The sequence below is a fragment of the Phenylobacterium sp. genome (assembly GCF_030693405.1).
Classification (GTDB): domain Bacteria; phylum Pseudomonadota; class Alphaproteobacteria; order Caulobacterales; family Caulobacteraceae; genus Phenylobacterium.
Genome location: NZ_JAUYAW010000060.1, coordinates 1 through 50,319, shown reverse-complemented (window position 1 = coordinate 50,319; position 50,319 = coordinate 1). Strand labels below are relative to the sequence as shown.

60 protein-coding genes and 1 tRNA gene are annotated in these 50,319 nt (G+C 68.3%); 30 read left to right on the top strand and 31 right to left on the bottom strand.

Annotated features, from left to right (window positions below):
- Positions 1–141 precede the first annotated feature (141 nt).
- Entirely contained in the window at positions 142–483 is a 342-nt protein-coding gene (locus Q8N19_RS13000; protein ID WP_305591303.1) for a sensor histidine kinase KdpD, read from the bottom strand.
- Positions 484–631: 148 nt separating this feature from the next.
- Between Q8N19_RS13000 and Q8N19_RS12995 the strand changes: the two genes are divergently transcribed.
- Entirely contained in the window at positions 632–1,021 is a 390-nt protein-coding gene (locus Q8N19_RS12995) for a hypothetical protein (protein WP_305591301.1), read from the top strand.
- Positions 1,022–1,072: 51 nt separating this feature from the next.
- On the opposite strand, the gene Q8N19_RS12990 is transcribed toward Q8N19_RS12995, so the two are convergent.
- Positions 1,073–1,525 (bottom strand): HIT domain-containing protein, encoded by a 453-nt coding sequence (locus tag Q8N19_RS12990; RefSeq protein WP_305591299.1) that lies wholly within the window; start codon positions 1,523–1,525, stop codon positions 1,073–1,075.
- A gap of 96 nt (positions 1,526–1,621) precedes the next feature.
- Here Q8N19_RS12990 and Q8N19_RS12985 point away from each other — a divergent pair, with 96 nt between their 5' ends.
- A complete protein-coding gene (locus Q8N19_RS12985; RefSeq protein WP_305591297.1) occupies positions 1,622–2,611 on the top strand; it encodes a malate dehydrogenase in 990 nt (329 codons plus the stop codon).
- Positions 2,612–2,786: 175 nt separating this feature from the next.
- Here Q8N19_RS12985 and Q8N19_RS12980 read toward each other — a convergent pair whose 3' ends face one another.
- Positions 2,787–3,533, bottom strand: a complete 747-nt coding sequence (locus Q8N19_RS12980) for a lysozyme inhibitor LprI family protein (RefSeq protein WP_305591296.1) — start codon at positions 3,531–3,533, stop codon at positions 2,787–2,789.
- A gap of 93 nt (positions 3,534–3,626) precedes the next feature.
- On the opposite strand from Q8N19_RS12980, the gene Q8N19_RS12975 reads away from it, so the two are divergent.
- The gene (locus Q8N19_RS12975; protein ID WP_305591295.1) at positions 3,627–4,199 is read left to right on the top strand and encodes a GNAT family N-acetyltransferase; all 573 of its coding nucleotides are present in this window, start codon (positions 3,627–3,629) and stop codon (positions 4,197–4,199) included.
- On the opposite strand, the gene Q8N19_RS12970 is transcribed toward Q8N19_RS12975, so the two are convergent.
- Positions 4,196–5,035 carry a LytTR family DNA-binding domain-containing protein gene (locus Q8N19_RS12970; RefSeq protein WP_305591294.1) on the bottom strand — a complete coding sequence of 280 codons (840 nt, stop codon included), beginning with the start codon at positions 5,033–5,035 and terminating at the stop codon, positions 4,196–4,198. The two genes, Q8N19_RS12975 and Q8N19_RS12970, sit on opposite strands and share 4 nt — an antisense overlap.
- Positions 5,036–5,172: 137 nt before the next feature.
- Here Q8N19_RS12970 and Q8N19_RS12965 point away from each other — a divergent pair, with 137 nt between their 5' ends.
- The 6 genes from Q8N19_RS12965 to lpdA all read left to right on the top strand — a co-directional run bounded on the left by Q8N19_RS12965 (position 5,173) and on the right by lpdA (position 13,650).
- The gene (locus Q8N19_RS12965; protein ID WP_305591292.1) at positions 5,173–5,685 is read left to right on the top strand and encodes a DUF2306 domain-containing protein; all 513 of its coding nucleotides are present in this window, start codon (positions 5,173–5,175) and stop codon (positions 5,683–5,685) included.
- A gap of 127 nt (positions 5,686–5,812) precedes the next feature.
- Positions 5,813–7,012: an ADP-forming succinate--CoA ligase subunit beta gene (sucC, locus tag Q8N19_RS12960; RefSeq protein ID WP_305591290.1), complete on the top strand. Its 1,200-nt coding sequence runs from the start codon at positions 5,813–5,815 to the stop codon at positions 7,010–7,012.
- Complete coding sequence (gene sucD, locus Q8N19_RS12955) at positions 7,012–7,890, top strand: succinate--CoA ligase subunit alpha (protein ID WP_305591288.1); 879 nt, start codon at positions 7,012–7,014, stop codon at positions 7,888–7,890. The genes sucC and sucD overlap by 1 nt, the downstream gene beginning before the upstream one ends.
- Before the next feature lie 75 nt (positions 7,891–7,965).
- Positions 7,966–10,917 carry a 2-oxoglutarate dehydrogenase E1 component gene (locus tag Q8N19_RS12950; RefSeq protein WP_305591287.1) on the top strand — a complete coding sequence of 984 codons (2,952 nt, stop codon included), beginning with the start codon at positions 7,966–7,968 and terminating at the stop codon, positions 10,915–10,917.
- Positions 10,918–10,962: 45 nt separating this feature from the next.
- Positions 10,963–12,180, top strand: coding sequence for a 2-oxoglutarate dehydrogenase complex dihydrolipoyllysine-residue succinyltransferase (odhB, locus tag Q8N19_RS12945; protein WP_305591285.1), 1,218 nt, complete (start codon positions 10,963–10,965; stop codon positions 12,178–12,180).
- Positions 12,181–12,249: 69 nt separating this feature from the next.
- On the top strand, positions 12,250–13,650 hold the full coding sequence (gene lpdA / locus Q8N19_RS12940; RefSeq protein WP_305591283.1) for a dihydrolipoyl dehydrogenase: 1,401 nt from the start codon (positions 12,250–12,252) through the stop codon (positions 13,648–13,650).
- A gap of 179 nt (positions 13,651–13,829) precedes the next feature.
- Here lpdA and Q8N19_RS12935 read toward each other — a convergent pair whose 3' ends face one another.
- Genes Q8N19_RS12935 through fsa form a run of 4 tightly spaced genes read right to left on the bottom strand, consistent with a single transcriptional unit; the run spans position 13,830 to position 16,630 of the window.
- The gene (locus Q8N19_RS12935) at positions 13,830–14,330 is read right to left on the bottom strand and encodes a GNAT family N-acetyltransferase (protein WP_305591282.1); all 501 of its coding nucleotides are present in this window, start codon (positions 14,328–14,330) and stop codon (positions 13,830–13,832) included.
- Positions 14,327–15,262: a tyrosine recombinase XerC gene (locus tag Q8N19_RS12930; RefSeq protein ID WP_371133851.1), complete on the bottom strand. Its 936-nt coding sequence runs from the start codon at positions 15,260–15,262 to the stop codon at positions 14,327–14,329. Before Q8N19_RS12930 ends, Q8N19_RS12935 begins: the two co-directional genes overlap by 4 nt.
- Positions 15,259–15,945 (bottom strand): DUF484 family protein, encoded by a 687-nt coding sequence (locus tag Q8N19_RS12925; RefSeq protein ID WP_305591280.1) that lies wholly within the window; start codon positions 15,943–15,945, stop codon positions 15,259–15,261. The genes Q8N19_RS12930 and Q8N19_RS12925 overlap by 4 nt, the downstream gene beginning before the upstream one ends.
- 31 nt (positions 15,946–15,976) lie before the next feature.
- Entirely contained in the window at positions 15,977–16,630 is a 654-nt protein-coding gene (gene fsa, locus Q8N19_RS12920; protein ID WP_305591279.1) for a fructose-6-phosphate aldolase, read from the bottom strand.
- A 93-nt stretch (positions 16,631–16,723) separates the two neighbouring features.
- Between fsa and Q8N19_RS12915 the strand changes: the two genes are divergently transcribed.
- Both Q8N19_RS12915 and Q8N19_RS12910 read left to right on the top strand, forming a co-directional pair.
- The gene (locus Q8N19_RS12915) at positions 16,724–18,886 is read left to right on the top strand and encodes a primosomal protein N' (RefSeq protein WP_305591277.1); all 2,163 of its coding nucleotides are present in this window, start codon (positions 16,724–16,726) and stop codon (positions 18,884–18,886) included.
- Between the two features lie 119 nt (positions 18,887–19,005).
- Complete coding sequence (locus Q8N19_RS12910) at positions 19,006–19,773, top strand: Crp/Fnr family transcriptional regulator (protein WP_305591275.1); 768 nt, start codon at positions 19,006–19,008, stop codon at positions 19,771–19,773.
- 13 nt (positions 19,774–19,786) lie between these two features.
- Here the strand turns inward: Q8N19_RS12910 and Q8N19_RS12905 are convergent, their stop codons facing one another.
- Both Q8N19_RS12905 and Q8N19_RS12900 read right to left on the bottom strand, forming a co-directional pair.
- Entirely contained in the window at positions 19,787–21,448 is a 1,662-nt protein-coding gene (locus Q8N19_RS12905; protein ID WP_305591273.1) for an MDR family MFS transporter, read from the bottom strand.
- A gap of 138 nt (positions 21,449–21,586) precedes the next feature.
- Positions 21,587–22,420 (bottom strand): TerC family protein, encoded by an 834-nt coding sequence (locus Q8N19_RS12900; RefSeq protein WP_305591271.1) that lies wholly within the window; start codon positions 22,418–22,420, stop codon positions 21,587–21,589.
- Positions 22,421–22,570: 150 nt separating this feature from the next.
- Here Q8N19_RS12900 and Q8N19_RS12895 point away from each other — a divergent pair, with 150 nt between their 5' ends.
- The 3 genes from Q8N19_RS12895 (at position 22,571) to Q8N19_RS12885 (ending at position 25,701) form a co-directional block, all read left to right on the top strand.
- Entirely contained in the window at positions 22,571–23,668 is a 1,098-nt protein-coding gene (locus tag Q8N19_RS12895) for an acyltransferase (protein WP_305591269.1), read from the top strand.
- 69 nt (positions 23,669–23,737) lie between these two features.
- The gene (locus Q8N19_RS12890; protein WP_305591267.1) at positions 23,738–24,427 is read left to right on the top strand and encodes a CHAP domain-containing protein; all 690 of its coding nucleotides are present in this window, start codon (positions 23,738–23,740) and stop codon (positions 24,425–24,427) included.
- Positions 24,428–24,504: 77 nt separating this feature from the next.
- On the top strand, positions 24,505–25,701 hold the full coding sequence (locus Q8N19_RS12885; protein ID WP_305591265.1) for a pentapeptide repeat-containing protein: 1,197 nt from the start codon (positions 24,505–24,507) through the stop codon (positions 25,699–25,701).
- Between the two features lie 8 nt (positions 25,702–25,709).
- Here the strand turns inward: Q8N19_RS12885 and Q8N19_RS12880 are convergent, their stop codons facing one another.
- Together Q8N19_RS12880 and Q8N19_RS12875 are read right to left on the bottom strand one after the other, a co-directional pair.
- On the bottom strand, positions 25,710–26,603 hold the full coding sequence (locus tag Q8N19_RS12880) for a crotonase/enoyl-CoA hydratase family protein (RefSeq protein ID WP_305591263.1): 894 nt from the start codon (positions 26,601–26,603) through the stop codon (positions 25,710–25,712).
- 68 nt (positions 26,604–26,671) lie between these two features.
- Positions 26,672–27,103: a DUF488 family protein gene (locus Q8N19_RS12875; protein ID WP_305591261.1), complete on the bottom strand. Its 432-nt coding sequence runs from the start codon at positions 27,101–27,103 to the stop codon at positions 26,672–26,674.
- 82 nt (positions 27,104–27,185) lie between these two features.
- Here Q8N19_RS12875 and Q8N19_RS12870 point away from each other — a divergent pair, with 82 nt between their 5' ends.
- Positions 27,186–28,067 (top strand): alpha/beta fold hydrolase, encoded by an 882-nt coding sequence (locus Q8N19_RS12870; RefSeq protein ID WP_305591259.1) that lies wholly within the window; start codon positions 27,186–27,188, stop codon positions 28,065–28,067.
- Here the strand turns inward: Q8N19_RS12870 and Q8N19_RS12865 are convergent.
- Both Q8N19_RS12865 and Q8N19_RS12860 read right to left on the bottom strand, forming a co-directional pair.
- A complete protein-coding gene (locus Q8N19_RS12865; RefSeq protein WP_305591257.1) occupies positions 28,064–28,999 on the bottom strand; it encodes a thioesterase family protein in 936 nt (311 codons plus the stop codon). The genes Q8N19_RS12870 and Q8N19_RS12865 overlap by 4 nt on opposite strands.
- 88 nt (positions 29,000–29,087) lie before the next feature.
- Entirely contained in the window at positions 29,088–29,252 is a 165-nt protein-coding gene (locus Q8N19_RS12860; protein WP_305591255.1) for a hypothetical protein, read from the bottom strand.
- Positions 29,253–29,378: 126 nt separating this feature from the next.
- Between Q8N19_RS12860 and Q8N19_RS12855 the strand changes: the two genes are divergently transcribed.
- The 3 genes from Q8N19_RS12855 (at position 29,379) to Q8N19_RS12845 (ending at position 31,844) form a co-directional block, all read left to right on the top strand.
- Entirely contained in the window at positions 29,379–30,188 is an 810-nt protein-coding gene (locus tag Q8N19_RS12855) for a cytochrome b/b6 domain-containing protein (protein ID WP_305591253.1), read from the top strand.
- Positions 30,185–30,961, top strand: coding sequence for a molybdopterin-binding protein (locus Q8N19_RS12850; protein ID WP_305591251.1), 777 nt, complete (start codon positions 30,185–30,187; stop codon positions 30,959–30,961). Before Q8N19_RS12855 ends, Q8N19_RS12850 begins: the two co-directional genes overlap by 4 nt.
- A 133-nt stretch (positions 30,962–31,094) precedes the next feature.
- Positions 31,095–31,844: a creatininase family protein gene (locus Q8N19_RS12845; protein ID WP_305591249.1), complete on the top strand. Its 750-nt coding sequence runs from the start codon at positions 31,095–31,097 to the stop codon at positions 31,842–31,844.
- 15 nt (positions 31,845–31,859) lie between these two features.
- On the opposite strand, the gene Q8N19_RS12840 is transcribed toward Q8N19_RS12845, so the two are convergent.
- Positions 31,860–33,047 carry a cell wall hydrolase gene (locus tag Q8N19_RS12840; protein WP_305591247.1) on the bottom strand — a complete coding sequence of 396 codons (1,188 nt, stop codon included), beginning with the start codon at positions 33,045–33,047 and terminating at the stop codon, positions 31,860–31,862.
- Positions 33,048–33,224: 177 nt separating this feature from the next.
- Positions 33,225–33,941, bottom strand: coding sequence for a class I SAM-dependent methyltransferase (locus tag Q8N19_RS12835; protein ID WP_305591246.1), 717 nt, complete (start codon positions 33,939–33,941; stop codon positions 33,225–33,227).
- Positions 33,942–34,120: 179 nt separating this feature from the next.
- Between Q8N19_RS12835 and Q8N19_RS12830 the strand changes: the two genes are divergently transcribed.
- Together Q8N19_RS12830 and Q8N19_RS12825 are read left to right on the top strand one after the other, a co-directional pair.
- Positions 34,121–34,885, top strand: a complete 765-nt coding sequence (locus Q8N19_RS12830) for an SDR family oxidoreductase (RefSeq protein WP_305591244.1) — start codon at positions 34,121–34,123, stop codon at positions 34,883–34,885.
- A gap of 100 nt (positions 34,886–34,985) precedes the next feature.
- The gene (locus tag Q8N19_RS12825; protein WP_305591242.1) at positions 34,986–35,411 is read left to right on the top strand and encodes a YciI family protein; all 426 of its coding nucleotides are present in this window, start codon (positions 34,986–34,988) and stop codon (positions 35,409–35,411) included.
- A gap of 17 nt (positions 35,412–35,428) precedes the next feature.
- On the opposite strand, the gene Q8N19_RS12820 is transcribed toward Q8N19_RS12825, so the two are convergent.
- Genes Q8N19_RS12820 through tsaD form a run of 4 tightly spaced genes read right to left on the bottom strand, consistent with a single transcriptional unit; the run spans position 35,429 to position 38,180 of the window.
- Positions 35,429–35,785, bottom strand: a complete 357-nt coding sequence (locus Q8N19_RS12820; protein WP_305591241.1) for a Rieske (2Fe-2S) protein — start codon at positions 35,783–35,785, stop codon at positions 35,429–35,431.
- Entirely contained in the window at positions 35,782–36,069 is a 288-nt protein-coding gene (locus Q8N19_RS12815) for a YciI family protein (RefSeq protein WP_305591239.1), read from the bottom strand. Before Q8N19_RS12815 ends, Q8N19_RS12820 begins: the two co-directional genes overlap by 4 nt.
- 9 nt (positions 36,070–36,078) lie before the next feature.
- Positions 36,079–37,080 carry an NAD(P)H-dependent glycerol-3-phosphate dehydrogenase gene (locus tag Q8N19_RS12810; RefSeq protein ID WP_305591237.1) on the bottom strand — a complete coding sequence of 334 codons (1,002 nt, stop codon included), beginning with the start codon at positions 37,078–37,080 and terminating at the stop codon, positions 36,079–36,081.
- Positions 37,077–38,180 carry a tRNA (adenosine(37)-N6)-threonylcarbamoyltransferase complex transferase subunit TsaD gene (tsaD, locus tag Q8N19_RS12805; RefSeq protein ID WP_305591235.1) on the bottom strand — a complete coding sequence of 368 codons (1,104 nt, stop codon included), beginning with the start codon at positions 38,178–38,180 and terminating at the stop codon, positions 37,077–37,079. Before tsaD ends, Q8N19_RS12810 begins: the two co-directional genes overlap by 4 nt.
- Before the next feature lie 72 nt (positions 38,181–38,252).
- Here tsaD and hemC point away from each other — a divergent pair, with 72 nt between their 5' ends.
- The 8 genes from hemC (at position 38,253) to Q8N19_RS12765 (ending at position 42,682) form a co-directional block, all read left to right on the top strand.
- Positions 38,253–39,215 carry a hydroxymethylbilane synthase gene (gene hemC / locus Q8N19_RS12800; protein ID WP_305591233.1) on the top strand — a complete coding sequence of 321 codons (963 nt, stop codon included), beginning with the start codon at positions 38,253–38,255 and terminating at the stop codon, positions 39,213–39,215.
- Positions 39,216–39,263: 48 nt separating this feature from the next.
- On the top strand, positions 39,264–39,992 hold the full coding sequence (locus Q8N19_RS12795) for a uroporphyrinogen-III synthase (RefSeq protein ID WP_305591231.1): 729 nt from the start codon (positions 39,264–39,266) through the stop codon (positions 39,990–39,992).
- Positions 39,989–40,159, top strand: coding sequence for a hypothetical protein (locus tag Q8N19_RS12790; protein ID WP_305591229.1), 171 nt, complete (start codon positions 39,989–39,991; stop codon positions 40,157–40,159). Before Q8N19_RS12795 ends, Q8N19_RS12790 begins: the two co-directional genes overlap by 4 nt.
- A 90-nt stretch (positions 40,160–40,249) precedes the next feature.
- Positions 40,250–40,325 (top strand) — tRNA-Thr (locus Q8N19_RS12785).
- 176 nt (positions 40,326–40,501) lie between these two features.
- The gene (locus Q8N19_RS12780; RefSeq protein ID WP_305591227.1) at positions 40,502–41,056 is read left to right on the top strand and encodes a Panacea domain-containing protein; all 555 of its coding nucleotides are present in this window, start codon (positions 40,502–40,504) and stop codon (positions 41,054–41,056) included.
- Positions 41,019–41,777, top strand: a complete 759-nt coding sequence (locus Q8N19_RS12775; protein WP_305591225.1) for a hypothetical protein — start codon at positions 41,019–41,021, stop codon at positions 41,775–41,777. Before Q8N19_RS12780 ends, Q8N19_RS12775 begins: the two co-directional genes overlap by 38 nt.
- Positions 41,761–42,216, top strand: a complete 456-nt coding sequence (locus tag Q8N19_RS12770) for a hypothetical protein (protein WP_305591223.1) — start codon at positions 41,761–41,763, stop codon at positions 42,214–42,216. The genes Q8N19_RS12775 and Q8N19_RS12770 overlap by 17 nt, the downstream gene beginning before the upstream one ends.
- Positions 42,200–42,682 carry an ImmA/IrrE family metallo-endopeptidase gene (locus tag Q8N19_RS12765; RefSeq protein ID WP_305591221.1) on the top strand — a complete coding sequence of 161 codons (483 nt, stop codon included), beginning with the start codon at positions 42,200–42,202 and terminating at the stop codon, positions 42,680–42,682. Before Q8N19_RS12770 ends, Q8N19_RS12765 begins: the two co-directional genes overlap by 17 nt.
- Before the next feature lie 267 nt (positions 42,683–42,949).
- Here Q8N19_RS12765 and Q8N19_RS12760 read toward each other — a convergent pair whose 3' ends face one another.
- From Q8N19_RS12760 to Q8N19_RS12710, 11 genes are all read right to left on the bottom strand, one after another.
- A complete protein-coding gene (locus Q8N19_RS12760; RefSeq protein WP_305591219.1) occupies positions 42,950–43,120 on the bottom strand; it encodes a hypothetical protein in 171 nt (56 codons plus the stop codon).
- A complete protein-coding gene (locus Q8N19_RS12755; protein ID WP_305591217.1) occupies positions 43,120–43,377 on the bottom strand; it encodes a hypothetical protein in 258 nt (85 codons plus the stop codon). The genes Q8N19_RS12760 and Q8N19_RS12755 overlap by 1 nt, the downstream gene beginning before the upstream one ends.
- 1 nt (position 43,378) lies before the next feature.
- Positions 43,379–43,843: a hypothetical protein gene (locus Q8N19_RS12750; protein ID WP_305591215.1), complete on the bottom strand. Its 465-nt coding sequence runs from the start codon at positions 43,841–43,843 to the stop codon at positions 43,379–43,381.
- 42 nt (positions 43,844–43,885) lie between these two features.
- A complete protein-coding gene (locus Q8N19_RS12745; protein ID WP_305591213.1) occupies positions 43,886–44,320 on the bottom strand; it encodes a hypothetical protein in 435 nt (144 codons plus the stop codon).
- 49 nt (positions 44,321–44,369) lie between these two features.
- Positions 44,370–44,753, bottom strand: a complete 384-nt coding sequence (locus tag Q8N19_RS12740; RefSeq protein WP_305591211.1) for a hypothetical protein — start codon at positions 44,751–44,753, stop codon at positions 44,370–44,372.
- Between the two features lie 549 nt (positions 44,754–45,302).
- The gene (locus Q8N19_RS12735; protein ID WP_305591305.1) at positions 45,303–45,743 is read right to left on the bottom strand and encodes a BRO family protein; all 441 of its coding nucleotides are present in this window, start codon (positions 45,741–45,743) and stop codon (positions 45,303–45,305) included.
- Between the two features lie 145 nt (positions 45,744–45,888).
- On the bottom strand, positions 45,889–46,452 hold the full coding sequence (locus Q8N19_RS12730; RefSeq protein ID WP_305591210.1) for a recombinase family protein: 564 nt from the start codon (positions 46,450–46,452) through the stop codon (positions 45,889–45,891).
- Between the two features lie 7 nt (positions 46,453–46,459).
- Positions 46,460–46,714 (bottom strand): hypothetical protein, encoded by a 255-nt coding sequence (locus Q8N19_RS12725; protein WP_305591208.1) that lies wholly within the window; start codon positions 46,712–46,714, stop codon positions 46,460–46,462.
- Between the two features lie 652 nt (positions 46,715–47,366).
- Positions 47,367–47,867, bottom strand: a complete 501-nt coding sequence (locus tag Q8N19_RS12720) for a hypothetical protein (RefSeq protein ID WP_305591206.1) — start codon at positions 47,865–47,867, stop codon at positions 47,367–47,369.
- Positions 47,868–47,931: 64 nt separating this feature from the next.
- Positions 47,932–48,108, bottom strand: coding sequence for a hypothetical protein (locus tag Q8N19_RS12715; RefSeq protein ID WP_305591204.1), 177 nt, complete (start codon positions 48,106–48,108; stop codon positions 47,932–47,934).
- A gap of 280 nt (positions 48,109–48,388) precedes the next feature.
- Positions 48,389–48,646: a type II toxin-antitoxin system RelB/DinJ family antitoxin gene (locus Q8N19_RS12710; protein ID WP_305591202.1), complete on the bottom strand. Its 258-nt coding sequence runs from the start codon at positions 48,644–48,646 to the stop codon at positions 48,389–48,391.
- A 396-nt stretch (positions 48,647–49,042) separates the two neighbouring features.
- On the opposite strand from Q8N19_RS12710, the gene Q8N19_RS12705 reads away from it, so the two are divergent.
- Both Q8N19_RS12705 and Q8N19_RS12700 read left to right on the top strand, forming a co-directional pair.
- A complete protein-coding gene (locus tag Q8N19_RS12705) occupies positions 49,043–49,696 on the top strand; it encodes a hypothetical protein (protein WP_305591200.1) in 654 nt (217 codons plus the stop codon).
- Positions 49,696–49,974, top strand: a complete 279-nt coding sequence (locus Q8N19_RS12700; protein ID WP_305591198.1) for a type II toxin-antitoxin system YafQ family toxin — start codon at positions 49,696–49,698, stop codon at positions 49,972–49,974. Before Q8N19_RS12705 ends, Q8N19_RS12700 begins: the two co-directional genes overlap by 1 nt.
- Positions 49,975–50,319 lie beyond the last annotated feature (345 nt).

Below are 50,319 nucleotides of genomic sequence, written 5' to 3'. Positions count from 1 at the left end.
GTCTGTTCTTCGTGGTGTTGTGACAGCAACTGCTCCTATTGTGCTGTGCGAAAGACCGTTCGGCCATCCCCAATCTGGGGGAGTTGGTCAGTTTTCGAATACGAAAGCAGCACAGCGCTTAGGTCATATTCACCAAAAAGGTCAGAGCGGCAAACTCACCACGAAACGGGCTCCGCCGCCGGGTCGGTCTTCGCAGTGCACACGCCCGCCGTGGCGCTCGACGATGGTCTTGACCAGCGACAGACCGAGGCCCACGCCACCCTCTCGCTCGCTGGCGCCGGGCAGGCGGTAGAAGGCTTCAAAGATGCGTTCGCGCAAGGCGACCGGCACACCCGGGCCACGGTCTTCCACCCACAGCACCGCGGTCCGCGCGGCGTTCCGGCCTGCCCCTTGTTCGACCGCGAGGCGCAAGCGCACATCGGCTTCGGCCGACTCGGACCCCGGCGCGCCCGCGCCCGCGCCCGCGCCCGCGCCGCCGGTCACGACGCCTTCGCCGACCCCGCCAGCCCCGGCCCCACAGGCCCCGCAGCCCCGCCCCGCGCCGCCACCGGCCCCGGCGGCTCAGGCGCCCGTCCCGCGGCCCGACCGCACCATCGCCTCCCAGCCGGTCTTCCTGGACGAGCGCCAGGCGGTGGCCGGCCAGCTCAACGCCGAGGAGCGCAGCTATGAGGAGCGCCTGCGGGCCTCCTACAACTCAGCCCAGGGGCTGCAGGGTCCGCTGGACGGCGGCTGGGCCCTGACCACCCCAGCGGGCCAGGACCTATACGCCCTGCGCTTCGTCGATCGGGGCTCGGGCCCCCTGGAAGGCGCCTGGCGCGACGCCCGCCGGCCCGGCGCCCTGGACGGCTTTGGCTTCCTCGACAACATCGAGCGCCGCAGCGGCCAGGTGACCCTGCGTTTCACGCCGCGGCGGGGCGCCCCGCCCACCGTGATCACCCTGTCAGCCGCGGCCGACGGCCAGTGGTCGGGGGACATGGTGGAAGATGGCGCGCCCCGCACCGTAGTGATGCGCCGCCGCTAGAGCATTTTCCGATCAGTGTGACGCGGCGGTCGGATCAAAATTGCTCTGACTTCATGATTTAGAGTCCTGAAGGGCCGCGCGGCCCGTCTCCAGGGTCCGGGCCAGGGCCTCGGATTCATAGGCCAGGGAGGGGCTGTGACCCCATACGGGAGCCGGCCAGGCTGGATCATCGGCCCGCCGGCCCACCACATGGATGTGCAGCTGGGGCGTGACATTGCCCAGCGCCCCGATGTTCAGCTTCTCCACCGGGCGTCCGGCGACCTCGCCGAGCGCGCGCGTCGCCCGCCCCGCGGCCAGGATTTCCGCCATCAGCAGGGTCTGATCGGCCCCTGACAGGTCCTCCAGTTCCCGGGCGCCGGCGATCCTCGGGATCAGCACGATCCATGGATAGCGGGCGTCGTCCTGCAGCCTGGCCTGACACAGGCTAAGCTCGAGCAGCAGGTGGGAGGTGGCGACAAAGGCGGGGTCAACGGCGAACATGACCTCAGACTGGAGCCGGAGCATGCCCGCCGCAAGCCGCCGCCCTTGCCGCAGGGGCGGTCCTTGGGCTACGGGACCGCCGACACACGACGTCTTGGCCCCTATCCAGGAGAGCTCTCCATGACCACGAAGCCCCCCGTCCGCGTGGCGGTCACCGGCGCGGCCGGCAATATCGGCTACGCCCTGCTCTTCCGCATCGCCTCGGGCGAGATGCTGGGCAAGGACCAGCCGGTCATCCTGCAGATGCTGGAAATCCCCACCGAAGGCGCCCAGAAGGCCCTGAAGGGCGTGGCCATGGAGCTGGACGACTGCGCCTTCCCGCTGCTCGCCGACATGGTGCTGACCGACGATCCGAAGGTGGCCTTCAAGGACGCCAACTGGAGCCTGCTGGTGGGCTCCAAGCCCCGCGGCCCCGGCATGGAGCGCGCCGACCTGCTGAAGGACAACGGCAAGATCTTCATCGCCCAGGGCAAGGCCATCGACGAAGTGGCCGCTGACGACGCCCGCGTGGCGGTGGTCGGCAACCCCTGCAACACCAACGTCATGATCGCCGCCAGCCAGGCCAAGCGCCTGAGCCCCGATCGCTTCACCGCCATGGTGCGCCTGGACGAGAATCGCGGCCGCGCCCAGCTGGCCAAGAAGGCCGGCGTCTCGATCAACGACGTCTCCGACCTCTTCATCTACGGCAACCACAGCCCGACCATGTTCGCCGACTTCACCCACGCCAAGATCGGCGGCAAGGCCGCCGCTGACGTCATCGGCGACGAGGCCTGGTTGAAGAACGACTACCTGCCCACCGTGGGCAAGCGCGGCGCGGCCATCATCGAGGCCCGCGGCCAGAGCTCGGCGGCCTCGGCGGCCAACGCCCTCATCGACCACGTCCGCGACCTGGTGACGCCCGGCAAGATCCACTCGGTCGCCATCAATTCGGAAGGCCGCTACGGCTTCGCCGAGGGCGTCTGGGCCGGCATGCCGGTGAAGACCACCACGCCGGGCGCCTACGAAGTTGTCACCAGCTACGAGATGGACGACTTCGCCAAGTCCAAGATCGCCATCACCAATGACGAGCTGGTCGGCGAGCGCGACACCGTGAAGGACATGCTCGGCTGATCGAGGGGCGACGAACCTCCAACCGTCATGGCCCGGCTTGACCGGCCCATCCATGAACACCGGCGAACGGCCGAGTGCATGGGCCCCCGGGTCAAGCCCGAGGGCGACGGCGGAGGTGGGGGTGCATTACAGGTGAGGGCGGCCCGGGCGACCGGCGCCGCCCTTTTTCGTGGGTTCACCAGGACGGCGGCCAGGCCGGTTCTTCCGGCGGGGCGAGGGCGGCCTGGTCCTGCAGCTCGGCGATGCGGGCGGCGTAGACCTCGGCCACGGCGGCCGGCGCGTCCCGGGCGGCGTCTTCCCGGGCCCTGAGCCAGCGGCGCTGCTGCCGTTCCAGGCGCCAGTCGGGGATACCTGCGGCCAGGGCCTGCTCATAGGCGGCGGCCAGCTGCTGGTCGGCCTCAGCCAAAACCGGATCGGCGCAGACCACCCGCTCGGCCGGGGTGCGGGCCCGGCGGCAATCGAAACTGGGCGAGAAGGCCAGGCTGGCCGGCTGGCGCAGGTCTTCGGCGGCGAAGGGGGGCGGTTCAGGCGCCTGAGCCAGGGGGGCGTCAGGCTGCGGCGCGGGGTCCAGCGGCGGATTGTGCGGCGCGGCCTGCGCCATGTCCTGCGGCAGCACATCCAGCGGCGCGCCCGGCGCCGGCGTCGGGGCGGGCCCGGCGGGGCGCTCGGCCACCTGGATGTCCAGGGTCTCGGCCCCTGGCGCGGCCATGTCCGGCGGCTCGCCCGGCAGGGCGAGGCCCAGGGCCAGGGCGCCGACGACGGCGAGCCCTGCGCCCCCTGCGATCCACAGGCCCAGCGGTCTGCGGCGCCCTGGCGGCGGCGCGTCCTGCCGCAGCCTCAGGTCGCCATCCCGCGGCGGGGGGCCGCCGGGCGCTGAGATGTCAGGCGGTGAGATGTCGGGCTCTGGGGCGTCGAGGTTCATGGGCGGGCGCCTTATGATCTGGCGGGCGGGTATCGACAAGGCTGGGCGCTTACGCCTGAATTGCGGCTGAACGATGCGACCGGGGGGAGGCTCATGAGCATAAACACTGTGGCGACAGGTCTGGCTCCGGGGCCGACCCTTGAAACCGAGCGGCTGATCCTGCGCCCGCCGGCCATGACCGATTTCGAGGCCTGGTGCGCCTTTTCCGCCGACGAGGAGGCCGCCCGCCATATCGGCGGGACCATGACCCCGGCCCAGGTCTGGCGCTCCATGATGACCATCGCCGGGTCCTGGTCGATGGAGGGCTTCTCCATGTTCTCGGTGATCGAGAAGGAGAGCGGCCGCTGGATCGGCCGGCTGGGGCCTTGGCGGCCCCACGGCTGGCCCGGGACCGAGGTCGGCTGGGGGATCATCCGCGACTGCTGGGGCCGGGGCTACGCCACCGAAGGCGCGGCCGCAGCCATGGACTTCGCCTTCGATCATCTGGGCTGGGATGAGGTGATCCACACCATCGAGCCGGTGAATGTGAATTCCCAGGCGGTGGCGCGGCGGCTGGGATCGGCGATCCTCCGCCAGGCCCGCCTGCCGGTGCCCATGGACGTCGCGGTCGATGTCTGGGGCCAGAGCCGCGCGGCCTGGCGGGCGAGGCGGGGCCAGTCCGGCTAGTACCAGCCCGCCTCGCGCAGCAGGCGGGCATAGGTGCGGCTGACGGGGACCTCGATCCCGCCGGCCAGGGTCAGGACCGCGCGGCCGTCGCCCCGCCGCACGTCGGCGATGGCGGCGCGGGCCACCCACCAGGACCGGTGGACCTGGGCGCCCTCGAGGCCCTGCAGCTCTTCGATCGCATCCCCCAGCCGCATGAGGATCAGGTCCTGGCCCCTGGAGGTGTGCAGGCGCAGATAGTGGTCCTCGGCCTCTATGGCGCGGAGGTCGGCGCCGCGCAGGCGCGGCGGCAACCGCTCCAGGAACCGGACCGGCTTGACGGGCGCCGGCGCCGCCCGGAGCCGGCGCATGGCCTGGCGGCGGCTCTCCACCAGGGTGTTCAGCACCGTCATGGCCAGGGACAGGACAAAGACGCTGCCGAACAGATAGGGCAGGCCCCGCCAGGGGATCTGGTGGCCGAAGGCCAGCCAGGTCGCCGTCCACACCAGGCCGGTGAAGGGTAAGGCCATGGCCAGGGCCGCCCACAGGCTGTTGAGCCACATCCCCTGAGGGGGCGCGTCCTCGTCACCATGGTCTGGAAAGAAGGCCCTGGCGATGAACCCGCCCCACAGGGCGCCGATCCCCATCATCGGTAGCCAATAGGCCAGCCGCCGTCCGAGGGAGGCGTCCTTATCGGCGAAGGCGCCCGACAGGGCGAGGAAACCCCCCACCGCCAGGGCGAGGCCCAGGCCCCGGAGCCAGCCGGCCCGATCCTCATAGGGCCCGTAGGCCAGAGGCCGGCGCGTCGTCGACGTTTCGTCAGCGGACGGGGGCGTCTTTTCACGACGGCTGGACGTCATTCCACGAAACCCCGCTGGCCCCACGTCCGTCCCAACCCTTGTCTCCGCTCAGATCGCGGCCCCGCCGCAACGAAAAGGAGATACCCCATGTCGCTCGCCCCGCAAGACAGCCAGCCCCGCCTGAGCCCCTGAGCGCCATGACCTTCGGCCGCGGCTTCGCCCTGAGCCTGGGGGTGGTCTTCCTCATCCTGGCCGGCGCCATGTGGGGGATCTGGCCGGCGATCGGGCGGGAGCTGGCCGCAGCCCGGCCCCACGCCCCGGATTTTGCCGTGCTGGCCAAGCTTTCGCCGGTCGTCAAAATCCACCTCTACACGGCCCTGGCGGCGCTCGTCCTGGGGGCGGTGCTGATGACCGCGCGCAAAGGGCGGACCTTCCATCGGACAGCGGGCTGGATGTGGGTGGCGCTGGTCATGACCACGGCGGTCTCCACCCTGTTCATCACCAGCCTGAACCAGGGGCGCTGGTCGTTGATCCATCTTTTCACCGGCTGGACCCTGATCATCCTGCCCCTGGCGGTGATCTGGGCCAAGCGCCGCGACGTCGCCCGTCACCGCCGCGCGATGATGGGCCTGTTCTACGGCGCCTTTGCGGTCAATCTGATCATCGCCTTCATTCCCGGCCGGACCATGTGGACCCTATTCTTTGGCTGAGGCGCCCATGTCACTTTCGTTGGGGTGTGACGTCGGGTTAGCGGGTTGCCACGCTCGGAGGCGGCGCCTATAAGCCCGAGAACTCGCCGGTCCGGGCGAGACGATTTCAGCGACAAATCGCAGCCTCATGAACATCCACGAGCATCAAGCCAAAGCCGTCCTCGCAGAGTTCGGCGTGGCGGTTCCGCGCGGCTTCGCCGCCCACACCGTCGAAGAGGCCGCCCAGGCCGCCGCGAAGCTGGGAGGCCCGGTCTGGGTCGTCAAATCCCAGATCCACGCCGGGGGACGCGGCAAGGGCCGCTTCGAAGGCCTCGGTCCCGACGCCAAGGGCGGGGTCCGGGTGGTCAAGTCCGCCGACGAGGTGAAGACCAACGCCCAGGAGATGCTCGGCCGCGTCCTCGTGACGCACCAGACGGGTCCCAAGGGCAAGCAGGTCAACCGCCTCTATATCGAGGAAGGCGCGGCCATCGCCCGCGAACTCTACCTCTCCCTGCTGGTCGACCGCGACACCAGCCGCGTCTCGGTGGTCGCCTCCACCGAAGGCGGCATGGACATCGAAGAGGTCGCCGCCTCGACCCCTGAAAAGATCATCAGCTTCTCCATCGATCCGGCCACCGGCGTCTTCCCGCACCACGGGCGCAACCTGGCCAAGTCGCTCGGCCTGACCGGCGGTCTGGCCAAGGAAGCCGCCACCCTGCTCGGCCAGCTCTATGGCGCGTTCGTCGCCAAGGACATGGAGATGCTCGAGATCAACCCGCTGATCGTCACCGCTGACGATCACCTGCGGGTGCTGGACGCCAAGGTCAGCTTCGACGGCAACGCGCTCTATCGCCATCCGGACATCGTGGCGCTGCGCGACACCACCGAAGAGGACGAGAAGGAAATCGAGGCGTCCAAGTACGACCTCTCCTACATCGCGCTCGATGGTGAAATTGGCTGCATGGTCAATGGCGCAGGCCTGGCCATGGCGACCATGGACATTATCAAGCTCTATGGCGCTGAGCCGGCGAACTTCCTCGACGTGGGCGGCGGCGCCACCAAGGAGAAGGTCATCGCGGCCTTCAAGATCATCACTGCCGATCCCAGCGTGAAGGGGATCCTGGTCAACATCTTCGGCGGCATCATGCGCTGCGACATCATCGCCGAGGGCGTGGTCGAGGCCGTGAAGGAAGTCGGCCTGCAGGTGCCCCTGGTGGTTCGCCTGGAGGGCACCAATGTCGAGCTCGGCAAGAAGATCATCGCCGAGAGCGGCCTGAACGTCGTGTCCGCCAATGATCTGTCGGACGGCGCAGAAAAGATCGTCAAGGCCGTTCGGGGAGCCGCTTAATGTCCATCCTCATCGGAAAAGAAACCCGGGTCATCTGCCAGGGCATCACCGGCAGCCAGGGTACGTTCCACTCGGAACAGGCCATGGCCTACGGGACCAAGATGGTCGGCGGCGTCACGCCCGGTAAGGGCGGCACGACCCATATCGGCCTGCCGGTGTTCGACACCGTCAGCGAGGCGGTCAACCAGACCGGCGCCGAAGCCAGCGTGATCTATGTCCCGCCACCGTTCGCCGCGGACTCGATCCTCGAAGCCATTCAGGCCGAAATCCCGCTGATCATCTGCATCACCGAGGGCATCCCGGTGGCCGACATGGTCAAGGTCAAGCGCGCCCTGTCGGGCTCCAAGTCCCGCCTGATCGGCCCCAACTGCCCGGGCGTTCTGACCCCGGACGAGTGCAAGATCGGCATCATGCCGGGAAATATCTTCAAGCGCGGCTCGGTGGGTGTTGTCTCCCGCTCCGGCACGCTTACCTACGAAGCTGTGTTTCAGACCACTCAGGTGGGCTTGGGCCAGACCACCGCTGTCGGCATCGGCGGCGACCCGGTCAAGGGCACCGAGTTCATCGACGTGCTTCAGATGTTCCTCGACGACGACGAGACCGAATCGATCATCATGATCGGCGAGATCGGCGGCGCAGCCGAGGAAGCGGCGGCTGAATTCATCAAGAATTCACCAAAGAAGAAGCCTATGGTCGGATTCATCGCGGGACGCACCGCCCCCCCCGGGCGGCGGATGGGTCACGCGGGCGCAATCATTTCGGGCGGCAAGGGCGGCGCCGAGGACAAGATCGCGGCGATGGAAGATGCGGGCATCCGCGTCTCGCCTTCTCCGGCGAAACTCGGCGAAACCCTGCTCCAGGTGCTCAAGGGCGCCTGACACAATCAAGCGTATGGCGGTCCGCCGTCGGCTCCTCTCACCAAGAAGCTTCGCGGACCGTCTGGAAGCGGAAGCATGGCGGACGACGCAGGTCTGATTAACGAGGTGCTCGCCGAGACCTCGTTCCTCTATGGCGGCAATGGGGCCTTCGTAGAAGATCTCTACGCCCGGTGGGCGGAGGATCCCGGCTCGGTGGAGCCCTCGTGGCGCGCCTTCTTCGCCTCGCTCCATGAGCGCGCCGAGGAGATCAAGGCCGCCGCCGCCAAGCCCGGCTGGGTCAGGCCTGACGCGCCGGCCGCGCGGCCCGATTGGCTTTCAGCCCTGGACGGCCTCTGGCCGGCGGTCGAGGCCAAGCTCGAAAAGAAGGTCGCCGAGCGCGCGCCCGCCGCCTCCACGGATGCGGTGCGCGCCGCCACCCTGGATTCCCTGCGCGCCATCATGATGATCCGGGCCTACCGGATGCGCGGCCATCTGCGGGCCAATCTCGACCCCCTGGGCATCGCCATCGTGCCCGGCGACGCCAGCGAGCTGGACCCGGCCTCCTACGGCTTCACCGAGTCAGATTATGACCGGCCGATCTTCCTGGACTATGTGCTCGGCCTGGAGACCTCCACGGTCCGCGAGATCCTCGACATCCTGCGCCGCACCTACTGTGGCGATGTCGGCGTGCAGTACATGCACATCTCCGATCCCACCCAGAAGGCCTGGATGCAGGAGCGGATCGAGGGCCGCAACAAGGAGATCGATTTCACCCCCAAGGGGAAGGTCGCGATCCTCAAGAAGCTGATCGAGGCCGAGGGCTTCGAACGCTTCCTGCACCGCCGTTTCCCCGGCACCAAGCGCTTCGGCCTCGACGGCGGCGAGGCCATGGTCCCGGCGCTGGAACAGATCATCAAGCGCGGCGGGGCGCTGGGCGTCCGCGACATCGTGCTCGGCATGCCCCATCGGGGTCGCCTGAACGTCCTGGCCGCGGTGATGGGCAAGCCCTATCGCGTCATCTTCCACGAATTCCAGGGCGGCTCGTCCCTGCCCACGGACATCGAGGGCTCCGGCGACGTCAAGTATCACCTGGGCGCCTCATCGGACCGCGAGTTCGACGGCAATTCGGTCCACCTGTCGCTGACCGCCAATCCCAGCCACCTGGAGATCGTCAATCCGGTGGTGATCGGCAAGGCCCGGGCCAAGCAGGCCTTCACCCTTCGCGAAAACCCCGACGCCGGCCGCAACCATGTCCTGCCCCTGCTGCTGCACGGGGATGCGGCCTTCGCCGGCCAGGGCGTGGTGGCCGAGTGCTTCGCCCTTTCGGGCCTCAAGGGCTACGGGGTGGGCGGTTCGATCCACTTCATCGTCAACAACCAGATCGGCTTCACCACCAGCCCGAAGAACAGCCGGTCCTCGCCCTATCCGTCGGACGTCGCCCTGATGGTCGAGGCGCCGATCTTCCACGTGAACGGGGACGACCCCGAGGCCGTGGTCTTCGCCGCCAAGGTGGCCACCGAGTTCCGCCAGCAGTTCGGCAAGGACGTGGTCATCGACATGTTCTGCTACCGCAGGTTCGGTCACAACGAGGGGGATGACCCCACGATGACCCAGCCCCTGATGTACGCCAAGATCAAGGGCCACCCGTCGACGCGGGAGATCTACACCAAGCGCCTGATCGACGAGAAGGTCGTGACGCCTGAGGAGGTGGACGGCTGGATCGCCGAGTTCGCCGACTTCCTCGACAAGGAGTTCGACGCCGGCAAGGACTACAAGGCCAACAAGGCTGACTGGCTGGACGGCAAGTGGTCGGGCCTGACCCTGCCCACCACCGAGGACCGCCGCGGCGACACCGCAGTGCCGCTGCAGAAGCTGCTGGACCTTGGCCGCAAGATCACCGCCGCGCCGGAACGGATCAACATCCACAAGACCGTCGCCCGGGTGCTGCAGACCCGCCGGGAGGCCATCGAGAACGGTGAGGGCCTGGACTGGGCCACCGCCGAGCACCTGGCCTTCGCCACCCTGCTGGACGAGGGTTATCCCGTCCGCCTGTCGGGCCAGGACAGCGTGCGCGGCACCTTCACCCAGCGCCACTCGGCCCTGATCGACCAGAAGACCGAGGACGCCTACTTCCCCCTGCGCAACCTGTCGCCCAACCAGGCGCACTTCGAGGTGCTGGATTCCGCCCTGTCGGAAGAGGCGGTGCTGGGCTTCGAGTACGGCTTCTCCCTGGCCGAACCCCGGACGCTGACCCTGTGGGAGGCCCAGTTCGGGGACTTCACCAACGGCGCCCAGGTGGTCATCGACCAGTTCATCTCCTCAGGCGAACGCAAGTGGCTGCGGATGAGCGGCCTGGTGATGCTGCTGCCCCACGGCTATGAAGGCCAGGGGCCGGAGCATTCCTCGGCGAGGCTCGAGCGGTTCCTGCAGTCCTGCGCCGAGGACAATATGCAGGTGGCCAACTGCACCACGCCGGCCAACTACTTCCACATCCTGCGCCGGCAGCTGCTGCGGGAATTCCGCAAGCCGCTGATCCTGATGACGCCCAAGAGCCTGCTGCGGCACAAGAAGGCGGTCTCACGGCTCACCGACCTGTCGGAGGGTTCGTCCTTCCACCGTGTGCTGCTGGATGACGCCGAGCGGGGCGAAAACACCACCACCACCCTCGTCCCCGACGAGAAGATCCGCCGGGTGATCCTCTGCTCGGGCAAGGTCTATTACGACCTGCTGGAGGCCCGGGAGGCCAAGGGCGTCGACGACGTCTACATCCTGCGCCTTGAGCAGTTCTATCCCTGGCCGGTGAAGTCCCTGTCGGCCGAGCTGAAGCGGTTCAAGGACGCCGAGCTGGTCTGGTGCCAGGAAGAGCCCAAGAACATGGGCGGCTGGACCTTCGTCGACCCGTGGCTGGAGCTCACCCTCGAGCGCCTGGACGTGAAGTCCCGCCGCGCCCGCTATGTCGGCCGCCCGGCCTCGGCCTCCACGGCCGCAGGCCTGATGAGCCGCCACCTGGCCGAGCTTGAAACCTTCCTCAACGAAGCCTTCGCCTAGGGCGTCGTTCGTCTAAGAACTGAATAAGAACAGGAATCTACCACTATGGCCGACATCATGACCCCCGCCCTGGGCGAGTCCGTCACCGAGGCGACGGTGGCGCGCTGGACCAAGAAGGCGGGCGATGCCGTCCGTAAGGACGAGATTCTGGTCGAGCTGGAAACCGACAAGGTCAGCCTGGAAGTCGCCGCCCCCGCCGATGGCGTGTTGAGCGAGATCCTGGCCGGCGAAGGCGACACGGTCGAGCCGGGCACGGTGCTGGGCAAGATGTCCGAAGGCGGCGCGGCCGCCGCGCCCGCCAAGGCGGAGGCCCCCAAGGCCGAGGCCAAGCCGGAACCCAAGGCTGAAGCCGCCCCTGCGCCGGCCCCGGCCAAATCAGAAGCCGCCAAGCCCGCCGCCCCCTCGGCTCAGCGGATCGCCACCGAGAACAATCTCGACCTCGCCAAGGTGAGCGGCTCGGGCAAGGACGGCCGGGTGACCAAGGGCGACGCCATCGCCGCCCTGGAGTCCCGCGCCAGCGCGCCTGCGCCTGCCGCCGCCCCGTCGGCGCCCCGCGAGTTGCATGAGCGCGAAGAGCGGGTCCGCATGACCCGCTTGCGCCAGACCATCGCGCGGCGCCTGAAGGAGGCGCAGAACAACGCCGCCATGCTCACCACCTTCAACGAGGTGGATATGAGCGCGGTCATGGCCCTGCGCACCGAATACAAGGACGTGTTCGAGAAGCGCCACGGGGTCCGTCTGGGCTTCATGAGCTTCTTCGTGAAGGCCTGTATCGCGGCCCTGAAGCAGGTGCCCGATGTCAATGCCGAGATCGACGGCCAGGACATCATCTACAAGAACCACTACGACATCGGCGTCGCCGTCGGCACCGAGAAGGGCCTGGTGGTTCCGGTCATCCGTGACGCCGACGAGATGAGCTTGGCCGGGGTGGAAAAAGCCATCGGCGCCATGGGCAAAAAGGCCCGCGACGGCCAGCTGGCCCTGGACGACCTGCAGGGCGGCACCTTCACCATCTCCAACGGCGGGGTCTATGGCTCGCTGATGTCGACGCCGATCCTGAACGCCCCGCAGTCGGGCATCCTGGGCATGCACAAGATCCAGGAGCGCCCGATGGTCGTGAAGGGCCAGGTGGTGATCCGCCCGATGATGTATCTGGCGCTGTCCTACGACCACCGCGTGGTGGACGGCCAGGGCGCGGTGACCTTCCTGGTGAAGGTCAAGGACGCCATCGAAGATCCCCAGCGCCTGCTGCTGGACCTCTGAGACAGCCAGGGGCGCGGGGGACCGCGCCCCTTCGGCTTTAAGACCCTCTGACCTACGGATTGCAGTCCCATGTCCCAATACGACGTCGTCATCATCGGGGGCGGCCCCGGCGGCTACAATGCGGCCATCCGCGCCGGCCAGCTCGGCCTCAAGGTGGCCTGCGTCGAGAAGCGCGACACCCTGGGGGGCACCTGCCTGAATGTTGGCTGCATGCCGTCCAAGGCGCTGTTGCACGCCTCGGAGCTGTATGACGCGGCCATGGGCAAGGAATTCGCCACCCTCGGGATCGAGGTGAAGCCGAAGCTGAACCTGTCGCAGATGATGGCCCAGAAGGCCGACTCCGTGACCCAGCTGACCAAGGGCATCGAATTCCTGTTCAAGAAGAACAAGGCCGACTGGATCAAGGGCGCCGGCAAGATCGTGGGCCCCGGCAAGGTCGAGGTCACCGGCGCGGACGGCGCGGTCCAGACCCTGGAAGCCAAGAACATCGTCATCGCCACCGGCTCGGAGCCCACCCCGCTGCCGGGCGTGACCATCGACCAGCAGCGCATCGTCGATTCCACCGGCGCCCTGTCCCTGCCCGAAGTGCCCAAGAAGCTGATCGTGGTCGGCGCCGGCATCATCGGCCTGGAGCTGGGCTCGGTCTGGCGCCGCCTGGGCGCCGAGGTGACCGTAGTGGAGTTCCTCGACCGTATTACGCCTGGCATGGACACCGAGACCGCCAAGACCTTCCAGCGGTCCCTGACCAAGCAGGGCATCGTCTTCAAGCTGGGCGCCAAGGTGACCGGCGCTGAGACGTCGAAGTCCGGCGTGAAGCTGACCGTCGAGCCCGTGGCCGGCGGCGAGGCTGAGACCCTGGAGGCCGACTACGTCCTGGTGGCCATCGGCCGCCGTCCCTACACCGAGGGTCTGGGGCTCGAGAGCGTCGGCGTCACCACCGACAAGCGCGGCGTCATTGAGACCGACCACTTCAAGACCTCGGCGGCGGGCGTCTGGGCCATTGGCGACGCCATCCATGGCCCCATGCTGGCCCACAAGGCCGAGGAAGACGCCGTCGCCTGCATCGAGCTGATCGCCGGCAAGGCGGGGCATGTGGACTACAATCTGGTCCCCAGCGTGGTCTATACGGCCCCGGAAGTGGCCTGGGTCGGCAAGACCGAGGAGCAGCTGAAGGAGGCCGGCGTCGCCTACAAGGTCGGCAAGTTCCCCTTCACCGCCAACAGCCGCGCCAAGATCAACCACGAGACCGATGGCTTCGCCAAGATCCTGGCCGACGCCAAGACCGACGAGATCCTCGGTGTTCACATCGTCGGGCCGCAAGCAGGCGAAATGATCGGCGAATACTGCGTGGCCATGACCTTCAAGGCCGCCAGCGAGGACATCGCCCGCACCAGCCACCCCCACCCGACACGCTCCGAGGCCGGCCGTCAGGCCGCCATGGGCGTCGAGGGCTGGACCATGCAGTCTTAAGGCAAGGCCCAGTGTCCTTCGAGGCTCGCTGACGCTCGCACGCAGGGCGGTGGCGCCCGCGTGTTCTCTCCGTCGTGGTCGGGCTTGACCCGACCATCCATGAACACTTCGGTTGGCCGGCGTGCATGCACCCTCGGGTCAAGCCCAAGGGTGACGGAATATGCGGCGTGAGAGCCCGCTCAGCCCGCCTGGGCCATCGGCTCGGGCTCCAGCACCATCACATATTCCTCGACCTCTTCGCCGCGGCCGGGGGCGAACGCCGCCGACTGGCCGCGGATCACAAAGCCGGCGTGCTGCAGCACCTTCAGCGAGGCGATATTGTCCTTGGCCACCCGGGCTTCCACCGGCCGTGTGGCGATCTGCTGCAGGAAGGCGACCAGGGCCTGGGTCGCCACCCGCTGGCCCCACCAGGGCTTGCCCACCCAGTAGGAGACCGAAGGCGAGCCCGCGGTGGTGTGATTGAGGATGTGACCGGCCACGTCCCCGGCCACCTCGATGGTGCGGGCCGTGACGCCGGAGGTCTTCAGCAGCCTGTCCCAGCGGGCCATGAAGGCGGCCCGGTCCTCCGGATCAGCCGCGCCGAAGGCGGCCATGCGGTTGGCGGCGGGATCCCGCTGCTGCTCGAAAAAGATCGGCAGGTCGCCGGGAATCACGGGGCGAAGACGGACGGGACAGGTCATGCGTGGGGATGGGCCTTGGCATAGGCGGCGAGCAGGCGCTCGGCGTCCACCTCGGTGTAGCGTTGGGTGGTGGACAGCGAGGCGTGGCCTAGCAGGTCCTGGATTGAACGCAAGTCGGCGCCTGCGCCCAATAGGTGCGTGGCGAAGGAATGCCGCAGGGCGTGTGGGGTTGCGCTGTCGGGCAGGCCCAACCGGCCGCGCAGGATCTGCACGGTGGCCTGGACGTGGCGCGGGCTCAAAGGCCCGCCGCGTTTGGCCCGGAACAGCGAATCCCCCGCCGCCAGCACAAACGGCAGATCGGCCAGGTAGTCGCTGATCGCGTCGGCTACGGCCGGCAGGACCGGGACCAGGCGGGTCTTGCCCCCCTTGCCGGTGATCCGCAGGCTTGTGGGCAGGGGCGCGTCGGACCGCTTCAGAGACAGGGCCTCGGAGATCCGCAGGCCGCAGCCATAGAGCAGGGTCAGGACCGCAGCGTCCCGGCTGGCCTCCCAGCCCTCCCGATCGGGGTCGAGCCCCGGCTCGGCGATCAGGCCGCGGGCCTGGTCCTCGGTGACGGGGCGCGGCGCGCCGGGCTTGATCCGCGGACCGCGCACCAGGCTGACCGCCGCATTGGCCACGCCCAGCCTTCGGTCGAGAAACCGGTGCAGCCCCCGCACCGCCGACAGGGCCTGAGACAGGGAGCGCGGGGAGAGGGGATGATCCCCCTGGCGCAGATGGGCGAGCCAGGCGCGCAGTTCGGCGGTCTGCACGCCGCCAAAGTCGGTCACGGTCAGCCCGCCCCCGCGATGCTGCTGCAGGAAGGCGACATAGCGGCGTCCGGCCGCGCCGTAGGACTCCACCGTCCGCGGCGAGGCCCTGCGTTCCTGGGTCAGATAGGCCAGCCACGCCACGACGGCCTGATCGGCCGGGGCGTTGGGGCTCAAGGGGGTCAAAGGACCGGCCAACGCTCCGCCGTGCGCTCGATCACCCGGGCCAGGAAGGCCACGAGCTCGGCGCCCATATCCTCGGTGAAGCCCTTGGGATCATCCGAGCCGAAGGCCACGATGCCCTCGCGGGCCGGCTCCCACATGGCCAGACGGACCAGGGCCATGGATTTCACATCCTCAGCCCGGTCGCCGAACAGGCCGAGCGCCGGGGCCCAGAACCCCATGCGGGTCAGCTTCTGGTGCCCACCGAGGATCATGTCCACCTGCCCCTCCACCAGGGGCCGCCAGCCGGCCGGGGTGCGATCAGGGCCTTCCAGCGCCACAGACCCGCAGCAGAGGCCAAAGCGCAGCTGGGCCAGGTCGTCCACCCGCCGGGCGAGATCAGCGTGGTTGCGGGCCTCCAAGAGGTCGATGACAGCCCCATGGGTCTGGGCCTGGGCGGCGAAATTGGCCCGGGCGGTCGACTCCAGCTGGCGGCGCACCGCCGACTCCTTGCGGTGGGCGGCGTGGACCCGGGCCAGGGCCGCGGGCCCGAAGGCCACCACATTCTCCGGTAGAGTCTGCAGGCCGAGCAGGCGCAACAGCTCCGGATCGTACAGCAGGACGCCGGGGTTTTCCAGCAGGAAGGCCCGGACGGCCGCCTGGGCCTCGTGGGCGCTCATGGCGCCGTCGATGCTCGCCCCGTCCATCCGTTCCGTCCTTCGCCGTCCGTGCGCCGTCTTAGAGGATCGACTGACCGGTCTTGGCCCAGTCGCTCATAAACTGATCAAGACCCTTCTCGGTTAACGGGTGCTTGAACAGGTCGAGGAAGACCGCCGGCGGAATGGTGGCGCAGTCGGCGCCCATCAGGGCCGAGGCCGTCACATGGGCGGGGGTCCGGATCGAGGCGGCGAGAATTTCGGTGTCGAAGTCGTAGTTGTCGTAGATGGCGCGGATCTCGGCGATCAGATCCATGCCGTCGGCCCCGTGGTCGTCCAGGCGGCCGATGAAGGGCGAGATGTAGGTGGCGCCGGCCTTGGCGGCCATCAGGGCCTGGGCGGCGGAGAAGCACAGGGTGACATTGGTCTGGATGCCTTCCCGCGTGAACACGCCCGTGGCGGTCAGCCCGGCCCGGGTCAGGGGCACCTTGACCACCACATTGGGGGCGACGCCCGCCAGCTTGCGGCCTTCAGCCAGCATGGCCTCGACCTCAGTGGCGGCCACCTCGGCGCTGACGGGCCCCTCGACGAGGCCGCAAATCTCGGCGATGACCTCCAGCATGGGACGGCCCGACTTGGCGATCAGCGACGGATTGGTGGTGACGCCGTCCACAAGACCGGTGGAGGCCAGGTCCTTCAGGACGGCCGTGTCGGTGGTGTCGAGAAAGATCTGCATGGCCTGGGCCTCCCTGCGCAGTGAATGGCGGTGTTTAGCCCCTGCGCCCGGTCCTCGCCACCCCGCCTTGATGACAGCTGAGGCGCGTCGGTCATGAGCCGTATCGCCTCGGTCCTGCTGCCCATGCCCCTGCCCGAGGCCTTCGACTATGCCGAGCCTGACGGCATGGGGCTGCAGGTGGGCGACCAGGTGGCCGCGCCGCTTGGCCCGCGCACCCTGCGCGGCGTGGTGACCGCCCTGCGCGATGCGGTCGGCGGCAATCGGCCGCTGAAGCCTCTGGAGGCGCTGCTGGAGGATCCCCCCCTGCCGCCGGGAACTCTGGAGTTCGTCCAGTGGGCGGCCCGCTATGCGGTGGACGCGCCCGGCCAGCCGCTGGCCATCGCCCTGCGCGGCGCCCGCGCGCCCAAGGCCCGGCCGGTCAAGCAGGTGGTCGCCACCGGGTCTGCGCCGGCGCGGCTGACCCCGGCCCGCGAAAAGGTGATGGCGGCGATCCCAGGCTTCGTCGGCGCGCCAGCCGATCTCGCCCGTCAGGCGGAGGTTTCGGCCGGCGTCATCAAGGGCCTGATTGACGAGGGCGTCCTTGAGGTGCGCCAGATCCCTGCGCCTGTGGCCTTTCCGACCCCGGACCTGACCTTGCCCCGGGCGCCGCTCAATCCGAGCCAGGCCGCCGCCGCCCAGGCGCTGAGCGCCATGATCTCTGAGGGCGGCTTCAATGTCGCCCTGCTCGACGGGGTGACGGGATCGGGCAAGACCGAGGTCTATCTGGAGGCTGTGGCCGCGGTCCTCGCCGCTGACCCCACCGCCCAGGTCCTGGTGCTGCTGCCGGAGATCGCGCTGACCCAGGCGGTGTTGACGCGGTTCTCCGAGCGGTTCGGGGCCATGCCGGCTGAATGGCATTCCGGCGTCGCCCCGCCGGCGAGGCGACGGGTCTGGGAGGCGGTGGCCACCAGCGCCTGTCCGATCGTGGTTGGCGCCCGCTCGGCGCTCTTCCTGCCCTTCACCAACCTGAAGCTGATCGTGGTGGACGAGGAGCACGACACCTCGTTCAAGCAGGAGGAGGGCTTCATCTACCAGGCCCGGGACCTGGCCGTGGTGCGCGGCAAGATGGAGGCCGCCGCCGTCGTGCTGGCCTCGGCGACCCCGTCTCTAGAGTCCCTGCGCAACGCCGAGACCGGCCGCTATCGCTGGCTGCGGCTGACCGACCGGCATGGGGTCGCCGTCCTGCCGCAGATCGACCTGATCGACCTGCGGGAGACGCCCCTGGAGACCGGCCGCTGGCTGTCGGCCCCCCTGGTCGAGGCGGTCGGCGAGACCCTGGCCCGGGGCGAGCAGGCCCTCCTGTTCCTCAACCGCCGGGGCTATGCGCCGCTGGTTCTGTGCCGGGCCTGTGGCGAGCGGCTGACCGCGCCGGACACCGATTCCTGGCTGGTGGAGCATCGCTATACCGGCCGGCTGGTCTGTCACCTCACCGGCTTCTCCATGGCCAAGCCCAAGGCCTGCCCCCACTGCGGGGCGGTGGACAGCCTGGTGTCGGTGGGGCCAGGGGTGGAACGGGTGGAGGAGGAGGCCCGGGCCCTGTTCCCCGAGGCCCGGGTGGCGGTGTTTTCCTCCGACACCGTGTTCGACGCCCAGGCCGCCCGCCGGCTGGTGGAGTCCATGTCGGCCGGCGAGATCGACATCCTGGTGGCCACCCAGGCCGCCGCCAAGGGCCACAACTTCCCCAACCTGACCCTGGTCGGGGTGGTGGACGCCGATTTGGGCCTGAGAGGGGGCGATCTGCGGGCCGCCGAGCGGACCTATCAGCTACTGGCCCAGGCGACGGGCCGGGCGGGCCGCCATGACCGTCCGGGGCGCGCGCTGGTTCAGACCTACGCCCCCGATCATGCGGTGATGCAGGCCCTGGCCGCCCAGGACCGGGACGCCTTCGTCGCCGCCGAGATGGCCGAGCGGGAGCTGGCCGGTCTGCCGCCCTTCGGCCGCCTGGGCGCGGTGATCGTCTCCAGCGAGAACCCCCAGGCCCTGGAGGCCTTCGTCCGGGACATGGCCGCGGCCGCCCCCAACGCCGAGGGGCTGGAGGTTTACGGTCCGGCCGACGCCCCGCTCTCTCTGGTCCGAGGACGGCGGCGCAAGCGGTTCCTGGTGAGGGCCGATCGCACGGTTGATCTATCAGCCTATCTGGCCGCCTGGCGGGCGCGGGTCAGGCCCCCGGGCTCGGTCCGTGTGGTGATCGACGTGGACCCCTACAGCTTCCTGTAGATCAGTCGCCTGGCCTGCGACCAATAGTCGGGCGCCCGACGGACGCGGCGCGCGCAAGTCTGTAGGGCCTTCTGTGAAGCTTCCCTGCCACCTCGTGCCGTCTGAGGCGTTTCCTTCCCATGTCCATGGGTCAGTCATCTTCCGATCCCCGCGCCTATGGCGGAGTGTCCGACACCTCCGCCCTCCGGGCCAACCGCCTGCTGGCCGCCCTGCCCGGCGCGGTGCTGAACGATATCGCCCCACACCTGCGCCAGCTGAACCTGGAGCGGGGGCGGGTCCTCTTTGAGCCCGGCGACGATGTGGATCTCACCCACTTTCCGACCCGCTCGGCGATCATCTCCCTGCAGCTGGTGACCCGCGACGGGCGCGAGGTAGAGGCCGCCAGCATCGGCCGCGAAGGCGCCGCCGGCGGCATTGTCAGTTCCGGCCACAAGCCGGCCTATGGCCGCGCCGTGGTGCAGATCGCGGGCCCTGTCCTGGTCATCGCCACCGAACAACTCGAAGGGGCCAAGCGACGCCGGCCGGAGATCGCCGACCTGTTTTCCCGCTATGCCGACGCCCTGCTGGCCCAGGTGATGCAGTCGGTGGTGTGCAACGCCCTGCATCCGGTGGAGCAGCGGGCCTGCCGCTGGCTGCTGGCCACCCACGACCGGTCTGACACCGATATCATCCGCCTGACCCAGCAGAGTCTGGCTGAGATGCTGGGGGTCCAGCGCACCACGGTCTCAGGCGTGGCCAAGGCCCTGGAGCACCGGGGCCTGATCCGCCAGCACCACGGCCATGTGGAGGTGCTCGACCGGGACGGGCTCGAGGAGGCCTGCTGCGAATGCTACCAGGCCGTCGAGGACCACTTCAGCCTGCTGCTGCCCGAGGTGAGCGAGGACTGAGGCCGCCGCCCCTTCAGCCTCCTGGCTTGCCCAGCGCCTCGGCTGGCGCAGGCGCGGGAGAGGGCGGCGGGACACGGTCCTGCAGCCTTACGCCCGGGATCTTGAGCATCAGCAGGAAGCCCAGCAGCAGCACGGCCAGGCTGAAGATGATCCCGTAGACCACGGCGGTGGAGAAGCTCTGGCGGATGATCTGGTCGGTCGCCCGCGTCGCCGGATCGGCGGCCCGGGCCGCGGCGAGATCCGGATCAGCGTCCCGCTCCATGGCCATGCGCTGCAGGTCCGACAGCTCCAGGGTCTGCACCCTGGCGCTGGGATCGGCCGCCGACAGCCGGCCAAGCTCCGAGGTCAGGCCCCAGGTAAGGATGGCGCCGAACAGGGCCACCCCCATGGTCGAGCCGATCTGGCGCACGAACTGGCCCGAACTGGTGGCCACCCCCAGCTGATGGGGCGGCACGGCGTTCTGCACCGCCAGCCCGAACAGGCTCTGCCCCGGGCCAAGACCGATCCCGACGATCAGCAGCCGCCAGGCCAGGTCCAGGGTGCCGGTGTCAGGACCGATGAAGCAGAGGGAGAAGACGCCGGCGATCAGCACCGCCCCGCCGCCGATCATGAACGGCTTATAGACCCCGGTGCGGGTGACCAGCTGGCCGTTGATGGTGGAGGAGGCCACCAGACCCACCATAAGGGCCAGCATGGTCAGGCCGCTGCGGGTGGCCGGCACCCCCTGACCCACCTGCATGTAGAGGGGCAGGAAGGAGGTCACCCCCATGAAGGCCATGGAGTAGATGAAGGCCGCGCCGTTGGCGGTGTTGAAGGTCCGGTTCTTGAACAGCTCCAGCGGCAGGATCGGGTCGCGCACCGCCTTCTGGACGAAGACGAAGCCGGTCAGGGACGCCAGGCTCACCGCCAGCAGACCCAGGATCATGGGCGAACCCCAGCCATAGTCCCTGCCGCCCCAGGTGATGGCCAGCAGGAGCGTGGTGAAACCCACCACGATCAGGGCGGCGCCCGCATAGTCGATGCGCCCCTCCCCCCGGGGCGGCAGGGCGGGCATCTTCAGGGTGATCATGGCCACCGCGGCGAGCGCAAAGGGCACGTTCACATAGAAGACCCAGCGCCAGCCCTCGACCACGTGGCCCGCCACCTCGAAGGTCCCGTGGTCGGTGAAGAAGCCGCCGATGACGGGTCCGAAGATGCTGGCCACCCCGAAGACCGAGCCGAACAGGCCGGAGAACTTGGCCCGCTCCCGCGGCGCATAGAGGTCGGCGATGATGGCGAAGGCGATGGTGAAGAGCGCGCCGCCGCCGATTCCCTGCAGGGCGCGGGCGGTGATCAGCTGGGTCATGCCGCCGCCGATCAGGGGCAGGTCGCCGAACTCCCCGGCCAGGCCGCAGAGCCAGGAGCCGGTGAGGAAGACCCCGATTCCCCAGAGCAGAACCGGCTTGCGCCCGAAGATGTCCCCGAGCTTGCCCCAGATGGGCACCATGACGGTCGAGGCCAGCAGATAGGCGGTGGTCGCCCAGGCATAGAGATGGAGGCCCGACAGGTCCGAGACGATCCGCGGCATGGCCGTGGCCACCACGGTCTGGCTCATGGCGCTGAGCAGGAAGACGATCAGGACGGAGATGAGCGTGAGGCGTCTGTCCGCCTCGTCAAAGACAGGGGGCTCTTGCAATGCGCGTTTCCAAAGCGACGTTCGAGCGCCGCCAATTCTTTGGTCCAGCGCGACGTCAATCCGCCGACCGTCCCAGGTTTTTCAAATGTCTGAGCCCGCCCCGGCGCGCCGATGTGACGTCCGGGGCGGAGATAATCCTCAGACGTTATCAGAACCGGTCGGCGATGCATGCCCCAAAGCCGGCTGAGCCGCCGCCTTTCGCCGGGCCGCGCGCCGGGCGAAGATGTTGAGCCCCTCCACGAGGCCGGAGAAGGCCATGGCCGCGTAGATGTAGCCCTTGGGCACATGGAAACCGAAGCCGTCGGCGATCAGGGTGGCCCCGATCATCAGCAGGAAGCCCAGAGCCAGCATCACCACCGTCGGGTTGCCGTCGATGAACTCCGCCAGCGGGTCAGCGGCCAGAAGCATGACCCCCACAGCGAAGACGACGGCGACGACCATGATCGGCAAGTGGTCGGTCATGCCCACGGCGGTGAGGATGGAATCGATGGAGAAGACCAGGTCCAGCAGCAGGATCTGCACGATCACGGCCGAGAAGTTGGCCGCCACGGCCCCCTTGACGTCCAGGACCCCATGGGTCGGCTCGGGATCGACCTTTTCGTGAATCTCGGTGGTGGCCTTCCAGACCAGGAAGAGGCCGCCCGCGATCAGGATCAGGTCCCGCCAGGAGAAGTCCATCTCGAACATCGGCATGCCGTGCACCGGGTCCGGCGGACCCTGCAGGGGAATGCTGAAGACGGTCTGGGTCATGCCGACCAGGAAGGCCAGGGTCGAAAGCAGCCCCAGGCGCATGATCAGGGCCAGGGCGATGCCGATCTTCCGGGCCCGGCTGCGCTGCTCGGGCGGCAGCTTGTTGGAGAGGATCGAGATGAAGACCAGGTTGTCGATGCCGAGCACCACCTCCATCACGATGAGTGCGATGAGGGCGGCCCAGGCCACCGGGTCGGTAAGCAGGACAAGAACTGAGTCCATGGGTGATTCTCCGGGAGAAGGCCCCAGGCTTAGCTGATCCGGCGGGGCGTGGCTGCGCTAACGCGATGGTGAGGCTTCTGGCGCCAGAGTGCGACGAAGAATCCCGAGACCGGCGCCTGACCCCGCCGGCCCACAAGAGTCCGCCGCCCCATGACCGACGCCCAGCAGATTCACCCGCTCACCTCCCTGCGGTTCTTCGCCGCCTTCTGGGTGGTGCTGTTCCACTACTGGCCGGCCCTGGCGACGGGGGCCACGCCGCTCTTCGTGGCCAAGGGCTATCTGGGGGTAGAGCTGTTCTTCGTGCTGTCCGGCTTCATCCTGTGTCACGTATATCGCAGCCAGGTGGAGGCGGGCGGTTTCAACTATGGCGGCTTCCTGTGGGCGCGGCTGGCGCGGGTCTACCCGCTGCATCTGGCGACACTGATCGGCATGGGGGTCCTGGCGGCGGCGGCCGGTGCGGCGGGCTTTGCGGTCGACCCCAACATCCTGTCGTGGGAGGCGCTGCTTCCCAACCTGCTGCTGGTGCAGGCCTGGGGGTTCGCCCCGGTCGCCGGCTGGAACCATCCCTCCTGGTCGATCTCGGCCGAGTGGTTCGCCTATCTGACCTTCCCCCTGTTCGCCTGGGCGGCCCTGGCGCTCAAGGCCCGGCCCCTGGTGGCGGTGGCCCTGGCGGCGGTCTTCATGGCCGGCCTCTATGCCGGGTTCGAGGTCCTGGCCGGTCATCCCCTGACCCTGGCGACGATCTCCTGGGGGGCGCTGCGAATCGTTCCCTGCTTCGCCCTGGGCTGCGCCCTGCACAGCCTCTGGCGGGAGCGGGCCGGCGGCGGCCGGTCGCAGGCCTGGCTGGGCGCCGCAATTTCAGGCGCCGTCGCCCTGTTCGCCGCCACCCTGGGCCTGTCGGATACGATCATCGTGCTGGGGACCGCGGGGCTGATCTTCTACCTCGCCCGTCTGGCTCAGAACGGGTCCCAGGCCTTGAGCACGCCGATCCTCATCTATCTCGGTGAGATCAGCTATTCGATCTACATGATCTGCGTGCCGTGGAAGATTGTATTCGTCAACGGGGCCGCCAGTCTGCTCAAGCTTGAAAGCGACCAGCTGCCGCTTGGCATATGGTTGGTGCTCCTGGTGGGCGTGATTCCACTGGCCGCCCTGTCTTATCATCTGATCGAGAAACCGGCCCGCGAGCGCATGAAGCTGTGGGCGGGGCTGTGGAAAGGACGTGCGCCGAAGGTCGCAGGCGCATAAACCCTCTTTTCATCCCGAGCGTGAGAAACTATCCCTAACGCCAGTTCGCGTCGGGGAGTTACGCCCAACATGATGAAACGGACACGCCTCGTCCTTGGTTCCATGACGGCTGCGGCGGTCATGGCGCTCGCCCCCGCCGGCAGCGCCTTTGCGGACACCTACTGGCAATGCGTGCCGTTCGCCCGGATGATTTCCGGCGTGCAGATCTTCGGCGACGCCTGGACCTGGTGGAAACAGGCCGCTGGCAAGTACGACACGGGCAACACCCCCCAGGCCGGCGCCGTCCTCTGCTTCAAGCCCACCGGCGCCATGCGCCTGGGTCACGTGGCCGTGGTCAGCCAGGTGCTCACCGACCGGGTGATCCAGATTTCCCACGCCAACTGGTCGCGAATCAACGGAACCCGCGGCCAGATCGAGCGCGACGTCACCGTGATCGACGTCTCCCCCAAGGGTGACTGGAGCCAGGTCAAGGTCTGGTACGACTCCATCGGCGATCTCGGCTCCACCACCTATCCGGTCCACGGCTTCATCTATCAGGACGCCACGGCCTCGACCCTGACCAAGACCGGCTTCACCACCGCCCAGAACACCGCGGTGACCGTGGCCCAGTCGGCCGCCAACCAGATGGTCGCCGCCGTGCGCCCGGGGTCTGGCCCGCTGCAGATGCTGAGCCAGGCCGCCGACGCCACCGACCGGATCGCCGCCCTGCTGCAGGCCGCCGGTCAGGGCGGGGCTCAAGCCGGCGACTCTCAGGAATAGTCGCGGCCTGAGGGTCGCGGACAACCCTTCCTTAAACCGCGCCAGACCACTGTGGCGGCCTCATCTGAAGGTCGCCCATGGCAAGTCCCGCCGCTTCACATCTGCGCCCCCAGACCCAGTCCTACCTGCGCACGGCTCTGGCAGCCCACGCCCGCTACGTCCAGGGCCTGGCTGGCGGCCGCCGCGCCGATCTGGTGCGGGCTGATCTGGCCGACTGGAATCTGGAAGGCGCCCTGCTGGCCGAGGCCGATCTCACCGGCGCCCGCCTGAGTGGCGCGATCCTGGCGGGCGCTGATCTCAGCCGCGCCAATCTGTTCGGCGCTGACCTGCGGGACGCCGACCTGCGGGGCGCGCGGCTGACCCAGGCCGATCTGCGCGGGGCGACCCTGCGGGGCGCCAATCTTTCCGGGGCGGACCTGTCCGGGGCCGACCTGCGCGAGGGCTGCATCGCCATGCAGACCCGGGCCGACGGCTTTCGCGTGCTGGCGCCGGAGGCCCGCGAGGGCAATCTGGAATACGCCGTGGCCGAGGGCGCCGATCTCACCGACATCATGACCGCCGTCGACTGCCGCGACGCCAGCCTGACCGGCGCGGTGCTGGTGGGCGCGCGACTGGCCAACGCCAGGCTCGACGGCGCCGATCTGTCCGGCGCTCAGCTGGACGGGGCTGATCTCAGCGGCGCCTCCCTGCGCGGGGCGATCGTCGCCGGGGCCAACCTCGCCGCGGCGGGTCTCGACGGCGCCGATCTCAGCGACCTGCTCAAGGCGCCCGCCACCGTCTTCTATGTGGACGACCAGCCCCTGCACGACCTCATCGCCGACCATGAAGCCTTCTGCGACAGCGAAGGTCGCCAGGGCGTCGCCGCACGCCTCGCGGGCGCGGACTTCCGGTCCCTGCGCCACCTGCGCAGCCGTCGGCTGAGCGGCCTGCCGGCCCCCGGCGCCATCTTCTTCGGCATGGATCTGCGCGGGGTCCAGCTTCAAGGCGCCGATCTGTCCGACTGTGACCTGCGCAAGACCGATCTGCGGGGCGCCGACCTGCGGGGCGCCCGGCTGACCGGGGCCAACCTGATCCGCGCCGATCTGCGCGAGGCCAAGCTCGGCCCCCTGGCCATCGGCGAGGGCCGCCTGCTGCGCACCGACCTCAACCGGGCGAACCTGCGTTATGCCGACCTCAGCGGCGCCAACGCATCGCGGGCGCGGTTCCTCGAGGCGGACCTGTCCGGCGCCAAGCTGGCCGGGACGGACCTGCGGGGCGCCGAACTGATCCTGTAGGGGCCAACCTACATCTCGTGACGCAGGGGGCGCAGGTCGGGGAAGTCGGCCGGACGCTTCTCCGCCTTGGCCTTGAAGGCCTCGCCCATGTGCGAGCCCGCGAACATGCCGGTCTGCCAGACAGCGATATAGTCCAGCCCATCGGCGATGGTGTGGTCCCGGGCATAGTTGATCATCACCTTCGAGCCGGTGACCGCCAGGGGCGACTTCTCGGCGATCTCCCTGGCCGTGGCCATCACGTGGTCAAGCAGGGCCTCGTGGGTCGGGAAGACCTCATTGACCAGGCCGATTTCCTTGGCCCGCTGGGCCGGCAGCCTGCGGCCGGTATAGGCCAGCTCGCGGACCCAGCCCTCGGGGATCAGTTTGCACAGGCGGGGGAAGGTGCCGACATCGGCGGTCATGCCGATATTGATCTCCTGCACGCAGAAGAAGGCGTCTTCGGTGGCGTAGCGGATGTCGCAGGCGCTGGTCATGTCCATGGCCCCGCCGATGCATCCCCCCTGGATGGCCACGAGAACCGGCATGCGGGCCTCATCCAGGCAGCTGAAGCAGTCCTGTAGCCAGCGGATGTGGTGGCGCTGGCCCTCGGCGGCGATGAAGCGATCGGGCGCGGCGCCGCCATCGGCGTTCGAAGTCCCGCCGCCGCCGAACACCGCAAGGTCCATGCCGGCGGAGAAGTGCTTGCCGGTGGAGGAAATGACGATGCAGCGGGCCCGGACATTGTCGTTGATGTCGCGCACGATCACCGGCAGCTCGTTCCAGAAGGCGCGGATCATGCTGTTGAAGGCCTCGGGCCGCTTCAGCTTGATGTGCGCCACGCCGGCGTCGATCTCGACATCGAAACAGGTCCAGGGGCCGAGCGCCGGGATGGTGTCGGCGTCGTTCAGTTGGGCGGCGGTCATGGCGTATCCCTGAGCTTGTTGGCGTGTTTCCCCCATCATCGGCCCTGACGTTGGGGAAGGCCAAGCCCTCAGAGGTCTTCGATCGGCTGGTCGAGGGCTTCGCAGAGGCGTTCAGCCACAATGGCCCGGTGGCAGTCGCAGGCGCGGGCCTCGAAACAGAGCAGGGCGATCTTCTTCTGTCCCGCCAGCTCCTGGGCGCGGGCCAGCTGGGTGACCGCCTGGGGTTCGGCCAGGTGGGCCTCGAAGATGGCGCGCATCTCGGCGATGCGGCCCGAGCGCGCCGCGTCGCGGCCGGCCTTGGGGGTGCCCAGGCCCCGCAGGTGCTCATAGCCGATGCCCTCGGCCTCCAGGCTGGCGCCCAATATGGTCTTGGAAAAGCCCGGCCGCCGGGATGCGGCGACGGCGCGGACATCGACCACCAGCTCGACGCCGGCGGTCTTCAGCTGGTCGATCATCTGGGCCTGGGTCTTGCCCTCATAGCCGATGGTGGCGATGGCCATGGCGAACCTCTCCTTGGGTCAGGGGACGGACGGGATATATGGGGGCCACAAGAACCCATCGCGCGAAGAGAAGGATCCGCCCATGGATGGAACGGTCGCACAGGCCCCGCGGGTCCGCCGCTTTCCTCTGCCCAGCCGGGGCGGCGAGATGGCGGCCCTGGAATTCGGCCCGTCCGACCGGGATTTCGACCTCGTCTTCTGCCACGCCAACGGCTTCAACGCCGCCACCTACCGTTCGATCCTGACGCCGCTCGGGGCGCAGATGCGGACTCTGGCCATCGACCTGCGGGGTCACGGCGCCACGGCCCTGCCCACCGAGCTGGAAAACCGGAACGGCTGGGGCGCCTATCGCGACGACCTCCTGGCCCTGCTGCCTCATGTGGTTCAGGGACCGGTCACGGTGGCCGGCCACTCCATGGGGGCGACCACCAGCCTGATGGCTGCGGCCCAGGCGCCGGACCTGATCTCGAACCTGCTGCTATTCGATCCCGTCCTGATGCCGGATCGGGGCGAGGCGGCGCCTGGCGACATCGCCCAGTCGCCCATGGTCCAGGGCGCTCTTCGCCGCCGGGCGCGCTTTGACAGCCGGGCCGCCGCCGTGGCCGCCTATCAGGGGCGCGGCGCCTTCAGGACCTGGTCCCTGGAGCAGCTGGAGGACTATGTGGCCGCGGGCTTTGTGGACACCGGCGACGGGGCGGTGGAGCTGGCCTGCGCTCCCGCCTGGGAGGCGTCCAACTTCGCCGTCTATGACGACCAGGCCTGGGCCGCAGCGCTGGCCTGCCCCTGTCCGGTGCGCATCCTGCGGGCCGAGCAGGGCTCCACCTGCCGGATCGACGATCACCTGGAGATGCTGGCCGCGACGGGCCGCTACCGGATCGAGACCGTGCCGGGGACCAGCCACTTCCTGCCCATGGAGCGGCCAGACCTGGTGCGCCAGGTCCTGACTGAAGCGGTGGCGGTCTAAAGCGCCATCTCGGGTCGGGTGGTCTTGCGTATGGCGTCCACCGCCTCGGGCGACAGCCGCACCACCTTGCGGGCGTCGAGGTCGAAGCCCACGGCGACATTCTCGGCGCTGGCCCAGGGCCGGCCGGTGTGGGGATCGACCATCCAGTGGCGCAGGCGGCGGAATCGCTCCTCCACATGGGCGGTGGCCGAGCGCAGCTCGAACCGGTCGCCGGCCCGGGGCCAGGCGAAATGCACCAGCCGGTATTCCAGGGCCGCGCCGCCGATCCGCGGCGCGCCTGAGCCTGGACCTTCGCCCAGGCCCCGGTCGGCGCCCAGCAGGTGCAGGATGCCGTCGGAAATCTTGCCCATGACGATCTCGGTGCGCATGCGGCCAAAGGCGTCGCAATCGGCCGCGCCGATCACGCCCAGACCGATCCGGGTCAGGTCCATAGCCTTGGCCGCCTCCAGGCTGGCGGCGCTGGCGGCCACGGGATCGAGGCTGATGGAGCGGGGCGCGGCGAAGTCGGGGATGTCCACCTGCAGGCGCTCTGCCGCCGCCAGGATGCGCCGCGACCAGGGAAAGACCCGGCCCGCATCGGCGGTGGCGTGACGCACCACGGTCTGGAAGGTGGCGGCCGGCGTCCCGTCGGGATGCAGGATGACGATCAGCAGCCGGGCCTCGTCCTCGCCTATGGCCACCACCCCGCCCCGGGCGGTCAGGGCCGCCCCGGGCTTGGCCTCCCGCAGGAAGCGGATGTGCTGCTCGCGGACCAGCAGCGTGGACGGCGCAAGGCCAGAAAAGGCGTCGGGCATGCCCAGCTCAGCGGCCAGACCCGCCAGGGCCTCCATGGACTTGGCCACCCAGTGACGCACGTTGAGATGACCCATCTCATCGCATTCCCAGGTGTTGACCCCGCCGACCCAGATCTCGGTTCCGCCGTCCCAGCCCATCAGGCCCCCCGCTCAAGACCGCCCAGGCGCCGGGCGACGTGCGGGGACCTTAGGGGCGCCCGCCGCCCGCGCCAACGGCCCTGAAGGCTCAGGATTCGCCCGTCTTGCCGGCGTCCTTGGGAAGCCCTTCGGTCTGGCCGGTCACTTCGGGCGCCCGTCCGGTGCGCTCGACCTGTTCCTCCTGGCTCTGCACCGGCGGCTCGGGCGGCGGGTTCTCGACCGGTGTGTGGCGCTTGGCGTCTTGCTCGCTCATCTCGGGGTCTCCCTTGGGGGTTGAACCAGGACAGCGTGCGGCGTCGCGAGGCGTTCCGACGGCGCCGCTGTAACGCCGCATGCCGATCCGGCGTAGTGTCTGGCAGATGGCGACGGAGGCGGTCCCTTGGACGACCCGATCAAACCCGCAAGGACCCGGCCGCGGCACAGCCTCCTGGTGCGGCTGACCCACTGGGTCAACGCCCTGGTGCTGCTGGTTCTGCTGGGCAGCGGCCTGCAGATCTTCAACGCCCATCCGGCCCTCTATTGGGGCCACGCCTCGACCTTCGCCGAGCCCTGGGTCGCCATGACCGCTGAACCCAAGGGCCCGGGTCTGGCGGGCTATACCCAGGTGGGCGGCCTGAAGGTGGAGACCACCGGCCTGCTGGGCCTGTCGGACGGCGAGCGCCGGGGCTTCCCGGCCTGGGCCACCCTGCCGGGTTACCGGTCCCTGGCCGAGGGGCGCCGCTGGCACTTCTTCTTCGCCTGGCTGTTTGTCTTCAACGGCCTGGCCTATCTGGCCTGGGGCCTGGCCAGCGGCCATTTCCGCCGCGATCTCGCCCCGCGCCGGGCGGAGCTTTCGCCGGGCCACCTGGGACGCGAGATCCGGGACCATCTGGCCCTGCGCTTCCCCCACGGCCGCTACAACGCCCTGCAGAAGCTGGTCTATCTGGCGGTCATCTTCGGCCTCCTGCCCCTGATGGTCCTGAGCGGCCTGGGCATGTCGCCTGGCGTCAACGCCGCCTGGCCCTGGACCTTCGAGCTGTTCGGCGGCCGTCAGTCGGCGAGGACCATCCACTTCCTCAGCGCCCTGGCCATCGTGACCTTCGTCCTGGTCCATATCGCCATGGTCCTGGCCTCAGGGCCCCTGCGCCAGCTGCGGGCCATGATCACCGGCGGGGAGACACCGCCGCCCGTTCCGGGAGCGCACCTATGACCTCGATCCCCCGCCGTGGCCTGCTGGCCGGCGCCGGCTCGGCCCTATTGGGCCTGACCCTGGCCGGCTGCGACCAGGTCAGCCGAAATGCCGGCGTCCGCGCCACCCTGGCCCGGGCCGAGGGCCTGACCATGGCCGCTCAGCGGCTGATCCTCTCGCGCACGGCGCTGGCGCGGGAATTCACGCCCGCCGACATCTCCCCGGACTTCCGCGCCAATGGCAGCCTGCGGCCGGCCGGAGCCGCCTATCAGACCCTGGTCGCCAGCAATTTCGCCGACTGGCGCCTGGAGATCGGCGGGCTGGTGGAGCGGCCCCTGTCCCTCAGCCTTGAAGACCTGCGCGCCCGGCCGGCCCGCACCCAGATCACCCGCCACGACTGCGTGGAAGGCTGGAGCAGCATCGGCCAATGGACCGGGGCCAGGCTCTCGGCCCTGCTGGAGGAGGCCGTGCTCAAACCGGAAGCGCGCTACATCGTCTTCCACTGCGCCGACCGGCTGGACGCCTTCGCCGAGGGGGACCGGGGGCTCTATTACGAGAGCATCGACCTGGTCGACGCCTTCCACGAACAGACCATCCTGGCCTACGAGATGAACGGGGCGGACCTGCCGGTGAAGCACGGCGCCCCCCTGCGCCTGCGGGTCGAACGCCAGCTGGGCTACAAGCACGCCAAATACGTCATGCGCATCGAGGCGGTGGAGAGCTTCGCCCACATCGCCGGCGGCCGGGGCGGCTTCTGGGAGGATCGCGGCTACGAGTGGTACGCCGGCATCTGAGCCTTGCGTCTTGAGCGCGTTTTGATCCGATAACCGGTTCCCAACTATCGGAACGCGCTCTGGCCGGGGCTTACCTCCCGAGGCTCGAGGGCCTATGTCGGTTGACCCCCCCGTTTGCGCCGGAGATCGCCCCATGCTGCTGCACCTGTCTACCTGGTCCGAGGTCGAAGGCTTCCTTGCCCGCTCGAAGACGGTGGTCGTTCCGATCGGCTCCAACGAGCAGCATGGCCCCACGGGCCTGCTGGGCACCGACTGGCTGTGTCCGGAAATCATCGCCCATGAGGCGCAGAAGAGCGGCGACATCCTGGTGGCGCCCACCTTCAATATCGGCATGGCCCAGCATCATCTGGGCTTCCCCGGCACCATCTCCCTGCGCCCCTCGACCTTCATCGCCGCCATTGGTGACTGGTGCCGGTCGCTCTCGGCCCACGGGTTCGAGAAAATCTATTTCCTCAATGGCCATGGGGGGAACGTCGCCACCATCGAGGCGGCCTTTTCCGAGCTCTATGCCGAGGCGAGCTTCGCCGGGAAACCCCGGGGCTTTGCCTGCAAGCTGAAGAACTGGTGGGAGCTGAAGGGTGTCCTCGCCCTGGCCAACAGCCAGTTCCCTACCGGCCATGGCAGCCATGCGACGCCGTCGGAGATCGCGGTCACCCAGTGGGCCTATCCCGACGCCATCAAGACCGCCGACTATGCGCCGAAGATCGCGCCCACCGGGCCGATCCGCGAGGCGATGGATTTCCGCGCCCGCTATCCCGATGGCCGCATGGGCTCTGATCCGGCCCAGGCGACCCCGGAAAAGGGCGGCGAACTGGTCCGCATGGCCGCCATCGGCCTGCTGGAGGATGTGGCGGCCTTCTCGGCCGAGACCGCCCCGGCCTGATCGCCGGGCGGACCCCTAAAAGCCGTTGCTGGAGGGGATGGCCAGGCGCGGCGGGGCGCGCTTGACCCGTCCGACCCAGTCCAGGTCCTCGGCCGGGACGAGACCCTCGGCCTGGGCGACCACGGCGTCCGGCTGGGCGACGATCTCGTGCTGGATGGACGCGACCTCGATCACCTGAACATCGGCGGCGTCATTTTCGCCCGAACCGGTGAGGCCGGTGGGGGCAAGCGTCTCCATGTCCTCGGCCAGGGTGGCCATCTCCACCAGGCCCGGGCCAGACAGACGGTTCAGGGCGGCGACCTGGAAGCCGACCGACTCATCGCCCCCATAGGCGCCGCCAAAGGCGCCGGGCAGACCCCAGCCGCCCATCCAGCGATAGAAGATGTGGGCGCCGACCGTGGCCACCTTCATCAGGCTGGGGCTCCAATAGGGGGCCACATAGTTGGCGTGATAGTGGGTCGCGTTGCCGACCCCCTTCATCACATAGCCCGACAGGGCGGCCTCGGCGATCTGCCGCGCGCGGGTCCAGCCCTCGGCCTCCGGCGGCCGCCCCAGGGCGCCGTCGCAGGTGAAGGTGAACTGGCAGCCGGTGGTGCGGTTGGAGCCCTGGAAGACCACGCCGCAGACGGAATTCGGATAGGCCGGATGACGGACGCGGTTCAGCACCACCTGGGCCACGGCCCGCTGGCCGTCCAGGCTCTCATAGCGGGCTTCGTAATAGACGGCCGCGGCGAGGCAATCCAGCGCGCGGGCCTGATGCAGCGAGCCGCCGGAGATGCGGAACGGCCGTGCTGCGGGATTGGGCAGGGTCGATGTGGGATTGGCCGCGTTCCACAGGCGGGCCTGGCCCTCGTCCATGTCCTGCAGGCGCAGAATGGCCGGTTCCGGCGCGCCACCGTCCAGGGCGTTCATCACACCGGTCTCCCGGTCGACCCGGGCGAAGGCCGGCGTGATCTCAGGCGGGGCGAAGCGGTCGGCGAGACTGCGCATGGCCGGGTCCATGGCGCCGGCCAGGCGCTCCAGCGCCGCGGCGTCGATCTGCCCGTCGGTCAGCTTGGCCAGACGCAGCCCGGTCCGCTCGCCGCCCATATAGGGCGAGGCTACGGCCAGGCCGCCCGCCAGCAGGGCGACCAGGAAGACCTGCAGCCCCGCAAAGTGATGATGACGATGTTCGGTGTCGAAAAACCGACGAAACTTCAGCACGCTCAGCTCCCTGACGCGCCCACCCCCGTCACCGCTTCCCATAGGCCTGGCGGCGTCCGATATCCAGCGGATTCGGAACGTCGGTTTCCAGAAATGACCCAGTTCAGGCGCGCGCGTCGCAGCAGGCGCCTCTAGCTGGCAAAACAGGCGCCGCGGGGCCCGTGTGCGGGATCAAGACTAGCGGGGGATTTCGGCGATCTTGGTCAGGGCCACCTGGCGGTAGACCGCGCTGATCTCGAAATAGTGGCGGAAGACACCGTGGAAGCGGTCGACCGCCTGCTTGACGCCCGGCCCGCCGATCTCGCTCTCGTCATGCCAGTAGTCGTCCAGCACCATCATGCCGCCGACCTCCAGCAGGGCCGCGCAATAGGCCAGGTCCACCATCACCGCCCAGGCGGTGTGGCTGCCGTCTACATAGATCAGGTCGTAGCGCTCGCCGCGCTCCAGCATCTTGGGCAGCTCATAGGTGGAGAAGCCCTTGTGGGTGGTAAGGCCGGTGAAGCCGAGCTTGCCCATGTTGCGGTGAAAGCGGGGCTCGACCGCATGGTATTTTTCTTCCGGGTTCAGGGCCTCGTCGAACCAGGGATCGATGACCGTGACGTCCAGCTTGGCCGGCAGAAGCCAGTCCATGAAGGCCAGGTTGCGGCCCTCATAGGCGCCGATTTCCAGATAGCGAATCTGGCCGCGGGTGGCGGCGAAGTCCCGCAGGAGGGGCGCCACATAGGGGATGTTGTTGTCGGCCCACTCGGTGGTGAACTCAAAGCCCATGGTCTGACAGTGGCCGGCGAAGGCCGCCGCGTCGCCGCTGGACCGCGGCTTGCCGAGCATGGTCTGGGCGAACTGGGGCGCAAAGCGGCCGTTCAGGGTGGCGAGCGCGCGGATCGGATCAGCCAAGACGAAGCTCCATCGAAGGTCTTCTGATGGCATAGCCGCCAAGCCGTTAAGGAAGGGTCGCATGTCTGGCGGGCCCATCGTGCCGCCATGTTGCCGGTCCGGGAAGCGCCAGACCCAAGTCCCCTCTGCGCCTATGCCTCCCCCATTGGACCCAGCCATTCAATCAATGGAGACAGAGTATGGCGCGACTAGAGGGCAAGGTGGCTATCATCACGGGCGCAAGCTCGGGTATCGGACGGGCTGCGGCCCTGGCCTTTGGCGCCGAAGGCGCGCGACTGGTTTTGAACGCGCGGAGCGCGCCTGCGCTTGAGGCTCTGGCGGCGACCCTGGCCACGCGGGGCGTGGCCGCTGAGGTCGTACTTGGCGATGTAAGCGAGGAGTCGGTCACCAACGCCCTCGTGGACCGGGCGCTCGAAACATTCGGCAGATTGGATGTGGCCTTCAACAACGCCGGCGCCACGGGGCCGGTCGGGCCGCTGGCGGATATGGATACGGCCGATTGGCGGCGGGTGCTGGACGTCAACCTGACCAGCGCCTTCCTGGGCGCCCGCCGGCAAATCCCAGCAATGCTTACCTCTGGCGGGGGCTCTCTGATCTTCACGTCAAGCTTCGTCGGTCACGCCAGCGCCTTTCCGGGACTGGGCGCCTATGCGGCGGCCAAGGCGGGGTTGGTGGGCCTCGCGCGCGTGATCGCTGCGGAGTATGGGCCGCAGGGCATCCGGGCCAATGCCTTGCTCTCCGGCGGAGCCGACACCCCTCTGGGCCGCTCGGTGGCTCCGACACCCGAGGCCGCTAAGCTGGTAGAGAGCCTGCATGCTCTAAAGCGCATCGCTCAGCCGGAGGAAATCGCCGCTGCGGCCCTGTTCCTGGCCACCAGCGAGGCCAGCTTTGTCACCGGTTCGGCCTTCTTTGTTGATGGCGGAGCCTCCATGACCAAGGTCTGAGGCGGAATATCCTCGCGTCCGATGTCGGCTTGCCGCCGCGACCGGCGTCCTTTGAACAATTCCCATCAATTTGTTTCGGATGAGCAGGAGGAGAGCGGCGATGCGAGTGATGGTGTTCGTCAAGGCGACGGCTGACAGCGAGGCTGGGATCATGCCCGGCGGCGAGCTGCTGGAGGCCATGGGCCGCTACAATGAGCTGCTGGTGGAAGCCGGGATCATGAAGGGCGGAGATGGCCTCAAGCCCACCGCCCAGGGCAAGCGGGTCGCCTTCGACGGCGAAGGCCGCACCGTCATCGACGGCCCCTTCGCCGAGACGAAGGAGGTGGTGGCCGGCTACTGGATCTGGGAGGTCAAGGACATGGACGAGGCGGTGGCCTGGGTGAAGCGCTGCCCCAATCCCATGCCCGGCCCCAGCGAGATCGAGATTCGCCCCTTCTACGAGATGTCAGACTTCGACGAGATCATGACCCCGGAAGCCGAAGCCGTGCACGGCCGCGTGGCCGACAAGCTGGCGGGGCAGGACTAGGCCCTGGCGAAAGCGGCCTAGGCCGTCACCACCCGCCCCTCGCGGAGCTCCACCGGCCAGGGGGTGAGGCGTTCGCCGAAACAGGGGCCAACGACGCATTCACCGGTGAGCGGGGTGAACAGGGCGCCGTGGCCCGCGCAGAGGATGTGGCGGGCGTCTCTCGTCAGGTAGCGGTCGTCCAGGGCCGAGAGCGGCCAGCCGGCGTGGGGGCAGGAATCTACATAGCCGCGGATCTCTTCGCCCACGCGGACCACGACGCCGGCGAACATGGCCGCCTCGGCGCGGAAGCGGAAGCTCTTGGCGCCGGGTTCGGTGATCTCTTCAACCGCGCAGAGATCAGTTCCCGCGGGCGGTCGGGCGGGGTTGCCGCTCAAGCCAGGGCCCCGCGGGTGATCTTCATGGCCGAGATCTCCACCCGCTCGAAGACGCCGGCGGACTTGTAGGGATCAGCCGCGCTGAACGCCTGAACCTCGGCCAGGGTCTCAGCTTCATAGAGGATCAGCGATCCGGCCATCTCGCCGGCCTCGTCCAGCAGGGGACCAGCCAGCTTCACGCGGTCCAGATGCTCGCCGATATAGGCCAGGTGGGCCTCGCGCACGGCCATGCGCTCGGACAGCGCATTCTTCTTGTCGAAGCACATCAGCACGAAAATGGTCATTCCAGGTCCTTAGCGTTCGTCCTTGAGGGGACGGGAAAGCAGCTTTGCGATAGCGAGATCGACCTCGACCTCGCCGGCCAGGATGGCGGCGACGGCTTCGCAGATGGGTGTCTCCACGGCGAGCTTGGCCGCCAGTTGGCGCACGGCGGGCGCGGACGCCACCCCTTCGGCCACCGAGAGCTTGCCGGCCAGGGCCGCCTCCAGGGTCTGGCCGCCCCCCAGCGCCAGGCCGACGCTCATATTGCGCGACTGCGGGCTGGAACAGGTGAGCACCAGGTCGCCGAGGCCGCAGAGCCCGGCCACGGTCTCCGGCTGACCGCCCAGGGCGACGGCCACTCGGGTCATTTCCGCAAAGCCCCGGGTGATGAGCGCGGCATGGGCCGAGCGCCCCAGCCCGCGGCCCTCGACAATGCCGCAGGCGATGGCCAGCACATTCTTGATCGCCCCGCCCACCTCGGCGCCGACCATGTCCGGGGCGTAGTAGGGGCGGAAGGCCGGCAGGGCGATGGCCTCAGCCAACGCCCTGCCCAGGGCCTCATTGGGACAGGCGAGCGTCACGGCCGTCGGCAGGCCCCGGGCCACTTCGCCGGCGAAGCTGGGACCAGACAGGACGGCGGCCGCCGCCTCAGGCAGGGTCTCGGCCAGGACTTCGGTCATCAGCTTCAGCGAGCCCTGCTCCACCCCCTTGGCGCACAGCACGATCGGCAGGCCCGGCCGGGCATGGGGGGCGAACGCGGTGAGCGCGGCCCGCAGGTGCTGGGCCGGCGCGACCATCAGGATCAGGTCGCAGCCGGCAAGCCTCGCCAGGTCATTGGTGCAAGCTAGGGCGGGATCGAGGGGGACGCCCGGCAGGAAGAGGCTATTCTCACCGGTCTCTGCGATGGCGGCGACCACCTCGGGCTCGCGGGCCCACAGGGTGGTTTCAAGACCGGCGCGGACGCAGACCTGGGCCAGGGCCGTGCCCCAGGCGCCGGCGCCGATGACCCCGGCGCGTTTCATGGACTGGCTCATGCCTTGGCGCCCTTTCGGCCGGCGAGGTGGCTGGGATTGGCGGCTGCGGCGGCCGCGTCGAGGGGCCAGCGGGGCCGGGCCGGGGCGTCCAGGGGATCGCTGATCCCCAGCGCCAGCCGCTCGGCGCCGGCGAGCGCGATCATCGCCGCATTGTCGGTGCAGTAGGCGAGCGGCGGGGCGGTGAAGGAAAAGTCCCGCGCGCGGGCGGCGTCTTCCAGCACCGCACGGACGGTCCCGTTGGCGGCCACCCCGCCGGCGACCACGAAGCGCAGAGCCTCGCCCTCGTGGGCTTGCGCGTAGAGGTCCATGGCCCGCTCGGTGCGTTCGCGCAGCTGGCGGGCGATGGCGGTCTGGACGGCGGCGGCCAGGTCCCGGCGCTCAGCCTGCGTGGTCAGCCCCTCGGCGATCCTCGCCGCGGCGGTCTTCAGGCCGGAAAAGGAAAAATCGCAGTCCTTGTGACCCAGGCGCGCCCGCGGCAGGGCGTAGCGCTCAGGATCGCCGCCGACGGCCAGCTTTTCCAGGGCCGGCCCCCCGGGATAGGGCAGGCCCAGCGTCTTGGCGATCTTGTCGAAGGCCTCGCCCGCCGCATCATCCATGGTGGTGCCCAGGCGGCGACAGGCGCCGACCCCGCCCACCTCCAGCAACTGGCAATGTCCGCCCGAGACCAGCAGAAGCAGGAAGGGGTAGGGGACGGCCGCGCCCAGTCTGGCGGAGACCGCATGACCCTCCAGGTGGTTGACCGCCACTAGCGGCAGGGTCCTCGCCAGCGCCACGGCCTTGCCGAACGCCAGCCCCACCATCACCCCGCCCACCAGGCCCGGCCCGGCGGTGGCCGCCACCCCGTCCAGATCGTCATAGGAGAGGCCGGCCTCGCCCATGGCCTGGGCGGCGATGGCGTCGATGGCCTCCACGTGCGAGCGGGCGGCGATTTCGGGCACGACGCCGCCATAGGGGGCGTGCTGGGCGATCTGGCTGGCGATCACCGAGGAGAGCACCTGCACCGCGCCCTCGGCGTCCAGGCGCACGACCGCCGCAGCGGTTTCATCGCAGCTGGTCTCCAGGCCCAGGACGGTGAGCCCCAGCGTCGTGGCATCGGTCATCTGGTTGCGGCCAAGGCGCCTGTCCTGTAGCAGCGGGCTGTCAGTCATCGCATCGCAGGTAGACCGCTCACCGTGTCTTCGCAACCGCCCGTCGTCCGCATCGGGGCTCGTGGGTCCCAGCTCTCCCTGGCTCAGGCCGGCCAGATGCAGCGTCGTATCGCTGCGGCCCTGGGCGCAGCGCCGGAGGACGCCGAGAAGGTCGCCCCCCTGATCGTGATCCGCACCTCTGGCGATCAGATCCAGGACCGGCGCCTGCTGGAGGTGGGCGGCAAGGCCCTGTTCACCAAGGAGATCGAGGAGGCGATGCTGGACGGCCGCATCGACTGCGCGGTCCATTCCATGAAGGACATGCCCGCGGTTCTGCCCCCGGGCCTGGTCATCGCCGCCATCCCCGAGCGGGAGGACCCCCGGGACGCCTTCCTCAGCCGCGAGGCCCGCACCCTGGAAGACCTGCCCAAGGGCGCCAAGCTTGGCACCGCCAGCCTGCGCCGCCAGGCCCAGAGCCTGCACGCCCGCCCCGACCTCGACGTCCAGCTCCTGCGGGGCAATGTCGGCACCCGCATGGCCAAGCTGGAGGCCGGCGAATACGACGCCATCATCCTGGCGCTGTCGGGCCTCAAGCGCCTGGGCCTCGACGGGGCGGCCAAGAGCTTCATCGATCCCGTCGAGCGCCCCCCGGCCCCGGGCCAAGGCGCCCTGGCCATCGAGACCCGCGAGGCCGACCAGGGGCAGCCCTGGCTCGCGGCCCTGCGCGACATGGACACCACCACCACCGTCGCGGCCGAGCGGGGCGCCATGGCGGCCCTGGAAAGCTCCTGCCGCACGCCCATCGGCGCCTATGCGACCCTGAAGGCCGGCCAGCTCTTCCTGATCGTCGAGGCCCTGTCGCCCGACGGCCGCCTGCGCTTCCGCCGCGAAGAGGGCCTGGATCTGACTGGCGCCGCCGACGCGGTGGTGGCGGCCCGGGAGCTTGGCCTGAAGCTGGGCGCCGAGCTCCGCGACGAGGCCGGCGACGCGATCATCCTGCCGGAATAGGTCGTTGCGGGGTTGCATCGCCCCTGCGGCTCAAGCTTTGCTGGCGCCATGACCGCACCCCCCCGGCGCCTCATCTGGATCACGCGGGCCGAGCCCGGCGCCACCGCCACCGCCGCCCGCCTGCGGTCCCTGGGACATATGCCGCTGGTTCTGCCGCTTCTGGAGGTGCGCCCCGTCACCGGGACCGCGCCCGATCTCACCGGCGTGGGCGCGCTCGCCTTCACCAGCGCCAACGGCGTGCGGGTCTTCGCCCAGCTCACCGAGGTTCGCGCCCTGCCGGTCTTCGCCGTGGGCGCGGCCTGCGCCCAGGCCGCCCGGGCGGCGGGCTTTCGCCAGGTGCTCTCGGCCGACGGGGATGTGGCCGCGCTGGCCGTCGGCATCGCCAGCCGGGCCGAGGAATTTCGCGGGCTGGTGCTGCATCCGGCCGCCACCGAGCCGGCCGGCGACCTGGCCGGGGCGCTGGCCAAGGCCGGGGTCGCCTCCCGCACCCTGCCCATCTATGAAACGGTGCCGGTGACCCCGCCGGCTGCGGCCCTCAATCAGGCGCTGCGGGCCGAGGCGGCCCTGCTCTATTCCCCGAAGGCGGCCCGCCAGCTGGCCGTGCTCATGCGTGGGCGTCAGGCCCCGGACCTGCGGGCCCTGTGCCTGTCCAAGGCCGTCGCCAAGCCCCTGGCCCGGGCGCGGATCGGCCCGCGGGTCTATGCGCCGGTGCCTCTGGAGTCAGCCCTTCTGAATCTGATCGACCGGGCCGCCCCGCCGGTGGCCGAGGCCTCGTGAGCGCCCCGCCGCCGCCTGGCGATCCAGACGAGGACGACCCCGCCCCCCGCCCCCCGGGACAACTGCTTGGCCTGCGGTTCTGGCTGCTCATCGCCTTTGCGGTCGTCTGCATCGCCGCAGGCCTCGGGGTGGCCCGCCTGGGTCCCGTCCTGTTCCCCGCGCCGTGAACCACGCAGGCGCTTGGCGAGCGCGCCAAGAGCCGCTAAATAGCCCGCCCGGACGTAAGCCTCGCCCCTGGCGCGGCAACGTCGCCACGGGCCGCCTTAGCTCAGCCGGTAGAGCGGCGCATTCGTAATGCGTAGGTCAGGTGTTCGAGTCACCTAGGCGGCACCACCCTTCCCGGGGCTACTTAAAGATAAGCGAAATCAGTAGGTTGGGTTGGTCGACGACGAAAACTGGGTGACAGTTTCTTCCGCCGATGGGTGTCACTTTGTGGGCGCTGCGGCCTTGTGGTTGGCGGTAAAGAGCGTATCGGAAGCTACTGGCGCGCGCAGCCAGTCGGAGCCTTCGTGAACGACAACCCAAAGTTCGACGCCCGCGCTATTGCAAACCTCCTGCTCGACGAGGCGGAGGGGCGGGCGCTCGTGGTCACTAACTTGATGCTGCAGAAGCTGCTTTACTTCACCCACGGGGCTTATCTCACGGCAAACCGCGCCCCGCTCGTGGACGGCTATTTCGAGGCCTGGACGCACGGTCCCGTTCACCCCAACGTCTACCAAGCCTTCAAGGAAGCTGGGAGCAGCCCGATTACTTGGCGGGCCGTTCGGTCGGACTATACGTCGGGCCGCCTTCTGGTGGTCCCCCCGGTGTCCGATGCAGGCGCGGTCGCTGTATGTCGGCGAGTGGTCAACACTCTTGGCAGCCTGAGCGCCAGCCAGCTTGTCGCTCTTTCTCACGTCCCTGGCGGCCCCTGGGATGTGGTTTCGAACGAAGCGAGAACGAATCCAGGGCGCGGAATGCGTATCAGTGATATGCTCGTCCTCGAACGATTCTCGCGACACAAGCTGTCTGTCGAGAGCCCGGATGATGGAGTGGATCCTGACCAGGAAGCGCCATTTACCTAGCGAGGACCTCGCTAACATCGCCACCCTGCCCATTGCCGAGCAGCGGAAGCGGCTGGTGGGGCTCTTAGGCCCAGCGCGCATGTCATACCGCCCCGTCCGGTTGGCAGAGGGGGCAATCTGGGGCCTGGGTCTCCCGCTCCCCATCGCAACGCCGAAGCCGACGACTGATGACATTCTGGCTGCTGTGGCCGCTCAGTCCCGCAAGGGCGAGGAACGCCGGTCGTGCTTGGAGCTGGCTAGGCTCTTCCACGAGCTGGTTCTGGAAAGAAGTGTTGTCGCGGCCTCCAGAGAGTTTGGTCGGCTTCAGCTCGGCATGGGTGTTTCAGTTAGCTATTGCTCCGACGTCGTCCTCCTGCAGGCAGGCGAGGCTCCCTCGGTTGTCGGTGTCAATTATCGGCGTCGGCCCTACACAGCCGGCGGCTTGCGGTTCGCACTGTCGGCCATGCACGAGCAGTCCCGCGCGCTTGAACGCGACCTTTCGGGCGCGAGGCTGTCCATGTTGCAGTTCCCGCAGCGGGCCAAACGCCCTCGGACTGCTGAGATCACCTTTGGCGATGGGATTGAACTGTTCGATTACGAGCAGCTTGCGCGCATGGCGGCCGACACTTGCAGGCTCTGGAACGAAGTTCAGGAGGCTGCGGAGGACAAGGCCCGGCGCACCGACACCAGCGGTTGGTGGGGCTACGGGGAGCCGCCAAGTGCCAGTGAAGTCGCCTCTTAAGAGCGTCTCCGAGTGGGGCAATCGGCTGCTTCTGCTCGTCAATACGGTCCTGTTTGGGCTGGCGCTCTGGTTCGTCTGCACTCGTGGTCTGCAAAGCGCTCCCCAGGGCTTCAGCTATCAAGACCTCGTCACCATACTGCTGACGGCCATTGCGGTCATTCTGGCAGCGGTCACGGTGTTCGTCGCGCTGACCGCGCTGTGGGGCTACACCGCGCTGAAGGAGAGCGCCAAGATCGCCGCAGAGCAGGTCGCACGAGACATCGCCGAGGAGACGGCCAAGTCCACGGCGGCTGATGCGGCCCGAGCGCTTACCATGCGCGAGCTGCCGGGTATGGTGCAGCTCTACCTCTCGACGTCCGGTGCGTCAGGCGGGGATGCGCCGGAAGACGAATTGGCTGCCGAGTTGAAACGGGGAGGCAACGATGATCCAGCTCGCTGATGTGGGCGAAGCGGCTGTCGTTAACCGCTATTTGCAGCGGGTCCCAGTGGACCTCGATGCAATGGCAGCCGATCTTGGTCTTGAGGTGGAGCGGTCACCCCTCTCAGAGAACATCGCGGGCAAGCTGGTGCGTGATGCGCGCGCGCGGGCCGGATACCGCATCGTGATCAACAGTCGCGACTCTTCACGCCGGCAGCGCTTCACGTTCGCCCATGAGCTTGCGCATTACATGCTCCACCGGGACCTCGTGGACGAGGTAGTGGACAATGCGCTCTACCGCAGCCCGAACCTGGGTGACGATATGGAGCGGCAGGCCGACCGGTTTGCAGCGCAGCTCCTCTTGCCGGCTAACGAGGTCCGCCGCGCGTATGCACGAGAAAAGGCCCTGGCGAGGCTGGCTGAACTGTTTGACGTCTCGGATCAGGCTTTGCGCATTCGGCTTCGGGAATTGAGGCTGGCCCCGTAGCCGTTTTCGGGTAGCCGCCAAGCTGGATTTGCCCCCACGTTCGCGGCCAAGGCTCGGCTAACGACCACAGTATCACGTTGCGGCTGACCCGCATGGACGCCGCGGGAGGCGTGCGGCCCAGCCGCCGAAGCCGGCAGAGTCGGCCGGGGGTGATCCCAAGCTGCTTCGCGGCCTCAGCGGTGGAGAGCCAGGGTTGATCACTAGTCGCGCGGAGCCAGCCAAGCGGGTCGTCCTTTGGGTTCGGTGTCATGCTGGCTCCTTGATGCGTTAGGCGCGGTCGCGCCGCCGTTGCTTGGGCGGTGGGTTGCCCAGCGCAGACGGGCGATAGGCCCGCTCAATGGGCGGCGGGGCGTCGAGGTGGACATAGGTCCGGCGAACGACGCCCTGGCCGATGATGTCGGCCACCTCGCGGCTGTTGCGCGCGGGCTCGTCAGCCATCAGGCCGCAGCCTTCTGCTGAGCCTGCCGGTCCCGCGCCTTGCACATCTGTCGCCAGATGTAGATCCCCTCGGTAGTCCAGGCGAGCGGCGTCCCGTCCTCCTCAATGAGGTATGGGATGGGTCCGCGCCGGCACTCTGCGAGCGCCAGCAGGGTTGCCGGCTTGAACCCGCAGACAGCCGCAGCGCGCGTGACGTCGAGCAGGCGGTGGTCGTCCGGTGCGCGGTTAGAGGGATAGCGGGGATTGATCATCGCCATATCAGCGGCCCCCTTGCGCGGCGGCCTGCCAGGCGGCCACCTGGGCTAGGGCACGGTCGTCCAGGGTGCCGGCCCGGATCGACCGTTCGATGCGCTCGACGACCCCTTGGCGGTAGGTGGGGTCGCGGTAGCTATCTGACGACATCACGGCGTTGATCTGATCCAGGCTGGAGAACGTGTGGATGCTGGACAGCGGAGGTGCAGGCTTGGGCATCGGCTGAGCGCCGCCGTAGGTGCCCTCTGCGAGGTTCACGGCGTTGACGGTGTGGGTCCGTTGGGCGTGGGTGATCTGTTCGCCCATGCGGCCGACCGTGCCGGCGGCTTGAGAGCGGGTCAGCTTCGACGCCACCTCACTGCGATAGCGTTCGCTGGTCTTGTAGAGCGGGTCGGCAATCGCCTGATGGACCTCGCTGATGTCGAAGAAGGTGTCGGCCTGGGCGGCCTCGGTTCCGTTGGTGTCGGTCATGTCGTCCTTGGGGTTGGGAAGGGGGATTGAGGAGCGCCGCGCCTAGTCGGCGACGTGCGCCCACCGTTGGCGGCTTACGATCAGGTTGATGTTCCGTTTGGTGAGGCCGAACTCGGCCGCCAGGGCGAGGCTCGTCTCCCCGGCGGCACGGCGGCGGCGGATTGCGCGGACCTGATCCGGCGAGACGCGAGCGCGAGGGCTCGTCTTGTCGCTAAACGGGGCCTCGGTGGTGGTTGCCGCCGGCTTAGGCTTGCGGGTTCGGGCTTTCGCTGCGGTGGGCGACGTGGCCGCGCGTTGGGCGTTAGAGCGATCAAACTCGCGCCGCCACACCGCCTGCCTCGCGAAGTAGTCGGGCAGACCGTCGAGATAGCGAACCATGCCTGGGGAGCCCTCAGCGACGACCGCCGCGAACCGCCGCGCGACGATAGCGGCGATCTCGGGGCCGTGGGCGGCGGCGATCTCTTCGTATGCGGCCACGACCCGCGGGTCCTGTTCGGCCGCCTGTGGGTTGCCCTGAGGGCTTCCGTCAGCGGACACGGCGCGCGCCCCGGCCTGCCCCGGCCTTCGCATACTTGCGGAGGGTCAGAGACCGCGCCCGCAGGTCCAGGCGGTCGCCGTTCTGATACTCGACGCGGCTGCCGATGGGGGCGTCCAAGATCACCCGCGCGGCAGCCGTCAGGCGGCCATCGGTGGGGCGGCGGAAGACCACGTATTGGCGGCCTTGGCCGTCGCCGGTGAGGGACAGTGAATGAGCGCCGGCCGCGCGGAGCTTGGCCAGGCCGTCGTCGTCGAGAAGGGCGGCCTTTCCGTCGCCGAGGGCGCCCCACAAGGGGACCGCGAGGCAGGGACCGCCGCGGTCGTCATGGGCGGGGGTTGCGATCAACGCCCGCGGAGTTTGTGTGCTGGTCATGTGGCTGCTTACGTTGAGGCCCGCGCCCTGAGAGAGCCTCAAGGAGCGGACAAGGTTGGCCCGCAGGAAAACCGCGGGTGAACGTCAAGGATGGAAAATCAAAAGCGGGGCAGAGCGCGACTGCGCTCAGACGCCAGCGCGCCGATGCTGCGGGTGTTCTTCGTGGGATAAGACCATCCCCAGAGGGCGGACAGGGGAGTCTCTAGGGAACCTAGAGGTCTACCTTCAGTGGGGATGACTACGTCATCTCCCTCTGTGGTTCCTCTTAAGGGTTACCTTTAGGCTCTCTTATAGGGACCGCAGCGGACATAGTTCCCACCCGGCGTGGTGTCCAAGGGTGGGGGAGAAATGGCGGTTCGGTGTCGGTGGGCGAGTTCCCACCCGGCGCGGTCCCCAAGGGGGCGTAGTAAATCGCCCCGCCCCGCGACTGCCCACCGGGATGTCGCCCCGGCGTTCCCGCGGCGCGTCGTCTCCAAGGGTGAGGGATTATTTGCGATCGCCCGGTGCGCCGCCGTCTTCGGACCGTTTCCAGCGAACGTGCCGCCCCAGCTACGCACCCGCCAAGCACCCACTTCGCGGGCGTTCTGCCGCGGTAAAATGGGGCGGCAACGCGGCCTCGCGGAAGACCTGCAGGAAGTCCGCAGGGAGGGGCATCTCGGTGCGCCCGTGGTCGGCCAGGGCGTAGGAGCCGGTCTTGCGGATGGAGGGGAGGACCTCACGGGTCACCCAGTCTTGGAACGGCTGTGCCGTCGCTTTGTCAGAGCGGAGGGTCACCTTGTAGAGCCCCGGCTCCGACACCAGCGTGAGGGCGGGGGCGTTGGCTCCGAACAGCTCAGGCGAACAGATTGCCTCAGCCCGCCGAACCGTCCGCTTCTCGTCGGCGTGGAGGCGGCCCAGGTAGCGGGTCGCGCCGCCGGCCGAGCCTCCAGTCGGGAGCCCGAGCGCCCGGCAGACGTCGGCGGCCACGAACCAGGGCTCCCCGTCGATCAGGGTGGCGCGGATGGCGTGGCCGGTGGGGGCGCAGCACCCTTGACCAGATTAGGGGTGCCCTGAGACTGCGCAGACACCCGCCAGCTCCCGTTTTCGCTCGGAAGAAAGGGGCGGCACGGGCACCCTGGCGGGAGGGGTCCACGCCTCACCCCGTTTCGTCCGTGCCCTCCCCTAGCAGCCGGTAGACGCTCGACCTTGCAATGCCCAGGCGGCGGGCGATCTCGGCGGGGCGAACCCCCTCACCCTTGAGCCGCAGCACCTCCTGTGGATCCAGCTTGGCGGGCCGCCCCCGATAGACGCCCCGCTCCTTCGCCTTCGCGATGCCCTCCATCTGGCGCGCCTTCCGTAGGTCGGCCTCAAACTCCGCGAAGGCTGCCAGAATGGTGAGGAACAGCCGCCCCTCCCCGCCTGTGGTGTCCAGGCCCTGCTGCTGCAGCGCCTTGAAACCGACCCCCTTGGCCGTGAGGCGGTCCACGATGCTCCGTAGGTCCACCACAGAGCGCGCGAGGCGGTCCAGGCGGGTGACCATCAGGACATCGCCGTCCCGGACGTAGTCGAGGGCGAGGGCCAGCTGGTCCCGGCCCTCCTCTGACAGGCCGGATTGCTTCTCGGCGAACACCTTCTCGCACCCAGCGGCGCGGAGCTGTTCGGTCTGCACGTCGAGGCTCTGCCCCGACGAGCTGACGCGGGCGTATCCGATGAGCGCCATGGGGGCCTCAAGCCGGATCGAAGGGCGAACGATAGAGCGCAACATCGCGCCCCCCACCCATGGCCTTCAGCCGCCGCTTGAACATTGCCGAGGAGAGCGCGAGGCCGCCCTCGACATCGAGGGGGTGAACGCCAGCTAGCAGACCGCCCACGGGGAGCGCGGTGGGCACCTCAGCGGGGACGGCGGGAGCCATGGGCGTTCCCCAGGCGGCGAGGCGCTGGCGGAAGGCATGGGCGGCGTCAGCGACAGTGCGGTCGGTCATCGGAGTGTCCTTTATGGGTCTAAGAGTTCCAAGCAATATCGACCGATAAATGCTAGGTCAACCCATATCGGACAGAAAATGTGTCCGATGGCTCCGACCGCTGTGGGTATACCCATGTCGGACGGGTCACGCGGGGCGTGTCCAGCCTTCCGGCCCGCGCCAGCGTTCCAGCTGATACTGTCCTGTCCCGTGCGGTGCGTAGACCATGACGGCCGGACGTTGGCCGCACCCGCAGGACCAGATGCCGGCACGCTCCATCTCCTCGACCGTCCAGGCCCGCAGAGGTGGGCAGTAGTCGGCGGCCGACTGCCAGACGGCCGTGCCGCACCTGCAGCCGATCAGTAGGCGGCCCCCAAGGCGCGCCACGGCGTTGAGTGTGAGGGGAGGCGATGACCGGGCAGGCATGCCAGTAGGATAGCCGAACGGCAGACCCGGCGCGGCCGGGAGCCCTCCGAAGACTGTGGACAAAACAACCCGGCATCAGGACGGCACACCAGTGTGCCGGGGGAGGCCCTCAGGTGCCCCCCAAAGAGGCCCTAGGCGGCCCGGCAACCCCTACCCCCCACGGGGGGGATGGCTAGTTCGTCTCTACGTATATGGGGTTTCGGATAAGCGACCCAAAAAGCATCGGAGGACCGCTTGGTCCGAGAGATCAATATCGCTGAGAACTGCGCGTCGTGATCATCTTCTGATCTGGTCTAGAGCATGTGATAAGCACGGAACCGTCGCTAGTCGGGATGCGAACAATACGAACGTCGCTGGAATCGACCACGTTGATTGGCGTGCCAAACTGCCGCGCGGCCACATCGATTGTCGCGAGACAGGCGTCGAAGCTCATATTTCGACTCGTAGACGTTGCGGCGGTTTCGCCGGATGACACCGCGCGCTCTGCTGCATCCAACGATGCCAGCTCCCGCTCCGACCGCGCGACTGCAATATTGGCTTGCCGCAGGCTGTCCTCAGAACGGCTGCCAAACGCCCAAAAGCCCAGCCCCACCATCAGCGCGGCGACCATCAGGCACCCTAGAAGGGTCTCCCCTCTTTTTGGGCCGTCTTGGATGGCGGGACTGGATGGCCACAAGCCCGCAAGAACGAAGAGGGCTGCAACCCCCCAAAAGAGGTAACTCCAGAAGGAAGGATAGAGGTCGTCCATGAAGCCCCCTTTTTGGAGGCCCCCATCTAACACCTGCGTGGGGGCCTCCGTATACTGGACGTCCTCAGTAGCCCAGCAAGACGTCCTCACGGAACCGCCGAAGCTCCTCCGTGATCTCGGTCTCGCCGAAGCCGTCTCGTTCCAGCTGCTTCCGCAGCCCCACCGCCCCGACCGCATGGTCGAACTCGCGGTCCTCCTCGCGGAGGGCCTGGATGGCGCTGGTGTGGTAGCGGTCGCGCATGGACCGGATCGTCTTGGTCCGCTGTTTGCGGCCTATTAGGCCCCAGTCGAGTGGGTTGACGGGATCGCGAACCTGCTTCGTAAACGGTCAGGCCGCCACCCGTCCGCGACACCTGGCCCGCAACTCCGTGAGGCGCTGATTAGTGTTGAGCTTGATGCCTCGGAAGGCGCGGCAGTTGGGGGCTGGTTGAAGGCGAGGTCAGACGGGGTCCAGATTATGCGCTCGAGTCCGGGTCGGAGCCGTGACCCGCTGAGCAGAGCATTTGCACCCCGCCTCCCGTTCAGTCGTTCAGATCAGCGAGTAGGGCATCGAAGGTATCGACCTTCGTTACCTCGCCGCGGACTGCAGCATCCAGGGCCGCGCGCGTGGTGGCATTAGGGGTCCGCACCTCAAAGGGCAGCGCCTTGTCGGTCGCCACCCGGATCAGCATTAGCCGGATTGCGTCAGATACGGTGAGGCCCATGTCGGCCAGAGCCGACGCAGCCTCACGCTTAAGGTCGGCATCGATTCGTGCGCGCACCATTTCAAGCGAGGCCATTCCATATTCCTTCCAGGTCCAAGAGAGCCTGTAGCCACAACGTAGTTACAAAAGGCTTAGGGTTCAAACATAGGCCCCCTACCCTTCCAGACCATCCGGCAGCACGGGCAGCACGAGTAGCACGTATCAGGACATCGAGAACAAGGTCAGCACAGCAAGGCGCCCGAAAACACTAGCAAAAACAGGATGTTGTTGGAATCGCGTGCATTAAATATTGCAAACACAACGGCGAGATGTAATGTAATCCTCCGTCCCGGGGGCCTGAGTGTGCGTGGTCCCGCAACTCGTGTTGCGCCAGTAAGTGCCTAAGTTGTTGTTTTTGTTGCGTTTTAAAAATATCCTGTTCTCGAGTTAAAGCGACCCTTCTTGCGTTGTGCGGGGTTGAGATCGCGCTCGATGCAGAAGGAACAGTCCATGGTGTCAGTTCGAGAAGGCGGGGCAATTGCCAAAAAGCAGTTGGCGCTCCGTGACCATTTGTGGCCGGGGGCCGGCACATACGTGTGGGACCGTAAGGCTCACAAAGGCTTCACAACCATCCCTAAGACGATGCCCTTGATCCTGCGCATCATGGACGAGATGACGAAGGGCGCCCCCGTGTCGTCCACCTACATGACCCTTTGGTGCTCGACCTGGGACAATGGATTTGTGCAGGTGGTTAAGCCGAGCGAGATGGCGTTTGCGTCCGGCTTTGGTGGCCAGCGTGGTGAGCACACGTGGGCTGGCAGAATGAAGAAGCTGGAAGAGCTCCACTTCATCAGCTTGAAGGCAGGGAAGGCTGGTCCGATGACCCATGCCTTGATCCACAATCCGCATCTGGTTCTGCGCTGGCATCACGAGAACAAGTCCACCGGCCTTATGGAGGCGAGCTATAATGCGTTGATTGCTCTGGCGCTTGATGTCGGGGCGATGGACCTCTTTCCGACGCCCGCACCCGCGGTGCCACCCGCCCCTCCGCCACCCGCGAGGACAGCGGCCGAGGTCTTTGGGGCTCTGCCGCCCTTGCCTACAGGAGCGTCGCCATCGTCGCCCACTGATGACGGAGCGGCGTAATGTTGAACCTCTCATATACGGGTCAATTCAAGCGCGACTATAGGCGCGAGAAGGCCGGTCAGCATGCCGACGACATCGACGACCTCCTGCGAGCCATCACGAGCCTACTGCAGTCGGGTGGCAGGATGCCGGCCGCCTATAAGGACCATCCGCTCAAAGGCCAGTGGAGAGGTGCGCGAGACTGTCACCTAAAGCCTGATCTAGTGCTCATCTACCGGAAGACGGCGGAGGCGATTGAACTTGTTCGGCTGGGCTCGCATGCCGAGCTATTTGGCTAGGCCCCATCAAGTTTGATGTCGTGAAGCGAGGGGGCCAATTGATACAGGCCCCCGCCGTGCCTAACGGTAGCGGCCTGCATCCCCCCGGATAGCGACCGCGCAAAGGCCGCGGGCCTCCTTTCGGTTGCTGGTCAAGGTGCCTGCCGGCAGCTCCAAGAGGGCCGCGGGGCTCCTCTGGACGACGGGCACGTCTCCACAGACCAGGCGGTCGCCGCGCTCCAGAAGGCGGACGTTGATGTGTACGCGTCCGCTGATGACCGCCTGTTGAGGGCGGGGGCTGAAGTCTAAGTTCCGGGCGTGGGCGGCATGGTGTCCATTTAGGGCTTAGTGGACACGATGTCGGCG

Bases quoted from the DNA above. Each gene is read 5' to 3' on its own strand.
- Q8N19_RS12990 (WP_305591299.1), bottom strand. From the start codon at position 1,525: ATGCTCCGGCTCCAGTCTGAGGTCATGTTCGCCGTTGACCCCGCCTTT.
- Q8N19_RS12985 (WP_305591297.1), top strand. From the start codon at position 1,622: ATGACCACGAAGCCCCCCGTCCGCGTGGCGGTCACCGGCGCGGCCGGC.
- Q8N19_RS12980 (WP_305591296.1), bottom strand. From the start codon at position 3,533: ATGAACCTCGACGCCCCAGAGCCCGACATCTCACCGCCTGACATCTCA.
- Q8N19_RS12975 (WP_305591295.1), top strand. From the start codon at position 3,627: ATGAGCATAAACACTGTGGCGACAGGTCTGGCTCCGGGGCCGACCCTT.
- Q8N19_RS12970 (WP_305591294.1), bottom strand. From the start codon at position 5,035: ATGACGTCCAGCCGTCGTGAAAAGACGCCCCCGTCCGCTGACGAAACG.
- Q8N19_RS12965 (WP_305591292.1), top strand. From the start codon at position 5,173: ATGACCTTCGGCCGCGGCTTCGCCCTGAGCCTGGGGGTGGTCTTCCTC.
- sucC (WP_305591290.1), top strand. From the start codon at position 5,813: ATGAACATCCACGAGCATCAAGCCAAAGCCGTCCTCGCAGAGTTCGGC.
- sucD (WP_305591288.1), top strand. From the start codon at position 7,012: ATGTCCATCCTCATCGGAAAAGAAACCCGGGTCATCTGCCAGGGCATC.
- Q8N19_RS12950 (WP_305591287.1), top strand. From the start codon at position 7,966: ATGGCGGACGACGCAGGTCTGATTAACGAGGTGCTCGCCGAGACCTCG.
- odhB (WP_305591285.1), top strand. From the start codon at position 10,963: ATGGCCGACATCATGACCCCCGCCCTGGGCGAGTCCGTCACCGAGGCG.
- lpdA (WP_305591283.1), top strand. From the start codon at position 12,250: ATGTCCCAATACGACGTCGTCATCATCGGGGGCGGCCCCGGCGGCTAC.
- Q8N19_RS12935 (WP_305591282.1), bottom strand. From the start codon at position 14,330: ATGACCTGTCCCGTCCGTCTTCGCCCCGTGATTCCCGGCGACCTGCCG.
- Q8N19_RS12925 (WP_305591280.1), bottom strand. From the start codon at position 15,945: ATGGACGGGGCGAGCATCGACGGCGCCATGAGCGCCCACGAGGCCCAG.
- fsa (WP_305591279.1), bottom strand. From the start codon at position 16,630: ATGCAGATCTTTCTCGACACCACCGACACGGCCGTCCTGAAGGACCTG.
- Q8N19_RS12915 (WP_305591277.1), top strand. From the start codon at position 16,724: ATGAGCCGTATCGCCTCGGTCCTGCTGCCCATGCCCCTGCCCGAGGCC.
- Q8N19_RS12910 (WP_305591275.1), top strand. From the start codon at position 19,006: ATGTCCATGGGTCAGTCATCTTCCGATCCCCGCGCCTATGGCGGAGTG.
- Q8N19_RS12900 (WP_305591271.1), bottom strand. From the start codon at position 22,420: ATGGACTCAGTTCTTGTCCTGCTTACCGACCCGGTGGCCTGGGCCGCC.
- Q8N19_RS12895 (WP_305591269.1), top strand. From the start codon at position 22,571: ATGACCGACGCCCAGCAGATTCACCCGCTCACCTCCCTGCGGTTCTTC.
- Q8N19_RS12890 (WP_305591267.1), top strand. From the start codon at position 23,738: ATGATGAAACGGACACGCCTCGTCCTTGGTTCCATGACGGCTGCGGCG.
- Q8N19_RS12885 (WP_305591265.1), top strand. From the start codon at position 24,505: ATGGCAAGTCCCGCCGCTTCACATCTGCGCCCCCAGACCCAGTCCTAC.
- Q8N19_RS12880 (WP_305591263.1), bottom strand. From the start codon at position 26,603: ATGACCGCCGCCCAACTGAACGACGCCGACACCATCCCGGCGCTCGGC.
- Q8N19_RS12875 (WP_305591261.1), bottom strand. From the start codon at position 27,103: ATGGCCATCGCCACCATCGGCTATGAGGGCAAGACCCAGGCCCAGATG.
- Q8N19_RS12870 (WP_305591259.1), top strand. From the start codon at position 27,186: ATGGATGGAACGGTCGCACAGGCCCCGCGGGTCCGCCGCTTTCCTCTG.
- Q8N19_RS12865 (WP_305591257.1), bottom strand. From the start codon at position 28,999: ATGGGCTGGGACGGCGGAACCGAGATCTGGGTCGGCGGGGTCAACACC.
- Q8N19_RS12860 (WP_305591255.1), bottom strand. From the start codon at position 29,252: ATGAGCGAGCAAGACGCCAAGCGCCACACACCGGTCGAGAACCCGCCG.
- Q8N19_RS12850 (WP_305591251.1), top strand. From the start codon at position 30,185: ATGACCTCGATCCCCCGCCGTGGCCTGCTGGCCGGCGCCGGCTCGGCC.
- Q8N19_RS12845 (WP_305591249.1), top strand. From the start codon at position 31,095: ATGCTGCTGCACCTGTCTACCTGGTCCGAGGTCGAAGGCTTCCTTGCC.
- Q8N19_RS12830 (WP_305591244.1), top strand. From the start codon at position 34,121: ATGGCGCGACTAGAGGGCAAGGTGGCTATCATCACGGGCGCAAGCTCG.
- Q8N19_RS12825 (WP_305591242.1), top strand. From the start codon at position 34,986: ATGCGAGTGATGGTGTTCGTCAAGGCGACGGCTGACAGCGAGGCTGGG.
- Q8N19_RS12815 (WP_305591239.1), bottom strand. From the start codon at position 36,069: ATGACCATTTTCGTGCTGATGTGCTTCGACAAGAAGAATGCGCTGTCC.
- Q8N19_RS12810 (WP_305591237.1), bottom strand. From the start codon at position 37,080: ATGAGCCAGTCCATGAAACGCGCCGGGGTCATCGGCGCCGGCGCCTGG.
- tsaD (WP_305591235.1), bottom strand. From the start codon at position 38,180: ATGACCGATGCCACGACGCTGGGGCTCACCGTCCTGGGCCTGGAGACC.
- Q8N19_RS12795 (WP_305591231.1), top strand. From the start codon at position 39,264: ATGACCGCACCCCCCCGGCGCCTCATCTGGATCACGCGGGCCGAGCCC.
- Q8N19_RS12775 (WP_305591225.1), top strand. From the start codon at position 41,019: ATGGAGTGGATCCTGACCAGGAAGCGCCATTTACCTAGCGAGGACCTC.
- Q8N19_RS12765 (WP_305591221.1), top strand. From the start codon at position 42,200: ATGATCCAGCTCGCTGATGTGGGCGAAGCGGCTGTCGTTAACCGCTAT.
- Q8N19_RS12760 (WP_305591219.1), bottom strand. From the start codon at position 43,120: ATGGCTGACGAGCCCGCGCGCAACAGCCGCGAGGTGGCCGACATCATC.
- Q8N19_RS12755 (WP_305591217.1), bottom strand. From the start codon at position 43,377: ATGGCGATGATCAATCCCCGCTATCCCTCTAACCGCGCACCGGACGAC.
- Q8N19_RS12750 (WP_305591215.1), bottom strand. From the start codon at position 43,843: ATGACCGACACCAACGGAACCGAGGCCGCCCAGGCCGACACCTTCTTC.
- Q8N19_RS12740 (WP_305591211.1), bottom strand. From the start codon at position 44,753: ATGACCAGCACACAAACTCCGCGGGCGTTGATCGCAACCCCCGCCCAT.
- Q8N19_RS12730 (WP_305591210.1), bottom strand. From the start codon at position 46,452: ATGGCGCTCATCGGATACGCCCGCGTCAGCTCGTCGGGGCAGAGCCTC.
- Q8N19_RS12725 (WP_305591208.1), bottom strand. From the start codon at position 46,714: ATGACCGACCGCACTGTCGCTGACGCCGCCCATGCCTTCCGCCAGCGC.
- Q8N19_RS12720 (WP_305591206.1), bottom strand. From the start codon at position 47,867: ATGGACGACCTCTATCCTTCCTTCTGGAGTTACCTCTTTTGGGGGGTT.
- Q8N19_RS12715 (WP_305591204.1), bottom strand. From the start codon at position 48,108: ATGCGCGACCGCTACCACACCAGCGCCATCCAGGCCCTCCGCGAGGAG.
- Q8N19_RS12710 (WP_305591202.1), bottom strand. From the start codon at position 48,646: ATGGCCTCGCTTGAAATGGTGCGCGCACGAATCGATGCCGACCTTAAG.
- Q8N19_RS12705 (WP_305591200.1), top strand. From the start codon at position 49,043: ATGCAGAAGGAACAGTCCATGGTGTCAGTTCGAGAAGGCGGGGCAATT.
- Q8N19_RS12700 (WP_305591198.1), top strand. From the start codon at position 49,696: ATGTTGAACCTCTCATATACGGGTCAATTCAAGCGCGACTATAGGCGC.